This window comes from Leptolyngbya sp. CCY15150 (assembly GCF_016888135.1).
Taxonomy (GTDB): domain Bacteria; phylum Cyanobacteriota; class Cyanobacteriia; order RECH01; family RECH01; genus RECH01.
Window position 1 is genome coordinate 1 of the sequence record NZ_JACSWB010000147.1, and the last position, 57,671, is coordinate 57,671.

The 57,671-nt window shown below is 52.7% G+C and carries 41 protein-coding genes, 1 tRNA gene and 1 pseudogene (1 of these 43 running past the window's edge); 21 read left to right on the top strand and 22 right to left on the bottom strand.

Going from position 1 to position 57,671, the window contains the following annotated elements:
- Positions 1-231: 231 nt before the first annotated feature.
- Both JUJ53_RS05615 and JUJ53_RS05620 read right to left on the bottom strand, forming a co-directional pair.
- Positions 232-900 carry a hypothetical protein gene (locus tag JUJ53_RS05615; RefSeq protein WP_204151009.1) on the bottom strand — a complete coding sequence of 223 codons (669 nt, stop codon included), beginning with the start codon at positions 898-900 and terminating at the stop codon, positions 232-234.
- 223 nt (positions 901-1,123) lie between these two features.
- The gene (locus JUJ53_RS05620) at positions 1,124-1,738 is read right to left on the bottom strand and encodes a DUF4760 domain-containing protein (RefSeq protein ID WP_204151010.1); all 615 of its coding nucleotides are present in this window, start codon (positions 1,736-1,738) and stop codon (positions 1,124-1,126) included.
- A gap of 500 nt (positions 1,739-2,238) precedes the next feature.
- Here JUJ53_RS05620 and JUJ53_RS05625 point away from each other — a divergent pair.
- Both JUJ53_RS05625 and queC read left to right on the top strand, forming a co-directional pair.
- Positions 2,239-2,430 (top strand): annotated as a pseudogene (locus JUJ53_RS05625) (phage integrase N-terminal SAM-like domain-containing protein); the annotation flags it as partial.
- Between the two features lie 141 nt (positions 2,431-2,571).
- The gene (gene queC, locus JUJ53_RS05630) at positions 2,572-3,279 is read left to right on the top strand and encodes a 7-cyano-7-deazaguanine synthase QueC (RefSeq protein WP_204151012.1); all 708 of its coding nucleotides are present in this window, start codon (positions 2,572-2,574) and stop codon (positions 3,277-3,279) included.
- On the opposite strand, the gene JUJ53_RS05635 is transcribed toward queC, so the two are convergent.
- Positions 3,276-4,808 (bottom strand): GTP-binding protein, encoded by a 1,533-nt coding sequence (locus JUJ53_RS05635; protein ID WP_204151013.1) that lies wholly within the window; start codon positions 4,806-4,808, stop codon positions 3,276-3,278. The genes queC and JUJ53_RS05635 overlap by 4 nt on opposite strands.
- Before the next feature lie 152 nt (positions 4,809-4,960).
- Positions 4,961-5,248 (bottom strand): RNA-binding protein, encoded by a 288-nt coding sequence (locus JUJ53_RS05640; protein ID WP_204151014.1) that lies wholly within the window; start codon positions 5,246-5,248, stop codon positions 4,961-4,963.
- Positions 5,249-5,838: 590 nt separating this feature from the next.
- Here JUJ53_RS05640 and hydA point away from each other — a divergent pair.
- Positions 5,839-7,251 carry a dihydropyrimidinase gene (hydA, locus tag JUJ53_RS05645; RefSeq protein ID WP_204151015.1) on the top strand — a complete coding sequence of 471 codons (1,413 nt, stop codon included), beginning with the start codon at positions 5,839-5,841 and terminating at the stop codon, positions 7,249-7,251.
- Positions 7,252-7,483: 232 nt separating this feature from the next.
- Positions 7,484-8,413 carry a Sll0314/Alr1548 family TPR repeat-containing protein gene (locus tag JUJ53_RS05650; RefSeq protein WP_204151016.1) on the top strand — a complete coding sequence of 310 codons (930 nt, stop codon included), beginning with the start codon at positions 7,484-7,486 and terminating at the stop codon, positions 8,411-8,413.
- Positions 8,414-8,473: 60 nt separating this feature from the next.
- On the opposite strand, the gene recR is transcribed toward JUJ53_RS05650, so the two are convergent.
- From recR to pgsA, 6 genes are all read right to left on the bottom strand, one after another.
- On the bottom strand, positions 8,474-9,088 hold the full coding sequence (recR, locus tag JUJ53_RS05655) for a recombination mediator RecR (protein WP_204151017.1): 615 nt from the start codon (positions 9,086-9,088) through the stop codon (positions 8,474-8,476).
- A 135-nt stretch (positions 9,089-9,223) separates the two neighbouring features.
- Entirely contained in the window at positions 9,224-10,282 is a 1,059-nt protein-coding gene (psbA, locus tag JUJ53_RS05660; RefSeq protein WP_204151018.1) for a photosystem II q(b) protein, read from the bottom strand.
- 514 nt (positions 10,283-10,796) lie between these two features.
- Positions 10,797-11,744: a putative 2-dehydropantoate 2-reductase gene (locus tag JUJ53_RS05665; RefSeq protein ID WP_204151019.1), complete on the bottom strand. Its 948-nt coding sequence runs from the start codon at positions 11,742-11,744 to the stop codon at positions 10,797-10,799.
- Between the two features lie 71 nt (positions 11,745-11,815).
- Positions 11,816-12,355: a hypothetical protein gene (locus tag JUJ53_RS05670; protein WP_204151020.1), complete on the bottom strand. Its 540-nt coding sequence runs from the start codon at positions 12,353-12,355 to the stop codon at positions 11,816-11,818.
- Between the two features lie 340 nt (positions 12,356-12,695).
- Positions 12,696-13,526, bottom strand: coding sequence for an actin-binding WH2 domain-containing protein (locus tag JUJ53_RS05675; RefSeq protein WP_204151021.1), 831 nt, complete (start codon positions 13,524-13,526; stop codon positions 12,696-12,698).
- A 162-nt stretch (positions 13,527-13,688) separates the two neighbouring features.
- Positions 13,689-14,216 (bottom strand): CDP-diacylglycerol--glycerol-3-phosphate 3-phosphatidyltransferase, encoded by a 528-nt coding sequence (pgsA, locus tag JUJ53_RS05680; RefSeq protein ID WP_204151022.1) that lies wholly within the window; start codon positions 14,214-14,216, stop codon positions 13,689-13,691.
- A 472-nt stretch (positions 14,217-14,688) separates the two neighbouring features.
- On the opposite strand from pgsA, the gene JUJ53_RS05685 reads away from it, so the two are divergent.
- Positions 14,689-14,874 (top strand): hypothetical protein, encoded by a 186-nt coding sequence (locus JUJ53_RS05685; protein ID WP_204151023.1) that lies wholly within the window; start codon positions 14,689-14,691, stop codon positions 14,872-14,874.
- A gap of 284 nt (positions 14,875-15,158) precedes the next feature.
- On the opposite strand, the gene JUJ53_RS05690 is transcribed toward JUJ53_RS05685, so the two are convergent.
- The 4 genes from JUJ53_RS05690 to tmk form a co-directional block, all read right to left on the bottom strand.
- Entirely contained in the window at positions 15,159-16,418 is a 1,260-nt protein-coding gene (locus JUJ53_RS05690) for an aspartate aminotransferase family protein (RefSeq protein WP_343327894.1), read from the bottom strand.
- A gap of 408 nt (positions 16,419-16,826) precedes the next feature.
- A complete protein-coding gene (locus JUJ53_RS05695) occupies positions 16,827-17,699 on the bottom strand; it encodes an S-methyl-5'-thioadenosine phosphorylase (protein WP_204151025.1) in 873 nt (290 codons plus the stop codon).
- Between the two features lie 248 nt (positions 17,700-17,947).
- Positions 17,948-18,916, bottom strand: coding sequence for a DNA polymerase III subunit delta' (locus JUJ53_RS05700; RefSeq protein WP_204151026.1), 969 nt, complete (start codon positions 18,914-18,916; stop codon positions 17,948-17,950).
- Complete coding sequence (gene tmk / locus JUJ53_RS05705) at positions 18,889-19,596, bottom strand: dTMP kinase (RefSeq protein WP_239124811.1); 708 nt, start codon at positions 19,594-19,596, stop codon at positions 18,889-18,891. The genes JUJ53_RS05700 and tmk overlap by 28 nt, the downstream gene beginning before the upstream one ends.
- A gap of 484 nt (positions 19,597-20,080) precedes the next feature.
- Between tmk and JUJ53_RS05710 the strand changes: the two genes are divergently transcribed.
- Complete coding sequence (locus JUJ53_RS05710; protein WP_204151027.1) at positions 20,081-20,434, top strand: hypothetical protein; 354 nt, start codon at positions 20,081-20,083, stop codon at positions 20,432-20,434.
- Between the two features lie 554 nt (positions 20,435-20,988).
- Here JUJ53_RS05710 and JUJ53_RS05715 read toward each other — a convergent pair.
- Both JUJ53_RS05715 and JUJ53_RS05720 read right to left on the bottom strand, forming a co-directional pair.
- Positions 20,989-21,456 (bottom strand): FHA domain-containing protein, encoded by a 468-nt coding sequence (locus JUJ53_RS05715; protein WP_204151028.1) that lies wholly within the window; start codon positions 21,454-21,456, stop codon positions 20,989-20,991.
- Positions 21,457-22,083: 627 nt separating this feature from the next.
- A complete protein-coding gene (locus JUJ53_RS05720; RefSeq protein WP_204151029.1) occupies positions 22,084-24,468 on the bottom strand; it encodes a heavy metal translocating P-type ATPase in 2,385 nt (794 codons plus the stop codon).
- A gap of 401 nt (positions 24,469-24,869) precedes the next feature.
- Between JUJ53_RS05720 and hisA the strand changes: the two genes are divergently transcribed.
- Both hisA and JUJ53_RS05730 read left to right on the top strand, forming a co-directional pair.
- Entirely contained in the window at positions 24,870-25,643 is a 774-nt protein-coding gene (gene hisA / locus JUJ53_RS05725; RefSeq protein ID WP_204151030.1) for a 1-(5-phosphoribosyl)-5-[(5-phosphoribosylamino)methylideneamino]imidazole-4-carboxamide isomerase, read from the top strand.
- 699 nt (positions 25,644-26,342) lie between these two features.
- Positions 26,343-28,442, top strand: a complete 2,100-nt coding sequence (locus tag JUJ53_RS05730) for a cation:proton antiporter (protein ID WP_204151031.1) — start codon at positions 26,343-26,345, stop codon at positions 28,440-28,442.
- 99 nt (positions 28,443-28,541) lie between these two features.
- Here JUJ53_RS05730 and hslO read toward each other — a convergent pair whose 3' ends face one another.
- A complete protein-coding gene (hslO, locus tag JUJ53_RS05735; RefSeq protein WP_204151032.1) occupies positions 28,542-29,444 on the bottom strand; it encodes an Hsp33 family molecular chaperone HslO in 903 nt (300 codons plus the stop codon).
- A 167-nt stretch (positions 29,445-29,611) separates the two neighbouring features.
- Between hslO and JUJ53_RS05740 the strand changes: the two genes are divergently transcribed.
- Entirely contained in the window at positions 29,612-30,013 is a 402-nt protein-coding gene (locus JUJ53_RS05740; RefSeq protein WP_204151033.1) for a hypothetical protein, read from the top strand.
- Between the two features lie 8 nt (positions 30,014-30,021).
- Here JUJ53_RS05740 and hisD read toward each other — a convergent pair whose 3' ends face one another.
- Positions 30,022-31,338: a histidinol dehydrogenase gene (gene hisD / locus JUJ53_RS05745; RefSeq protein WP_204151223.1), complete on the bottom strand. Its 1,317-nt coding sequence runs from the start codon at positions 31,336-31,338 to the stop codon at positions 30,022-30,024.
- Positions 31,339-31,630: 292 nt separating this feature from the next.
- Here hisD and rpsT point away from each other — a divergent pair, with 292 nt between their 5' ends.
- The 8 genes from rpsT (at position 31,631) to JUJ53_RS05785 (ending at position 47,797) form a co-directional block, all read left to right on the top strand.
- Entirely contained in the window at positions 31,631-31,930 is a 300-nt protein-coding gene (rpsT, locus tag JUJ53_RS05750; RefSeq protein ID WP_204151034.1) for a 30S ribosomal protein S20, read from the top strand.
- A 131-nt stretch (positions 31,931-32,061) separates the two neighbouring features.
- Positions 32,062-32,871, top strand: coding sequence for a TatD family hydrolase (locus JUJ53_RS05755; RefSeq protein ID WP_204151035.1), 810 nt, complete (start codon positions 32,062-32,064; stop codon positions 32,869-32,871).
- Between the two features lie 517 nt (positions 32,872-33,388).
- Entirely contained in the window at positions 33,389-36,697 is a 3,309-nt protein-coding gene (rpoB, locus tag JUJ53_RS05760) for a DNA-directed RNA polymerase subunit beta (RefSeq protein ID WP_204151036.1), read from the top strand.
- A gap of 156 nt (positions 36,698-36,853) precedes the next feature.
- On the top strand, positions 36,854-38,728 hold the full coding sequence (locus tag JUJ53_RS05765; protein ID WP_204151037.1) for a DNA-directed RNA polymerase subunit gamma: 1,875 nt from the start codon (positions 36,854-36,856) through the stop codon (positions 38,726-38,728).
- A gap of 92 nt (positions 38,729-38,820) precedes the next feature.
- Positions 38,821-42,960, top strand: a complete 4,140-nt coding sequence (locus JUJ53_RS05770) for a DNA-directed RNA polymerase subunit beta' (protein WP_204151038.1) — start codon at positions 38,821-38,823, stop codon at positions 42,958-42,960.
- 369 nt (positions 42,961-43,329) lie between these two features.
- A complete protein-coding gene (locus JUJ53_RS05775; protein ID WP_204151039.1) occupies positions 43,330-43,692 on the top strand; it encodes a metal-sensitive transcriptional regulator in 363 nt (120 codons plus the stop codon).
- Between the two features lie 239 nt (positions 43,693-43,931).
- Positions 43,932-44,414, top strand: a complete 483-nt coding sequence (locus tag JUJ53_RS05780; RefSeq protein WP_204151040.1) for a tRNA (cytidine(34)-2'-O)-methyltransferase — start codon at positions 43,932-43,934, stop codon at positions 44,412-44,414.
- Between the two features lie 1,133 nt (positions 44,415-45,547).
- Positions 45,548-47,797 carry a peptidoglycan DD-metalloendopeptidase family protein gene (locus tag JUJ53_RS05785; RefSeq protein WP_204151041.1) on the top strand — a complete coding sequence of 750 codons (2,250 nt, stop codon included), beginning with the start codon at positions 45,548-45,550 and terminating at the stop codon, positions 47,795-47,797.
- Between the two features lie 140 nt (positions 47,798-47,937).
- Here the strand turns inward: JUJ53_RS05785 and lipA are convergent, their stop codons facing one another.
- Entirely contained in the window at positions 47,938-48,834 is an 897-nt protein-coding gene (lipA, locus tag JUJ53_RS05790) for a lipoyl synthase (protein WP_204151042.1), read from the bottom strand.
- A 303-nt stretch (positions 48,835-49,137) separates the two neighbouring features.
- On the opposite strand from lipA, the gene JUJ53_RS05795 reads away from it, so the two are divergent.
- Together JUJ53_RS05795 and JUJ53_RS05800 are read left to right on the top strand one after the other, a co-directional pair.
- Complete coding sequence (locus JUJ53_RS05795) at positions 49,138-49,713, top strand: J domain-containing protein (RefSeq protein ID WP_204151043.1); 576 nt, start codon at positions 49,138-49,140, stop codon at positions 49,711-49,713.
- A gap of 2 nt (positions 49,714-49,715) precedes the next feature.
- On the top strand, positions 49,716-50,744 hold the full coding sequence (locus tag JUJ53_RS05800) for a hypothetical protein (protein ID WP_204151044.1): 1,029 nt from the start codon (positions 49,716-49,718) through the stop codon (positions 50,742-50,744).
- 160 nt (positions 50,745-50,904) lie between these two features.
- Here JUJ53_RS05800 and JUJ53_RS05805 read toward each other — a convergent pair whose 3' ends face one another.
- Positions 50,905-53,136, bottom strand: coding sequence for an amino acid permease (locus JUJ53_RS05805; protein ID WP_204151045.1), 2,232 nt, complete (start codon positions 53,134-53,136; stop codon positions 50,905-50,907).
- A 384-nt stretch (positions 53,137-53,520) separates the two neighbouring features.
- On the opposite strand from JUJ53_RS05805, the gene JUJ53_RS05810 reads away from it, so the two are divergent.
- Positions 53,521-54,561 (top strand): HNH endonuclease, encoded by a 1,041-nt coding sequence (locus JUJ53_RS05810; protein WP_343327895.1) that lies wholly within the window; start codon positions 53,521-53,523, stop codon positions 54,559-54,561.
- 52 nt (positions 54,562-54,613) lie between these two features.
- On the opposite strand, the gene JUJ53_RS05815 is transcribed toward JUJ53_RS05810, so the two are convergent.
- Positions 54,614-54,687: transfer RNA gene (locus JUJ53_RS05815), tRNA-Arg, on the bottom strand.
- A 49-nt stretch (positions 54,688-54,736) separates the two neighbouring features.
- A complete protein-coding gene (locus JUJ53_RS05820) occupies positions 54,737-55,825 on the bottom strand; it encodes a tocopherol cyclase family protein (protein ID WP_204151046.1) in 1,089 nt (362 codons plus the stop codon).
- Between the two features lie 110 nt (positions 55,826-55,935).
- Between JUJ53_RS05820 and JUJ53_RS05825 the strand changes: the two genes are divergently transcribed.
- On the top strand, positions 55,936-57,671 hold the 5' portion of the coding sequence (locus JUJ53_RS05825) for a serine/threonine-protein kinase (RefSeq protein ID WP_204151047.1). The gene runs 202 nt beyond the window's last position; 1,736 of the gene's 1,938 nt are visible here — the first part of the coding sequence; the start codon lies at positions 55,936-55,938; its stop codon lies off the right edge, out of view.

A 57,671-nucleotide genomic window follows, 5' to 3' on the forward strand; every position in this document is an offset into this window, starting at 1 on the left:
TATTGAGAACAGTGTCAATAGATTGGTTGAAAAAGCTCATTCTTTCGTTCAGGATTCGACAGATTGGGCAAGCTACTGGTCAAAATGAGAATTGCTGTCTTTCACCTACAGCAATGATATGCGGACTCATATGTATAACGTTCCCGACCAGCGGCGGCAGATAGCCTTGAACTCAGCACCAGCAGATTTCGTTCGTCCGCTGCCGTGAAGTGTTAGCCTGCGCAACACGCCTCAACGTCTATCAGTTTTGCCTGATGGCATTAGCTTTTGTAGCACAGCTTCTGTTGTATCAACAAAAGTTAACGTTGCCCCAATATGGTCATCTGATTGTTGTAGTGTTGGTTTTGTTTTAACAGCTATTTCATGACAATAAATATGTCGAGAGCGAAAGACGCTTTGTATATCCTCTATCAGATGCTTAGCTATATCTTCAAGAGGTTCAAACTCATCATATTCAATCTTTTTAATCAAATCAAAGAAATCATCGCCTATGATCTTTGACATGATTCTATTTATATCTTCTAAATTACTTATAGATGGAAGATGCGAGATAAACTCTCCAATTGATACCTTTTCGCTATCCAGTCTTATGATAGTTTCTATGTCTAATTTAATATTCTCTAATTCCTTAACATTATCAATAAATGGTGACCCATAATCGATAAGATCTCTTATTGATGCGCGAAAATAACCTTCGATACAAGCCACGCTTCCAATAGAAATATATTTTAATAATTCTACTCTTATATCTCGGTCAATCTGTTTTTCTGACCTGAGAAAATCAAACGAAGTCATAATTAGAGAATATCTCTTATGAAATTGCTCATGTCGAGTCGTTCGTCGAAGGGTACGAGAACGTTTCTCCAAGATCTCCTGAATATAATCACGCTTTTTAGCCATTTAATTAGTTTCCATCAATTTACTAAATTGCCTATAACGATAAGCAGATACTCATAGCTATAGGTATAGATGAGGATCTAATTTGGAGACGCAGAAAGTACACAGATAAGCCGCATGTATAGTTCGCACCAATAGCTCAACAGGCTAACGTTCTGGTTGAGCGGCTGTAAGTAACCTTTGCATCCACACCGAGATCTTGTAGAAGTCCGCTCCAACCAGGTTGTTATGCCGCATTCTTCCACCGATGATACATTATTTCCAAATTTGAATATATGGAACCTCTTTGTGATTTTGCCCTCCTCTCATTGATCCAGAGTTCAAACAGCAAATAGTAATCCATGACAATACCTTGATAAAACTCACGAAGAACTTCCTCGTCTAAAAGTTTTTTGTTCGTCAATATTGCTATTTCTTCAAAAAAGTTAAATGTATTGACTAATGCTGCTTCTTTGCCATTCCCAGTATTTAGAGCAACATTAAGGGCTTTGAGGCGCTCCTCTACTGGGAGATTAGATAGTATTTTTGCAAGTTCAACAGTAACTGCTTTCGTCTCAGAAAAATCAGGAGAATTCCATCGCTCAGTTAGTTCAATTGCTCTAGTCAACTTTGAAAATTCGACATTTTGGGTTAAACCCTGAGCAATATAAACAACACTGATGACCGTTGCTGTAGAAGAAAGAACCGTGGCTGTAAAAGTTAGCAACTCTCGCTCATTCGGGAAACGCCAGAAAAGAGTTATTAAAACCACAGAAATAAATAGAGCAACAATACCAACCCAAACAACAACTCCAGCTTTGATAGCAGAGAAATCAATGGCTCTGTTTCTACGACTTTTCATCTTGAAGCTAACCTAACAGCTACTGTTCTCTACCTTGACTACTTCAAGATTATGTCTTCACCAATAGCTTAATGGCAACTTGACCTTATATGCCAAGAGATAACTTTCATGCTACCGCCCTCACCGAAGACTTGCGGCATAACTATTGTTTATACTGAACTTCCCCCCTCTGATCGGCATAACACCTCCCATAGGGATGATTAGCCAGACCACAACTGAATATCACCTCCTCCAGAGAGGATTAGGCTGAAAATTGTCTGTATAACCACCCTACTTGGGGTGTTATACAGATCTTAATCAGTCTATACACCTATATAGGGGTGATTATGCCGATGAGATGCTTGATAACACCCCTATTAGGGTAGTTATGCATACCGAGATCCGTATAGTACGCTCATTTCAGGGTGTTATGCGGCTATCTTCAGACAATCTTCACGATCAGCCCAGGATCAACGCATGTAGTATTTAGTACATAAGTTCTATCTGGAGATTCCTGGCTTATGATCGATCCTCGACCCAGAAAACTCTTGGATCAAGTCCGCGATGCGATTCGGCTGAAGCATTACTCCTATCGAACAGAGCAGACCTATGTCGGTTGGATTCGGCGCTACATCATTTTTCACAACAAGACCCATCCCAAGGATATGGGTGCCCCTGAAGTTGAATCTGTTCTAACCTATCTGGCAGTCGATTGACAAGTGTCTACATCAACATCGCCCCCCAACGCCACTCCCATAAGTTGAAGCAGATGCGCCGGTAGCTTGAACGATCGCCCTTGTCGGAACCCGTCTCCACGCGCTAGGCTACAAACGCTTATATGGAGTAATGCGATCGTGACAGCTCAACGTTCCCCCAAAGCCGTAGTGTTGCTTTCTGGCGGCTTAGATTCTGCCACCGCTGCCGCCCAAGCGATCGCCGATGGCTATGAAGCGATCGCCCTATCGTTTCAGTATGGACAACGGCATCAGCGAGAACTAGCGGCAGCTCTGCAAGTGGTGCGCCATCTCGGTATCCAGCAGCATTTTATGTTGGATGTGAACTTAGGGCAGTGGGGCGGTTCGTCGCTCACCGATGCGGCTATGGCCTTGCCTCAGGATGGAGTGCAGTCTGGGGTGATTCCGAATACCTACGTGCCGGGTCGGAATACGGTGTTTATTGCCCTGGCGCTGTCGTTGGCGGAGGCGCAGCAGGCGGAGGCAATTTATCTGGGGATTAATGCGGTAGATTATTCCGGCTATCCCGATTGTCGTCCAGATTATCTAGCGGCGTTTCAGCAGTTAGCTAATCTGTCGTCCAAGGTAGGATTAGAAGGTAAGGCTCCTCGGTTAGTGGCTCCCTTGGTGGAAGACAGTAAGGTGGATATTGTACGGCGGGCGTTGGCGCTGGGGGTGCCGATTCACCAAACGTGGTCTTGCTATGAGGGGGGAGAGCAGCCCTGTGGACGCTGTGATTCCTGCCGAATTCGCGATCGCGCTTTAATCGATGCGGGGCGTCCAGATTTGGCTAGTGCAGTAGGGCGATCGCAGATGTCGATGCGCTAGGACAGATTGGTGGGGTCATCGGTGGGGGATGGGACTAGGTTATCTAGGTGAGCGATCGCATCTTGTACGAAAGCCTGCATGAAGCGATCGCGCCGATGGAGCTGAAACTGCTGTTGCACCACGTCGGTCATGCCGCCATCGCCCCAGTCTTGTCCCTGTTGGAAATAGGTAATAAAGCTATAGCCAGCGATACGGGTAAGATAGGCGGCGGTGGCTCCCTGCACGGCCCGCCCCACCAGGAAGGTGGCCACGTTGGTTTGCAGCGCCACGGACAGTAGCTCGATGGCTCCCTTGAGGATACCCAGCCCCGCCAAGGTTTTCACCAACGCCAGCGCCAGCGCCTTCCCCGACTCTAGGTCTAGGTCGCAGCCATAGACTTGCCCGAGGTCAACAATCATCTTGGCATTGACCGCCGCTGCAGCCACCAGGTCTACCCCCGGCAAGGGCGTAGCGGCAATCACGCCGGCCCCAATCCATTGATAGCGATCAACAATAGCTTCGGCCCGCTGGCGACGTTCTTGGTTCAGCCACTGGCGGGTCTCGTCGCTGAGCCGTTGGGACTGCAGCAAAATGTTGTCGGCAATTAAATCTTCGCCGTCGTTGCGAAGGATGGTGGCTAGGCGCTGCATCAAGGGCTCTAGCATGGGTTCGGGCGTCACCCATTCGCCAGTGTTGAGGCGTACAGGCCGCGGCTGGGCAGCGATCGCCACGATATCCTCTGGAGCTATCTGGTCGGCCAGTCGTTGCTGGATCTGCTGAAGCAGGGTGGCGAGGTCAGATTCTGGGTACAGATCAAGTTTGTTGAACACCAACACCAAGCGCTTGCCCATCTCTAGGAGCGATCGCACGACGGCATATTCCGACTGCCGCAGGTCATTGTCCACGACAAACAGTAATAGGTCTGCTTCGGCAGCTAATTGGCGCACCTGTTGCTCCCGTTGGGTACCCATGACGCCCGTTTCGGCAAGCCCCGGCGTGTCGGTCAACTGCAGACGCCGCTGCAGGCCCCGCAGGCGCAGGCCATAGGTTTGATTATCCACCGTGGTGCCGATGGGCGCAGCCATCTGCCCGCCCACGCGGCCAATGAGACCGTTCACCAGCGATGTTTTGCCCGCCGACCCAGTGCCAAACACCACCATATGCAGCGATCGCCCTTCTAGATCCTGGCCAATAGCCTGGGAGCGATCGCGCAACACTTGACGGGTAACCTCGTCCTGCACCTGTTCCACCTGCTGCTGTACCCCAGCCAGAACGGCTTGGGCTGCAGATGCTTTGTTCGTAGGAGCCACGGGTGGTCGCTTGACCCGCTTGCGTTGGCTTGCCTGCCACCAGCGCCATAGGGGATAGATCAGCAGAGCGATCGCCCCCAGCAACAATCCCAGGACGAGCACCAGGAATAGGTTGGCCAACAGGGGAGACAGTAGGGCCAGATCGGCATACAGACCAGCGACACTAGCCAGCGCAATCAGGATCGCCCCTAATGCCAGGACGATCAGACCGATCTGGATACTCCACGGAAGGCGAGACATGGATGCTAACCTAGCGGACAGTGAGTCTGTGGCGGCAACAAAAAACGTCGGACGCCCACGTATCTCCCAAGCAGATGCTGTGCGATGGCTTCCGACATTTCATGAAGTGCAAACTCTAGTTTAAGACAGAGATCACATGTCGCGTTCAGGGATTAGCCTGCGCGCATTCCACCTCGGCGGTTGCCGCCTCCGCTGTTCTCTCTGGGTTTTGCCTTATTCACCCGTAGCTCACGGCCGAGCCACTCTGCGCCATCTAACTCTGCAATGACAGTGTCTTCCACAGAATCTTCTTTCATCTCGATGAAAGCAAATCCACGCTTCCTGCCTGTTTCACGGTCAGTGGGAAGGCTGATGCGAGAAACCTCGCCATATTCAGCAAATACTTCTTGCAGGTCTTCTTCGGTTGCCTGAAAAGACAGGTTGCCAACGTAAATAGTCACGATCCTCTCCAAACCAAATCAGTACATCTACAATTCGGAGAGAACATAAGGACTGCGTATCACAATTCTCGCTCTGCTGCCGAACCTTTCTTGCGTGCAATCATATCCTATCTACGCAGAAATGGCAGTAGAGTTTTTGTTAAATTTTTGAAACATTCACAAAAACGTCGCCGTACCAAGCATTACGGTCGCGTCATGGGGTGAATTGGAAGCGTTTGAGGAGACAACCACAACAGGTGATACAGCGCACCGCGTTATGTAACGTAGATTTCATTGTAGCAGCACATGTAGAGCGACTCCGAATTCTGCTGGGCCAGATATGGAGGTCTTAACCTATTTTTCATCTTTTGGGCGATCGCCTCAGCCGGAAGCGATCGCTAGAATCATCACTGGAATAGGTGTCTAGTTGTATCATTCTCTATCCTTTTATGAACGGCTCCATGGTTTTGTAACGTGCCTAACCATATCTCTCGCTAACCCCTGCAAAATTCAGACTAGCGTTGGGCTGAGGCTCTGGTGTCAGGATGGGTGCGATCGCCGATCGGCTCCAAGCATGGCAAAGGCTACGGGATTAAAACAAGGAGTTGTCGATGAGCCAAGTGGTGATTCAGGGTGGACGGATTGTAACGGCGGTGGATGACTACGTTGCCGATATTTTGGTGGAGAATGGCAAGGTCGAGGCGATCGCTCGCCACTTGGACGTACCGGGGGCTGTGTGTCATGACGCGACCGGGATGCTGGTGATTCCGGGGGGTATTGACGTCCATACCCATATGGAAGGCCCCCAGGGGCCAGCGATGAACTGTGATACCTATGAGTCGGGTACCTATGCGGCGGCTTTTGGCGGTACAACGACAATCGTTGACTTTGCCTATCAAGGTCGGGGAGAAAGCGCTAAGCATACGCTGGATGAACGCCTGGCCTTGGCAGAGCCTCAGGTCTGTATCGACTACAGCTTCCACATGGTGCTCACGGATATTAATCCGGATGTGTTGGCAGAGTTGCCGGATTTGATTAACCAGGATGGGATATCCAGCATCAAAATGTACATGGCCTATCCCGGCACCTTGATGGTGAGTGATGCAGACATTTTTCGCACCATGCGCGCCGTAGGAGACCATGGCGGTATGGTGAATCTCCATGCTGAGAACGGCCAGGTGATTCAGGTGTTGATTGATGAGGCGTTGGCCCAGGGCAATACGTCACCGAAGTACCATGCCCTCACCCGCCCCCGGATCATGGAAGCGGAGGCTACCCATCGGGCGATCCGCATCGCTGAATTGGCGGAGATTCCGGTGTATATCGTACATCTCTCTGCTCCAGAAGCCCTGGCGGCGGTGGTGGAGGCCCGCGATCGCGGCATTGAGGCGTTTGCCGAAACCTGTCCCCACTATTTGTTTCTCCACAGCGATGAGTATGAACGTCCTGGCTTTGATGCAGCTCAGTATGTGATGACGCCGCCGCTGCGGGATCATCATTGCCACCATGATCTATGGCGAGGGTTGCGGTTTGATGATCTGCAACTGGTGGCCACGGATCACTGTCCGTTTTGCATGAATGAACAGCCTCTGGGCGTACGCTTTTCCAAACAATTGGGCCGCGACAATTTCAACAAGATTCCCAATGGGGCTCCTGGAGTGGAAGATCGTTTGGTGCTGCTCTATGACGGCGGTGTGCGCACGGGCAAAATTTCCCTGAATCGCTTTGTGCAGCTCACGGCCACGGCCCCTGCCAAGATGTTTGGCCTGTTTCCCCGCAAGGGCACGATCGCGGTGGGCAGTGATGCCGACTTGGTGATCTTTGATCCAGAGGAACAGCATGTGATTAGCGCCAGCTCCCACCATTCGCGGGTGGACTATTCCATGTTTGAAGGGCGGCAGGTGACCGGCAAGGTGAAGAAGGTGTTTGTGCGAGGACGGCTGCTGGTGGATGGCGATCGCTGGTGTGGGGAAGCGGGCTATGGCACCTTCCAAAAGCGAGCGGCCTCGGGACGGATTCTGTGATTTCTGTAGCGATCCTGGAGCCCCCTGAAACCTGAGAACGGCATTTGCAGTCATGACCCTTAGGAATGTGAGTCCTGAGAAGCAGGGGCGATCGCTCCCCATCGAGGGCGATCGCCGCTACCATCAGTGTCATAGCAATCCGTTATCCTGCCCATGCCTAGCCCAATGAGCTGGGTCTATTCATCCTCTGGATAGCAGGAAAAGTCTTGATGAGCCGTTACTAAAGAATCCTATGGCAGCCACAGCGTCGTTTCGTTCCCTTGGGTCTTATCTCAAGCGCCTGTCCAAACCCCTGATCGTCGGCAGTATGGCGATCGCCCTCAGTTTGGGCGCATCTCCGGCTTGGGCTGGAGACCCCTTCCGCACCAGTGACCCTCGCAGCATTGGCGATCAAACCGAAGCAGCCTTCCGCGCCATGTTTGAGCAGGGTAATTATGTAGAAGCCGGTCGCTTACTAGAATCTGCTGAAGACGATGAACCCATGGCCCATGCCATGGTGGCTTCCCTGGCCTACCTAGAAGAGGATTGGGATACCATGGGCAGCCGTGCTACCCTCACCCGTGAGGCGGCGGAAGCTTTGGTGGAGACAGATCCTTTACGGGGCAATCTCTATATGGCCGTGGGGCATTTCATGGAAGGAGCCCATGTGATTATGACCCAAGGCACCCTGCGGGGCTCACCCACAGCTTTGATGAAACTACAGAATGTTTTTAGCCACATCAATGCGGCTGAAGCAATTGATGCCACCGATCCAGAATTGAACCTGGTCAAAGGGTTTATGGACTTGATGATTGCGGTGAACCTGCCCTTTGCTGATCCAGAAGATGCCATTAGCCGCCTAGAAAACTACGCTGCGCCGCCCTACGTAGCCCAGCGCGGCATTGCGGTGGCCTGTCGTGATTTGGATGACCATGGCTGCGCTACGACCGCCATTGATCGAGCGATCGCTGCGGCTCCCAATAATCCAGACTTGTACTATCTCAAGGCGCAAATTTTAGTGCAGCAAGGGGATGAAGCGGCCAGCCTTGAGTTTTTCGACCTGGCCCTGGAGAGCCGCGATAATTTCCCCACGGCCCTCGGCAACCAAATTGCCTGGGAGCGTTGTCGTACCAATAATCGGGTGACGGACGGTAATCAAAATTGCGATCGCCTACGTCGCTAACGAAGTACTGGGATTCATCGATGTTCCACTAGTGCCCTGAACTGGTCTTAACCATCGGGATTAATCGATTTCCCGGCGGCCTTCTAAGGCCCGCGCCAGGGTAACTTCATCGGCATATTCTAAATCACCGCCCATCGGCAGGCCAAAGGCAATGCGGGTCACCTTGGTGAACGGTTTCAGCAACTGCCCAAGATACAGCGTCGTGGTTTCCCCCTCGACGCTGGGGCTGATGGCGATGATCACTTCTGACACCTGCTGCTGGCTCACGCGGCGAATGAGCGGCGCAATGTGCAGTTGATCGGGGCCAACGCCATCCATAGGAGAAATCATGCCGCCGAGGACATGGTACTTACCGCGATACTCGCGAGTTTTTTCTAAGGCGATCACGTCTCTAGAATCGGAGACTACGCAAATGGTTTGGTCATCCCGCGAAGGCGCACGACAGATTTCACAAACCGGATCTGCAGATAGGTGAAAGCAGATAGAACATAGACCAATCTGCTGCCGAGCTGCTACCAAGGCTTCGGCAAGGGCCTGAACCTCAGTTTCTGGTCGTTTTAAGATGTGTAGAGCTAGCCGCTGAGCTGTTTTGGGGCCAATGCCAGGTAGGCGCTGGAACTGTTCAATCAAGCGGGCTAAGGGACGTGTGTAAACCGTAGCTGTTCCTCCAACCAATGCCTTTCAAATCATAGCGGGCGATCGCCCCTGTTTTCCAACCCAGAGCGATCGCCCGTTTTCATCCATAAACATAGCGCATGCCCAGCAAAGAACACGCGCTATGACGTTAGCCTAATTTAGCGAACGGTGGAATTAACCGATTTCAGGTGCATCCACAGCAGCCAAGTCAAGCGGGAAGTTGTGAGCATTACGCTCGTGCATGACTTCCATACCTAGGTTGGCGCGGTTCAACACGTCTGCCCAAGTGCCCACTACACGACCTTGAGAGTCGAGAACGGATTGGTTGAAGTTGAAGCCGTTCAGGTTAAACGCCATGGTGCTGATGCCCAGAGCGGTGAACCAGATGCCGACCACCGGCCATGCACCCAAGAAGAAGTGCAGGGCGCGAGAGTTGTTGAACGAAGCATATTGGAAGATCAAACGACCGAAGTAGCCGTGAGCCGCAACGATGTTGTAGGTTTCTTCTTCTTGCCCGAACTTATAGCCGTAGTTCTGAGACTCGGTCTCGGTCGTCTCACGCACTAGGCTGGAGGTCACCAAGGAACCGTGCATCGCCGAGAACAGTGAGCCACCGAAGACACCAGCCACACCCAACATGTGGAAGGGGTGCATCAAGATGTTGTGCTCGGCTTGGAACACGAACATGAAGTTGAAGGTGCCGGAGATACCCAAGGGCATACCGTCGGAGAAGGAACCTTGACCAATCGGGTAGATCAAGAACACAGAGGTTGCAGCAGCCAAGGGAGCGCTGTAGGCAACGCAGATCCAAGGACGCATACCCAAGCGGTAGGAGAGTTCCCACTGACGTCCCATGTAGCAGAAAATGCCGATCAGGAAGTGGAAACAAACCAACTGGTAAGGGCCGCCGTTGTACAACCACTCATCAAGGGAAGCTGCTTCCCAGATGGGGTAGAGGTGAAGACCAATGGCGTTGGAAGAAGGCACAACCGCACCGGAGATGATGTTGTTGCCGTAGATCAACGAACCTGCAACAGGCTCGCGGATGCCGTCGATGTCAACGGGAGGTGCTGCCACGAAGGCAATGATGAAACAGATGGTAGCGGTGAGCAGGGTAGGAATCATCAAGACGCCGAACCAGCCTACATAGAGGCGGTTATCGGTGCTGGTGACCCAGTTGCAAAACCGCTCCCATACATTAGCGCCATCGCGCTGCTGTAAGGTTGTAGTCATAATGCAATAAGTCCTTGTTGAGGTATGTAATTAAAGAAAAATGATGCGCCAAGCGTGAATAGCTCGACGTACTGATCATCATATTTGTTGATCCGTGATCTTCTGAACTAAACTACATTGTTTTTGACAAAGGTTTATATTCAGAAACATGAACCTTTGAATTCACGTCCTACTGAATTAACGGAATTTCGTTGTTCTAGCATCAGGTTATTAAGGGAGCGATCGCTTCGACGTTAATCAATTCAAATGGTTAATATCATCCATGTTCTTTGTTAAGAAGAAATGCTAGCGCTGCAATATTTAGCAATATATGTTTACTTGTCTCGGAGTTGGAGTGAGCTAGGCGTTGAAGGGGATGGTGCATCCTAGGGTTGACATCTAGCTTCTGCTAAGTGGGAGGACGTCATGAGGCTTAGAGCCTTGAGCGACGTCGAAAGGCTCTAAGCCTCATGAACAGAGGGCTGAGCGGATTCGAAACCCGGCAAGTTAGCCTCATTGAGTTGAGTTCGCCCACTCAAGCCCCTTGATTTCGTTGATCCAAAAACTGTAGCTGTTGATAAAGCATATGTGTCAACGGGACGGGCACTTGTTTAGCCTGAGCCGCGATAATCGGCTGTTTGAAAATGGCTTGCAACTCCAGCGGACGCTGTTCGTCATAGTCAATTTTCATGCTGGTGCGGTAGGGTTTCATATGCTCAGTATGGTCAATATTCTGCTGAATATAATGGTCATCCAAAACTCGACCATAGGCAGCAGCCACGGCAATCACTTCCTGCATCAATGCGATCGCTAATTGACGCGCATGGGGGTCAAAAATCATCTCGCTGGTGCTGGCATTGAGGACAACAGAGAGACCATTGAAGGGAATATTCCAAATCAGTTTTCTCCAGCGAGCCCAGAGCAAATCTTCCGTTTGATCAATGGGAATTCCCGCCTGTTCAAAATCTTGAGCGATCGCTTTCAACCGTTCTGTGATGCCCCTAGCTGCATAGTTTGACCCGTAGTCACCTAGGGCAATCTTTTTGTAATCCAAATGGCGAATATGCCCCGGCCCAACTTTGTTGGAACAGATGAAACAAAGCCCGCCCATCACCCGATCTGCCCCGACAATATCTGCCACGTAGGGCTCTACGTCTAATCCGTTTTGCAGCACCAGAACCACGCCATCGGGCTTGGTGACGCTAGGCAGCCACTGGGGGAGCAGGTGATTCTGAGTCGTCTTTAACGCCACCACAACCACATCGCAGGGGGGCATGGTGGCTACACTGGCATGGGCCTGTACCTCAGGGAGAATCACATCGCCATCAGCAGACTCCACAACAAGACCATGCTGCCGAACATAGTCATAATCCCGGTGCAGCAGGTAGTGAACCTCCAGACCTGATTGCTGCAACTGTGCTCCATAAAATCCGCCTAGGGCACCCGTCCCCAGAATGGCATATCGACGTTTAGACTGTGGCATACCTGCGATCGCTGAACAACAACCCATCTTCTATATCCTAGGTGTTGCTATGGCTAGGGATAGAAGGTGCGCTAGTTTTTAGGGTAATCGAGTTCTTGGCGCACACTCAAGGCGATTTGCAGGGCGTCGTTCAAAAACTGTTGATAGTCGCTGGCTTCTGCTGGTAGTTGAACGGCTTGTAGAGTAATTAGGTTGGTTTCAATATTTTCAAGGAGCTCTTGTCGTCGCGCCAAAAAGCGCTGGTTTTTGCGAAGAATTCGATCGGTCATGATCGCACAAACTAGATTTTCGCGGGTGATGGTCAGGGCTTGGAGAAGTTGGGATTGTTGCTCAAGAGACTGGCGAGACGCATGATGAGACTCTAGCTCTTGAAAGATTTGAATCGATTGAATGATGTCGTTATAGCGATCCACATCGAGCAAAATGCGATCGAGGGATCGATAGCGGTGCGATCGCCACCAAAACAAACCATTCATGCCTAGAAACACAATCAACGCTGTACCAAAGCCTACGGTAAAGAAGGCGATCGCATCCTGATTGTTGATCAAGAGCCAGCTTGTATTGCGCAACACTAGCAAGACAATGGGAATGCAAAAAATAGAGGTGATCATCAGCAAGATCACCTCAGTTATAGCTAGGTCTAAAAAAGCCCGAAAGGATTTGAGACTAGAAGGTCGAAATGAGAAGTTGATCCAGGCTTGTGAGAAATGAAGTTTTGTGAGAGTTTCAAGTTCATCCTGGGTGAGCTGTAACTCTTTTAAATTCAGCGTGTCCATGGTGGCGCTGCCTAGGATGTCAAGGACTAGTTGCAAGTTTTTTCAAAGCCCTTCGCCCGGCTTGGGAGAGGGGCTTTGAGGTTGGGTTTTCAACCATGCCCAATCTATATATACAAGCCCATTCTACGGGCTATTGATCAGTCATAGATGACATGAATTGCTTAAGGCTCTAGTGTTAGTAGTTGAATAGAAAATGGAGCAGTGTCTGAATAACATTGATATAAAAGTTGCCGCCAATATCAGGACGGAAAAGTTGGAAGGGTTCTCCGGGAGCCCCAAAAAATGGACGCAATGTCCAACCCAGTTGGCTACCTACAAGACCATAGAGGATTAACCAAGCTTGCAAAAGTTTTCTGCGGCTATCCTGCAGCTTATTTGCACTAGTTTCCTTCGTCTTGATTCTGCTATCTTGGTTGTCTTCAATGGCAATAATCTCATCGGTAAAATCATGGCGATCTTCTGACGATGTAGATTGAGAGGCAGGTAGGGGAGCGATCGCTTGTTCTGCTGTAGACGGCAACGTTTGAGGAACGGTTAGAGACAGCATGCCTTCGTAGAAAAGCTTGACGCCTACAAAGCCAGTCACCCCAAAAAATGCCACGTTTAGCAGAAGAAAAAAGTCATAGTCTGGTACTGAAATTAGAAAAAATAGCGTGACGGGCGCAAAACTAAAGAGCAGAACACTAATGACCGCCATGTTGGTGAGCATCAGCGTTATATATTGCCCAAACGATAGTTTTGAGCCAAACAAAATGTCGAAAAAATAGAGCGTTGGCAAACAAATAACTAGCGTAATTAAGTAGAGAGCTGGCAATTTTATAGCGGAAGCAATTAACTGTAGCCAACTGCTTGATGATCCAATAATGGCACCATAAACTGCAAAAAATATGCAGCTTGATACGAGTAAAGCAATGATTTTTCTTTCTAAGCGAACTTCGTTTTGAATGTCGTTTAAAAAGGCATCGCGATCGCGTAAAAGTCCCAGCAACACCGCAAAGTACTTCACTCAGGCATCCTCTAAAACTAGGTTATTCTTCCCGGATAATCTGGCAGGCGAACGGACATGATCGCTGTAGAGTCGTTCATGACTACATCCGGTGATTCTCTATTTCCGGGGAGTGTCTAGAAAAAGGCGGTCTGTTGGGACGGGATGCTCTTGTAACCTTGCCTATAGCGATCGCGCTTTAGGAGATCGTAGGCCCTGCCAGAGATATAGTCCACCGGAAATCCAGGTGAGCAGGACGGCTAGCCAAAAGACTCCCATTGACAGAGGATGCCATACTAAAGGTAGGGGTGTAATTAAAAGGGCGATCGCCACAATTTGGGTCACGGTTTTGAGTTTGCCCCAGAGATTGGCTCCCGAGACTTGGGCTTGATTGACTCGCCATCCGGCAATGGTCAACTCACGGGCAAGGATCAGAAAAACTCCCCAGGCGGGTACCTCGCCTAGTTCAACCAAGGCTAGGAGAGGTGCTAAGACTAAGAGTTTATCGACCAAGGGGTCTAAAAACTTCCCCATTTCACTGATTTGATTCAACCGGCGAGCCAGGTAGCCATCCAGCCAATCTGTACCTGCCGCCACGAGAAAAATACCAAGACTAATCCATCGCAGCAGTTCTGTGGGCTGATGCAGGGTATACAGCAGGAGGGGTACACCTAGCAACCGTGACACCGTGATCCAATTGGGAAGGGTCATAACGTGAGGGGGAGAGGCTGACAAGGACTGAACAAGGCTTGATTGATACAGGGTGTGGCGCTAGATTCCATAACGTTCTGACTCAGAAGTATCAAGAAATTCGAAGAATTGTCAAATGTTGCCCAATCCCCATAGGAGCGCCCACTCTCCTGTGATAAATCTGTAGGAGACGGATGAAAATGTGGCGGAGATTCTAGATGCAACCCCGATGGCTAGCTGTCCTGTCCTCATCCTTTTTGAGCGTTAGGTGACTCAACTATCGACCTACGTCTCCGGCTATTTTGAACCAGTAATCATCACTACTCCCGTCCAACAATGTACATGATGGATGACCTCTAGCAGGTAAATGTCCTGCGTCGTCCGTCGCGCCATAGAGATTTTAGTCCACATCATCGCCTCTAGCTCTTAGCGATAAGGGCTCGACGTCCGGTGTGTTCGCGTTTCAGACCTACTGCAACTTTAGGATCGCCTCATGAATTATAAAGAACGACTTAACCCTTGGCTCTTGGTGGAACTGCTACCCGGTCACCGCGTTCCGGTTGGGCGGTTTCGTAGCCAGTCAGATGCAGAGGGGCACCTCAAATCGATTCGCAATCGAATGCCAAGTAGCGATTTTGCCGTGATTTTTGATTGTCATCCCAAGCCTGAGGCTCAGTAAGCTTCTCCGTTTCAGGGCTGTAATAGGTCTATTGGTCTCGTGGCATCATCTGCTGATTGACGGATCGATCAATCTTTTCCCCTGATCCTCAGCACCGTTTCCCACCAGCGGAACAAGACAATGACAGGTATTTTCAAATCCCCTCTACCGTCTTGGAAGAGGGGATTTGAGGTTTTGCCTGTCAATCAGGGATTGCTCGGCTGAAAGACCCGATCTCTCATCTTTGCTATCGCTGGGAAACCCTCAGATGATGACTACGTTCGGTCGGTCAATCGGTACTGCCTTTAGAGCAGGGAAGCGATCGCTCGACGGACGGCATTGAGAGCCTGATCGATCTCGGCTTCGCTGACGATCAAGGGTGGCACAAACCGCACCACCTTGGGCCCGGCTGGCACCAGCAGCACACCTTCATCAATGGCCGCTTTAACAATGGCAACGGAGGTTAAGTCGCTGTCATCGGCAATCTGCAGGCCATTGATCAGCCCCCAGCCGCGTACCTCTTGGATGAGATGGGGATAGGTTTGGGCGATCGCCCTCAGCCCTGCCCGCAACTGCTCACCCCGCGCCACTACATTAGCGAGAATATTGTTTTGCTCTAGCGTTTGGCATACGGCAAGGGCCACCGTGCAGACCAAGGGATTGCCGCCAAAGGTGCTGGCATGATCCCCGGCTTGGAAGACATCACAGTGGGACTTGCAGAGTAATGCGCCGATGGGCACACCGCCGCCCAAGCCCTTAGCTGAGGTGAAGATATCTGGCTCAATTCCTAGGTTTTCGTAGCCCCAATAGCGGCCCGATCGCCCCATACCCACCTGCACTTCATCCAAGATCAGCAGGATGCCTTTTTGATCACACAGTTCGCGCACCCGCTGGAAGTAGGCCAGGTCGCCAGGACGCACGCCACCTTCGCCTTGTAGGGCCTCCAGCATGATGGCTGCCACCCGCCGCGCACCTTGGTCAAGGTCAGCGATCGCCTGCTCTAGGGCTTGAATGTCGTTGTAGGGGACATAGTGGAAGCCAGGCACAAGGGGGCTGAAGTTCTTTTGATATTTGGGCTGTCCTGTGGCGGTAACGGTGGCTAGGGTACGGCCGTGGAAGCTGGCTTGGGCCGTGAGAATCACCGGTTCCTCAATGCCTAAGACGGTATGGGCATATTTGCGGGCGAGCTTAATGGCTCCTTCGTTGGCTTCGGCACCAGAATTGCAGAAAAAGGCGCGATCGGCGCAGGAGTGTTCCACCAACCATTGGGCAAGCTGCCCCTGGGACGGCACATAGTAAAGATTGGAAACGTGGTGCAGCGTGCGAATTTGCTGACTGATGGCCTCAACCATGGCTGGATGGGCATGGCCGAGGGTGCAGGTGGCGATGCCCGCCACAAAGTCCAGATACTCCCGCCCGTTGGTATCCCACACGCGACACCCCTCACCTCGCTCTAGGGCCAATGGAAAGCGCCCGTAGGTGGACATGACGTATTGATCGAAGTCATCCGGCGTAAAGGACGTCGGGGCTGTGCCGAGCGATGGCACAAGGGTTTCTGGACTCACGGGCATTTCCTCAACAATGTTCCATGCTTGCCAAGTTGGCAGGCCAGTTAATCATTGATCTTAGGGCAAACTATCGGGAAATCGCTATCCGTCTACCTACGACTTTTATCGTGTTTGTGATGAAATGGTTATTTTCCTGACCGGGTCTGCCTTAGACCTTAGGCTAGATCGGTTAAGTGGAGAGATTTAGAGGGCGATCGCCTCCTCCGTCGCGCTAGGCTCTGTTTTAAAACCTGCTAAACCCCTTGATCTTTCGTACGAGAGAATCAGGGTTTGGATGAGCTTTAAAACAAGCCCTAGTACTCCGAAGCGGAAGTAACCCGCCTCGTTGCTAAGGTGGGAACCCTCGCGTGTCCTGGACGTCCTTTTCGTTCTTCTGTCTTCGTTCTTCTGTCTTGCAGTACCAGTCTACAAATACTTGTCCAGCAGCAGCCCTAGGCGCTGTTTGGCGGATTCTGGAGCATGGTCTAAGGGCGTGAGAATGGCGTACTTTAAGGCGGAGTGAGCCTCTGATCCGGGGGGATGGTGCGCTAACCGCCGCACGGTTTCTTGAATCACCCGCTGGGCATTCTGGGCATTTTTGGTTAAATTACCGATGACCATATCCACGGTGACGCTGTCGTGGTCGGGATGCCAGCAATCGTAGTCGGTGACCAAGGCCAGGGTGGCGTAGGCAATCTCCGCCTCGCGGGCTAGCTTGGCTTCTGGCAGGTTGGTCATGCCAATCACCGACGCGCCCCAACTGCGATAGAGGTTGGATTCTGCCTTGGTGGAAAAGGCGGGGCCCTCCATGCAGACATAGGTGCCGCCCTGATGGAGGGTGACGTTATCAAGCTGCAGACTGGCGATCGCCTCTGCCAACACTTGGGAAAGCTTCGGGCAAATGGGGTCGGCAAAGGCCACATGGGCCACAATGCCTTCGCCAAAGAAGGTGGATGCTCGATTTTTGGTGCGATCGATGAACTGATCCGGGAGCACCATATCCAGGGGTTTCATGTCGGCCTGCAAGGATCCCACCGCTGACGCCGAGATCAGGTACTCGACCCCCAGTTGTTTCATAGCGTAGATATTGGCGCGAAACGGCAGTTCCGAAGGCAGCAGGTGGTGATGGCGGCCATGACGGGCCAAGAAAGCCACAGGAGTTTGGTCGAGGGTGCCAACTCGGATCGCGTCGGAGGGGGCTCCAAAGGGAGTTTCTATGTGGATCTCTTGGAGATCGGTGAGGGCGTCCATTTGATAGAGCCCGCTGCCGCCAATAATGCCGATCGCTGCACGCACCATAGTTGCTTCTTGGGTTGAATGATTGGGTTGAAGGGTCAAGCGGTGTAAACCGGGTGTATCCCACTTTTGTAGCCCTCACCCTACATCCCTCTCCCAAGTCGGGCGAAGGACTTTGAATCTAGCTCCCCTTCCCGTTTTTGAGGGAGAAGGGGTTGGGGGATGTAGAGCTTGCGCTTCCCGAAGGGTGGGTCAACTTGCGAAACTGGGATGCTCCCTGTGAACCTGTCCAGACCTTGCCTGAACTCTGGCTATTGTACAAGCTCTAGGAGATTGAGCAAGGTGACATCCCACACCAATCGAGGCTGAACGAAGGTGAGTAAACAGCGCCGGGCTTGTTCTAGATGAGGGAGAGCGGCGGCCTGCTGGTGGGTGTACCAAAGTTTTTGCTGCCAATAGTCCACTAGCCATAGCTGAGTTTCTGGGGGCTGGGCGGCTAGGGTGCGGGCTAGCTCCAAGGCGGATCGCAGGGTGGTGGGCAGGGTGGCGATCGCCTCCAAAATCTCGGGAGGAATAGTTTGCAGTTGCTGCCAGTTGGCGATCGCTTCCCCAGGACTGCCCTGGGCTAGGGCGAGAATATCCGGTTGCTCTAGCAGTTCTGTCTGGCCGACCTGGGTCAACACCTGAGCGATCGCCGTTGGCTCCAGTCGCCGAAAGGGAATGCTCTGGCAGCGGGAGACGAGGGTGGGCAATAGCGAATCTAGGCTAGGGGCAATCAAAATCAACGTAGCTCGACCGGGCTCTTCTAGGGTTTTGAGCAGGCCATTGGCGGCCGCCTCGGCCATGGTATTGGCGTCGTCTAGGACGATCACCGAACGGGGCGCTTCCAGGGGCGGGCGACCGAGAAACTGAGCAATGCGGCGAATTTGTTCGAGGCGAATTTGAGGCGGTGTGCGACGTTTAACGCCCTGCTCCTCCGCTTCTGCCGCCGTCAGCAATTGCCCTTGGTGGAGATAGGTGGGCTCCACCCACAGCAGGTCAGGATGGTTGCCCTCGGTAATGCGCTGACGTAGATGGGAGGCGCGATCGCTGCCATCTTGGTTCTGTAAGCCTCCCTGAAGCAAGCATTCGGCAAACGCCCGCGCCGCCAAGCGCCGACCAATGCCCGGTGCTCCCACAAACAGATAGGCCGGCGCAACCCGCTCTTGGGCGATCGCTGCGGTCAGGAGTTGAACGGCTTGGGGTTGTCCAATCAGCCCGGAAAATGGGTCGGATACCATTGGCTTAACCATCGCAACATGGCGGCTTGGATGTGCTGGGCAACGGTCACTTCATCCGACATGGCGTCAATCTGTTCAACGGGGTAGGTCGCCTGGGCAAACACCTGGCTAAAGCCCTGGCGTACCCGTTGATGAAACGCTAGGCTGGCCTGCTCCATGCGATCGCTCTCTCCCCGCGCCTGGGCCCGACCTAACCCTACGTCGACTGGAACATCCAGCCACAAGGTTAAGTCACTAACTAGACCGCCCGTAGCAATTTGATTGAGCTGATCAATCAAGGTCAGGTCTAACTTGCGCCCATAGCCCTGATAGGCCACCGTGGAAGCACTGTAGCGATCGCATAAAATCCACACTCCCGCCGCCAATCGAGGCTTGAGCCAATGGTCTACATGCTGGGCCCGGTCGGCTGCATAGAGCAATAGTTCTGAGCGATCGCTCAGGGGTTCTTCTGGAGATGTATCCAGCAGAAGTTGGCGAATGCGTTGCCCCGTGAGAGTGCCCCCTGGCTCCCTCGTCACCACAATATCTGTGATCTGCCCCTCTGCTTGCAGAGACTGCACTGCCGGTAATTGGCATAACCAGCGATGGAGGTAGCGAAGCTGCGTCGTTTTGCCGCCGCCCTCTCCTCCTTCCATCACAATCAACTTGCCTGTCATGCCGCGCTGTGCAATTTCCGCCAATCGTTTGAAAAATGAGCTCGTCTATAATACTCTAAGGCCACGCAGGTCTTGAATAGTCTACCAACTGAACAAATCAACGAATTCAACGGATTCCATAGACGAACTATCCCGGCCAGGTCTCTGTTGTGGTGAACGGTCTACTAAGGATCCATCCCCCCATACTCATATCGACCCTTGAGTAAACCCTGTTTTAGCAAAACTCGTTAAGGTGGAGTTGAGGGTCTGTCTGCTCTATATCCTTCGACATCCTGGGGAACCTGGCGTAGCACGCTAGCGATGAATGTTCGGTGTACCACCTTGCTGATCCCATGGTCCTATAAGGTTCCTGTTGATCACTGGTTGAGGTCTCTCTTGTTAGATTCTATGGGCGCTGAACGGTGGCATCTCCTCGCGACGATTATCACATTGATTAGTTGCTCTTGCCCGTAGCAAATGCTTGCATAGAGCTAGATCCAGTTTTTAGTCCGCTTAGCCGGAGTCACTTATGGCACGTTATACAAGTTTATTTACTCTTGAAACCCCCGCAGAACGCTTTTCCGTGATGCTGGCGGAGGTGCTGATGATATGCAACTTCGATATTATTTACGACACGGGTGACTATTTGATGGCTCGGGAAGTGCCGGGATCCGTGGTTTTTGGCAAGCTCGTAACGGTGGAAGCCCTCATCGATCGCAATGTGACGACAGCGACGGAGGTACGCCTCAAGCTAGTCATTAAAAATGAAGAACTGCCGCTGCACACTCAAAACCACTGCCGCGATATGTTTGACCACGTCAATCAAGCGATCGCCGATCATCGTCAATGGAAATTGGTGGAATATGCCTCAACCCCAGCCTAGGCATAGCGCTTGAGAAGCTGAGTCTAAACCTGTTGGCAGCCATGGTGCAATCTTGATCGTACCGCCCTAGCCATGGATAGATGAGTCCCGACGGCTAGGGCCGTTCTTCATGGTGAACGGGTCGAACCTGGGTTCGATAATGTTAATGAGGCCACGATGGCTGAGTAGGATGCGTTCGGCGGGTGTAGCCGTAACGCATCAAAGCTTGCGAGAGGATGCGTGACGATAATCCTGATTCTCTAGTAGGTTGGGTCAGCGTCACTCAACGAAGTCTAAGCTGGTGCTGGGGTTCATGTTGCTCAACCCAGCCTACGCAAAAGTTGTCAGCCAACCAGATTGAAGGTGCCGTTGTTCTACCCATAACGGCACCCGTGATTCTATAAGTTCAGCCTAGAGTTGAGGATCACCTACCTGCCTCATGACGCCTCAACGCCGCTTCAGCTCCTCCTGCCGATGGAGCCATCATCAAGCTGGCTCCATCGGCTATTTAAACGAGACTATCGGAACAAAAACGTTTTGATCCTTGCCCACAGGTGATTGAGATCTCTCATCAGTCATATGATTCTTAGATCCGTATCCGGTTCATCCGAGTCATCATCATCATCGTCATCCCCATCCACCATGTTGGGGCTGATCAGGGTGATGTCAAATTCATCGGGTGGCACGGTGGAAACCGCATCCCGCTTGAGAGAGTAATAAAGAGCGTAGACCTGTGGGCCAAAGATCACCTTATCTTCGTCTTCAAGGTCATGGGCCTGAACTTTGCGGCCGTTGATCAACAGCCCATTGGCGCTGGGTTTACCCTTAAGATTGCCATCAACAATTCGATAGTAAAAACTGCCATCATCGTTCGGCAACTGCACGAGGGTGGCGTGGCGGCGCGAGACAAATTGAGAGACTAACCGAATATCACACTTAGGATCACGACCAATCGAATACACCGGACTATCCAAAGTGAACTCTCGCCGTCCTTTATTGTCTTCTATGATCAGTAGGTGATTTTGGTGAGGTTCTGAAGGCATGGACAACTGGTAGTGCGACTACTAACTAAACGTAGGTTTTACTGAAAAAGGCATACTTATAATAGACACCCCATGGGCGATCTGCACCCTCCTAGGTCAGCAGATGTACATCAGCGATCGGAGATGGGGCATCACATGTCAGAGGCTTCTGGATTCTAACCTCTGAATTCTCTTTTCTAACTGTACTCCTAGTCCCGTTGAACAGATCAAGATGTACCGATTATTCATGATCCTGCTGGAACGTTCCTACCATGGGCAACCCAAGATAGTCTGGTTCTGGCTGGGGGATAGAGCTTTAGGCCTCAGCAGAGGGTTGACTCATCTCAACCTAACATTCTCACCTCGGCTTCTGCTGCGAGAGTGGTACTAAATTGTGGTTGTACTAAATTGTATAAGCACTGGCGCTAAATGGATGACTGAGATGCGCTATGCCCCGTAGCTTCTCTTTCCCACCCTGGTGTTGAATAAGCCCACGTTGCACAAGCCTACAGTGAACTGACTTGGAAGGCTCGTCTGAATGTTCTCCCATACCCTAACCCGAGATCTGCTTTAGCCGCATCTAACTTGACTATTACAGCAGGTTTCACCTGTATCTGGACTAATTCGCTTCCTAATGCATGGTTAGGTTTATGGCTTGTCTATCGTGGAATGGCGATACAGCAGAAGGGAATTGGACACCACCGTAATGGAACTGAAGGCCATGAGGGCTCCAGCCGTAGGTGGACTGAGTAGAATGCCGAACCCTGGTAGCAACACTCCCATTGCCAAGGGGATGCCGATTAGATTATAGGCTAACGCCCAACCTAGGTTTTGGCGAATGGTGTTGAAGGTGGCTTGGCTAAGGCGAATGGACTCGACGACGTCCATGAGGCGATCGCGCATGAGGATAATATCGGCGGTTTCGATCGCCACCTCGGTTCCTGAATGGAGGGAGATGCCAACGTCGGCTTGGGCCAGGGAAGGTGCGTCGTTGATGCCATCTCCAACCATGGCGACTCGTTGTCCCTTGGCCTGTAGCTGGGCGATCGCGTCGGCTTTGGCATCGGGGCGGACACCGGCGAGAACCTGGTGGGGTTCTAGGGCCAGTTGCTCAGCCATGACTTGGGCTGAAAGGGCGCGATCGCCGGTGATCATCATGACGGTGAGGCCCATCTGCCGCAGCCGATCTAGGGTGGCCCGCGCATCGCTCCGTAGTTCGTCAGCGATGGCAATGAGACCCACGGTGGTCTGGTCTAGGGCAACGTACACGATGGTTTTACCTTGACGGGCAAGCTGATCGGCCAGTTGCTGGGTGGCAGGGGCGATCGCCACTTGTTCTTGGCTCAACCAGTCCGCAGTGCCTAGGCGCACGACCTGATCGCCGAAACGAGCCACCACGCCGGAGCCGGGGTAGGTTTGCACGTCTTGAACGGTCAATCGCGATAGCGCTTGGGCATCGGCCGCCTCGCAGATCGCCACAGCTAGGGGATGACGGGTGCCTGCTTCTACAGTGGCAGCGATCTGCAGCAGATACTCAGCGGTGATCTCGGTGGTTTGGGGGAGGCAGTCGGTGACGGTGGGATGCCCGGTGGTCAAGGTGCCGGTTTTATCAAACACCAGGGTGGTGAGCTGATGCACCTTTTCCAGCACATCGCCACCTCGCAATAACAAGCCGCGCTCTGCCCCCATCCCCGATCCCACGAGCAGAGCCGTGGGGGTGGCCAGACCTAGGGCGCAGGGGCAGGCAATCACCAAGACTGCGATCGCCAGTTTGAGGCTCAGTAAGAGGGGGGAAGCGGCGGTGGGGGTGATCATGGCAGCGAGCCCATGCTGCATCATATGGTCTGAACCCTGTAAGACCATGGGCCAGAGGCGGGTGCCCAAGCCATACCAAAAGAGGAAGGTCAGGCTAGCGATCGCCATGATGCCGTAGGTGAAGTAGCCCGCCACCGTATCGGCCAGGCGCTGGATTGGCGCTTTACGGGTTTGAGCGGTTTCAACGAGCTGAATAATCTGCGCCAGGGTGGTGTCTTTGCCAATGCGGGTGGCCTGAATGGCGATCGCTCCTGATTGGTTGAAACTCCCGGCTACAACCCGATCCCCCGGACGCTTGACCACCGGCATTGCCTCGCCGGTGAGCATAGACTCATCCACTGTGGTTTGCCCTAGAATCACCTCGCCATCCACTGGCAGCTTGTCTCCCGGCAGCACCTGCAGCCATTGCCCAACCTGCACCTGCTCAGCGGGGATCTCCTGGTGGTCAGCGGTGAGCGATCGCTCTAGGTCGGAGCGATCGACCACTAGCCTTGCGACCGTCGGACGCAGGGCCAATAGGGCACGAAAGGCCTTAGCTGCCCGTTGCCTTGCTCGCTGTTCTAAGGTTCGTCCCAGGACAATAAAGCCCACCAGCATGACGGGCTCATCAAAAAAGCATTCCCAGCCCAGTTGGGGCAGCAGGAGGGCCAGCACACTGGTGCTGTAGGCGGTGACCGTGCCCAAGCCCACCAGGGTATTCATGTTGGGCATCCATCGCCGCAGTCCTCGCCATCCGTCCACCAAGATCGGTCGTCCAGGGCCGAGCAGGGCTAAGGTCGCTAATCCCCCGTGAAAGCCGATGCTGCTGAGTCCCGGTATGCTGGGAAACCCTAGATGATCAAGGTGCCCTAGGGTAGACAGCAGCAGTAAGAGCGTGGCGATCGCCAATTGCCAGGAGGAGCGATCGCTCTCGGTGGTGTCAGGAGATGCCACCGATGGGCCAGAGTCAGCAGCTTGGCGCACATAGCTGGGAAAGCCCGCCTCGGTGAGCTGCGTAGCCAGGGTCTGCTCCACAACGGCTCCATCACATTCCACCAATGCTGTTTCGGTGACCAAGTTCACCGTGGCGCTCACAACTCCGTCGCACTGCTGGAGCTGGTGTTCCACCGCACGCACGCAGCCTGCACATTTCATGCCGCCAACATCCAACACAAGGGTGCGGGGCTGATCGGTTAGTAAGGTCTTAGATGCCGGAGCAGAATTGGGAGCCGTTTGCATAACTGTAAAAAAATCCGTATGAATAGCACAACCCTAGACCGGATGGTTTCACCCTTGCTGCCGATAGGGGTGCCAACACACCAACCGCTGGACAGTGGCGCATCTACTTTGAGCTTAAAAGATTTCGGACGGTCTTACCCAAGATCGCAACGGTTTCTTCAGGCTTACCCAGGTTAGAAGATCTGCTGGATGACGCCATCACTACCAGGAGGCTCCCGCGCAGGTGCATCACCTCGTACAATGAAGGTCGGTGTTGTCCTGCCTGCTGTTTTGGGAGATGCGCTTGATCCCCCGCCGGTGTCGAGTAGGGTGACGCCAGATTCTCCCTCTCCGAACGAAGGCTAGCTAGGAACCAGTCCGATCGGTGAGGTTGCTGCCCGTTATGCTGTTAAGTCGCGTTTATGGATATTATCCCAGCTATTGACCTGCTGAATGGACAATGTGTGCGCCTCTACCAGGGCGACTATAGCCAGTCAGAAGTGTTTGATGAACATCCGGTCGCCGTTGCCCAATCCTGGGTTGAGCAAGGGGCTACCCGTCTCCATTTAGTTGATCTAGATGGGGCCAAGGCCGGCCATCCGGTGAATCAAAAAGCGATCGCTGCCATCCTCAAGGCAGTAGATGTCCCGGTGCAGGTGGGCGGTGGACTCCGCGATCGCCAAAGTGTAGAACAGCTCCTAGATTTGGGCGTTCAGCAGGTGATTGTGGGCACCATCGCCGTTGAGCAGCCAGATAGGGTTGCCCAGCTTTGCCAAGACCTGCCCCAGCGCATCATCGTGGGGATTGACGCCCGCAATGGCAAGGTGGCTACCCGAGGCTGGCTAGAAACTTCAGAAATTGACGCGATTGATCTGGTAACCCGCATGTCTGCTGCGGGGGCCAGTGCCATTATCTATACGGATATTCATCGAGATGGCACACTGCAAGGCCCGAACTGTGACGCCCTGCGAGAGGTGGCGATCGCTAGTCCTGTGCCGGTGATTGCCTCCGGAGGCATTAGCCACACTCGTGATTTGCTCAGCCTGCTGGGGCTAGAGTCCCTAGGGGTCACGGGTGTCATTGTCGGACGCGCTTTGTATACCGGTGCGCTGTCCCTGCCCGAGGCGATCCGCGCTGTGGGTTCCGGTCGCTGGCAAGATGTGCCCCCCGATCTAGGATCATCTGCCCTGGCCTGATCTTTAGGTTCAGCCCAGGCTGAGTTCGCCCTAGGGAGCGATCGCCTGGGCCGAGGTTCACAATTCAGAAAACCCATGGATCGCTGTAAGGGCCAAGGATTGCTCCTAGGACATCTCGACTAGAGCACGATTTCAGAGCATCGGTGATTACAGCGCGCAAGCCAGAATGGTATGCTGAACAAACTGTAGCCTAAGTCACGAAAATAGGCTGATCCACAGCCTATTGGCATGACCCAATAAGGCTGGGAGCTAAGACCTGTTGAACGGAACTTAGCAGGTTCTCTCCTGGTTTGCTACGGTGTATAGAAGGTTTTAGAGCTGAACGACCCTGCTACAGAATCCTCCTAGTTCCTCATTCAGACGGGCTGAACATCAAGGATACCTAGCGTTAGGAACCTTGGACAAGAGTCTGGATGATGCTCGATGAAGGGAGGATAAACCATAGCGTCCCGGTTCAGCGCATCGAGGTTTTCCGTATCCGTATCGGCATGGGTGACCTGGCGTGCAGCTTTATCTAGATGGCTCTCATTCAGTGCAAAAGCTAGCAAGATGAACTATGAGGAGGGGAGGAATTATGATGAATAGTCTTGCCTTCCCTGATTGCATACCTGTTGTTACGTCTAGTATTCAGGACAGCCTCAGCATGTCGCAGCGTTATCGACCTCATTACTTAACGGTTAGCCCGTTTGCCTAAGGTCTATGGACGCACCCTTTGAGATCACGATACAGATGGTGATGACGATCATCGCCGGCATCAGCGCCCAAGTGGTTGCTGATTATCTCAAGGTTCCTAGTATTGTCTTCCTGCTGCTGTTTGGCATTGTGCTGGGTGCAGACGGTATTGGGTTGCTGCATCCTCAAGTCTTGGGGACAGGGCTGGAGGTCATCGTGGCCCTCTCTGTTGCTGTCATTCTTTTTGAAGGTGGCTTAAGCCTGCAGCTTAAAGAGTTGGGCAAGGTGTCGGGCAGCCTTCAAAATTTGGTCACGATTGGTACCTTAATTACCCTCATTGGTGGAGGTATGGCCGCCCACTGGCTGGGGGAATTTCCTTGGTCGTTGGCCTTTTTATATGCCGCGTTGGTGGTGGTGACGGGCCCCACAGTGGTCGCACCTTTGCTCAAGCAAGTGAAGGTCGATCGCCAGATTGCCACCCTGCTGGAAGGGGAGGCCGTGTTGATTGACCCCGTGGGAGCTATCCTCGCGGTGGTGGTCTTAGATGTCATCCTCAATGGTGACGCAGATTTTCTCTCGGTTGTGAATGGGTTGATTCTGCGCCTAGGCATTGGCGTGGTCATCGGCATGATCGGGGGATGGCTGCTGGGCTTCATTTTGAAGCGGGCAAATTTTTTATCCGAAGAACTCCGAAGCCTAGTTGTCCTTGCCGGCTTGTGGGGCCTGTTTGGCCTCGCCCAAACCATTCGCAGTGAGGCTGGACTGATGGCCACGGTGGTGGCGGGTATTGTCCTGCGGGCTTCCTCGGTGCCAGAAGAACGGCTGATTCGTCGCTTTAAGGGGCAGCTCACGATCCTAGCGGTATCCGTGCTCTTCATCCTCCTGGCAGCAGATTTGTCCATTGCCAGTATTTTTGCCCTAGGTCGCGGAGCGGTCTTCACGGTAGCTGTGCTGATGTTTGTGGTGCGGCCGCTCACGGTGTGGACGTGTACCTGGACAAGCACGCTCAACTGGCGGCAAAAGCTATTTATTTCCTGGGTAGCTCCCAAGGGCATTGTCTCGGCGTCGGTTGCCTCTTTGTTTGCCATCCTGTTGACCGAGCGGGGGATTAGTGGTGGAGATGCGATCAAAGCTCTGGTGTTCCTGACCATTATTTCCACGGTGTTGCTGCAGGGGCTGACAGCCCGCTGGGTGGCCAAACTTCTGCGGGTGAATTCAACCGAGGTGACGGGTGCCATTATTGTGGGCTGTAATCCCATCAGTCGCCTGATCGCTCGGCTGTTTCAGGAGCGGGGCGAAACCGTCGTGCTGATTGACACCGATCAGGAGGCTTGTCGAGAGGCTGAGCGGGAAAACCTCACGGTCTTTGCCAGAAGTGCCCTCGATACGGATGTGTTGGAAGAAGCCGGACTATCCACGGCGGGCACGTTCTTAGCGATGACTAATAATGGTGAGGTGAACTCTGTCTTGGCTCAGCGGGCAGCAGAAGAGTTTCAGCCCCCGCGAGTGTTAGCGGTGGTTCCTGGTGATGGCAAGACCAGCAATGCCGATCCTCAACCGAATAAAGCTGGCAAGGCGAATAAATCTCCTAACCCTACGACGAACAAAACTAGGGTTCAGACTGCGTTCATGGACTTCATGCCGTTCAAAACCTGGAACCGCTATGTGGATGATGATGCGGTGAAACTAGGGGAAACGACGTTGCGAGAACCGGGGTTGCTCTTTCAGCAAGCTCACCTGCGAGCGCTGACCCGGTCGGGTGAGTTGGTACCGCTGCTGCTGGATCGGCAAAATCAGCTTCAGGTGATCCCCGCTTCGGAGGAGTTTCAAGCGGGCGATCGCATCATTTATCTTTTGCATGATCCCCGCCCTAAACTCTTGAAGCGGTTATCGGGGGGCACGAGTCCATCACGGCTGGCCATTGAGAAGCTGCCAGCCGTGGAGGAAATTCCCATGCCCATCGCGCCTCCTGAACAGGAAAGTAGCCCGCCCGCCGATAGCCTTGAGACGCCGACAACGCCTGGGGCAGGTTCAGCATCTAGCCCATCTACCCCGGATCCAGCGGAGGAGGAATCTGCAGCAGAATCGGTGGCGACGCCTACCGACCCTAGTACTTCCTCTGAGTGAATGATCTGGGAGTCCGGCTTGGCTATCTGGCTTGGCTATCTGGGAGGCGATCGCCCCTCCAGATAGGGTATGCGTCGGGACGAGATCACACCGCAGCCATCACACTGAGGACTCTGTTTTCAGCTCGGAGATCACCTGCTCTAGCTGGTGGCTATTGGCCCGGTAAACTTCGTTGCAGAAATGACAGGTGGCCTCTGCGCCATCATCTTTAACAATCATGTCCTTAAGTTCGTCTTCACCCAGCAGCTTCAAGGCTCCCAACATCCGCTCAAAAGAACAGCCGCAGTGAAAGTTCAGCATCTGGGTGCCGGGCAAATGCACGAGCCCCATGTCGCCTAGGAGCTCTTCAAAGATCTGCGGCAAGGTTTTCGATGCCCGTAGCAGCGGCGTAAATCCTGATAGAGCAGACACTCGCGCCTCTAGTTTTTCCACGAGGGCCTCGTCCTGGGCTGCCTTGGGCAACACTTGAATCAGAAGTCCCCCTGATGCCGTCACTCCTTCTGCGCTGACAAAGACGCCCAAGACTAAGGCTGAGGGAGTTTGCTCGGAGTTCACCAAATAGGCGGTGATATCATCCCCAATTTCCCCTGAGACGAGATTTACGGTACTGGAGTAGGGATAACCGTAGCCTACGTCTCGCACCACATAGAGGTAGCCATTGCGGCCCACAGCGGTGCCCACGTCTAATTTGCCGCGATCGTTAGGGGGCAGTTCTACGGAAGGACAATCCACATAGCCGCGTACGGTGCCATCCAGACCCGCATCAACAAAAATTCCCCCCAAGGGGCCATCACCGTTGATGCGAATGTTCACCCGAGATTCTGGACGCTTCATGCTAGACGCTAGGAGCAGACCGGCAGACATGGTGCGTCCTAGGGCGGCTGAGGCTACATAGGATAGGTTGTGTCGCCGCCGGGCTTCGTCTGCCAAACGGGTGGTGATAACGCCAACGGCCCGAATCCCTCCATCGGCCGCGGTTGCTCGAATTAACTGATCTGCCATAGGAACCCTACATAGTTCGTAACAATACTAGTTTTTATTCTACGGTGTGAGTCTGGGTGTTCGCTGGAGAGATCTCCCTCTAGGATGAAATGAGGGAGCGATCGCCCTAGTGGTGATCCTTGCTTTAGGGCAGGTTGCTCCCTCAGTCCACCAAGACAGGATTCACCATGCTCGGAACATTTCAGCGAAGCGACCTCCGTATTGAGATCAATGCATCGAGTACCGCCATTCGAGACAGCCTGACCCAAGGGGCACAGCTTCGTCGATGGCTGTATCCCCAGTCCTTGTCGATAGGGGATACGGATACCCTCACCCTAGGCAGCACCTTTACAAGCTGGATTGGCCCAATCACCCTTCAGCATCAAGTTATTCTCTTGGGCGATCAGACCCTACAACTGCTCATGAGCCAAGCGGTGGACGGTGTTCATGAATGGCAATGGGGGGATGGCTGGGTTCAGTCGAGTTTGGCAGGCGTTTCTATCTTGCCGCTCAATCTGGCGCAAACCCTTAATATCTGGCGGTTGCGAACATTTCTAGAAGCCCAGCAACAGGTGGTCAGCACCCCATGAGCGATCGCTTAGGGATCTTGGGGATCGTCGGCGTCTTCAACGCGTCGTTTGACCGAGTCGGCATGGGAGGGCAGCCCTTCACAGGTGGCCAGGAGGTCAATGGCGTCGGCAACTTTGCGCAGTGCTGTGGGGGAATATTGAATCAGGCTGGAATGCTTCATGAAGGTTTCAACCCCCAAGGCAGAGGCGTAGCGCGCTGCACCGGAGGTGGGCAGGGTATGGTTGGGACCGGCCAGGTAGTCGCCGATCGCTTCTGGGGTGGAGGAGCCGAGGAAAATAGCTCCGGCATGGCGGACACCCTCGATCAAGCCCCAGGGATCGGTGACTTCCAGTTCTAAATGCTCTGGGGCAAATTCGTTGGAGAGTTCTATCGCCATATCCAGGGAGTCTACAACCACAACCAAGCCATAGTGGGCGATCGCTTTTTCCGTAAGCAGTCGGCGGGGATGGTTGACTAACTGCCGCTCAACTTCAGCAACCACCTGTCGTCCAAGGCTGACGTCTGTGGTGATCAAAATGGCGGCGGCCATGGGATCGTGCTCGGCCTGGGCTAGGAGATCAGTGGCAACATACACTGGATTGGCAGACTGGTCGGCAATCACCAGCACTTCTGACGGCCCTGCTAAGGAATCAATGCCCACGGTGCCATAGACCAGCTTCTTAGCCAGCGTCACATAGATATTGCCTGGCCCGGTAATCACGTGAACGTTGGGGATGGTTTCCGTGCCGTAGGCCAGGGCCGCGATCGCCTGAGCCCCACCCACGCGATAGATTTCCTGAACCCCAGCCTCCTGCGCCGCCACCAAAATGGCAGGATTCACGGCTTTTTCCGGGCCCGGCGGCGTCACCATGACGATGCGAGGCACCCCCGCCACTTTGGCCGGTACCGCATTCATCAAGACCGTGCTGACGTAGGAAGCCCGCCCCCCAGGAATATAGAGACCTGCCCGGTCTACCGGCGTGTAGCGCTTGCCGAGCACCACGTTATCTTCGCCAAACTGTACCCAGCTCTTAGGTACTCGCTGGCGGTGAAACGCTTCAATGTTGCGACGGGCTAGCTGGATAGCATCTAGCAGTTCCTTGGACACCTGTTGATAGGCAGCATCCAACTCAGAACCGCTCACGCGTAAGTCTTCCAACTTCAGGGTGCGTTGGTCAAACTCTTCGGTGTAGTGGATCAAAGCGCGATCGCCCTGTCGTTGAACAGCTTGAAGCACCTCTCGCACAGTGGCTTCTTTGTGGATGATCTGCTCATCATGGGTGCGATCGCAAATTCGCCGCAATTCTGTTCGCGCTTCTGAAACCTGGTTGATAATTCGAAGCATTGCCATGCAGAGTTAAAACGGGCTAAGGAAAACGATAGGGCTTGCTGTGGCGCTCCTACCGATAGGTTGGTCACAGCAAACATGCTTAGGGGGCTTCTGAGCAAGTTGGGCGCTCAATCACCTTCACCAGTGACGGAGTAACCCCTCTGTTGTCTAGCTTAACTCGGATTTTCTCTCAATCATGGTCATTTCCCTGACAACCTTGGCAGAATTTACGCGAGATGGAACATCTTTTGTTATGATAGATTTTCGCCAAAGTTGTGATCACTTACACCTAAATTAGATTCGAGCCGTGGCAAACATCAAGTCTGCAATCAAGCGCATTAACATTACGGAGCGCAATCGCCTCCGGAATAAATTCTATCGTTCAGCATCCAGAACGCTGATCAAGCGGTACTTTACGGCTTTAGATGCCTATGCTGCCAATCCGACGCCGGAAGCCCAGCAAGAGGTAGAACAACGCATCTCCGCTGCCTACAGCAAAATCGACAAGGCCGTGAAGCGGGGCGTGCTCCATAGCAATACAGGTGCTCGTAGAAAGGCACGTCTTGCTAAAGCCCTGAAGGAAAAAATGGCGACTGCCTCATCCTAGCCCTTGCTCGCTAGCACTAGGTAGCTCCTGCTCCGCACCCCGTCTGGATTCTGCCGATCTACGTCGAGAATCATTCTGAACGTTGTGTCTCACCTCTAGTTGTTCTCCACGGAGATTTTGTCTGTCCATCTATGCAGTTGATTGACACCCACGTTCATCTAAACTTTGAGAGTTTCCAAGCCGATTTGCCCGATGTTGCCCAAGCCTGGCGAGATGCTGGTGTTGTCCGATTAGTGCATTCCTGTGTTGAGCCATCAGAGTTTCCTAGAATTCAGGCGATCGCTGATGGGTTCCCAGAAATTTCCTTTGCTGTGGGACTCCATCCTCTCGACGCCGACAAGTGGACCGATCAGACTGCCGCTCAAATTCGGGATTTAGCTCAGTCTGATCAACGGGTTGTTGCCATTGGAGAAATGGGCCTGGATTTCTACAAAGCAGATGACCAGGATCGGCAGGTTGAGGTCTTTCGCTCTCAGTTAGCGATCGCCCACGACCTAGGGTTGCCCATCATTGTCCACTGTCGAGATGCTGCCGTAGCCATGCAGCACATTTTGATAGAGTTTTTTGAGCATGTTGGATCCGTGTCGGGCGTGATGCATTGCTGGAGCGGCACTCCAGAAGAAACGCAAGGGTTTCTTGATTTAGGGTTTTACGTCAGCTTTAGCGGCATTGTGACGTTTAAAAACGCACACCAAGTTCAAGCTTCAGCCCAGCATGTACCCAGCGATCGCCTGTTGATTGAAACAGATTGCCCTTTTCTGTCGCCCGTGCCCAAACGCAAGGAACGGCGTAACCAACCGGCTCATGTACGGTTTGTCGCTGAAAAACTAGCCGAGCTGCGAGGTGTCTCTCTGGAGGCGATCGCCACCCAGACCACTCAAAACGCCTGTAGACTGTTTGGCATAACTGTTCCTGACGTCTATGCCAACGCTAAAGGTTAGTCATCTGTGATTTACCGTTGCTGACCACCATCATAGAAATTCGGCCCATATTTTTCGGTTAGAGTCAAGTTATTGGGGCATAATAGTAAAACCAGTTTATGTCTGTATGACCCGGCTAGGTGATCGCATGGGGGCTGCTCTTTCTAAGATCAGTGCCCGCTGTTATGTTTTGTGATAGAGCTGTCATCACGTTTGCTGTTAAGGAACTTGATGCTAACCAAAGGAATGGCCCAATTCCTAAACTTCTTCGTTAATCTATGGTTGGGATGCCTGTCCGATCTAAAGCCTACCTACGTGCCCTTGCTTATTACTGACCCAACTATTACCCGACTATTGCTTTTACGCCGTGAAAGTTGCTATTTATATTTGACCCGATTTGCTTGGCGATCGCATCATCCGTGAGTTTGACGAGATCAGTCTCTACAGGATTGTAGGGTCTGAATTTTTGTGTTGACGACACTCACCCACCAAGAGTAATCTTGACCACCCATAGGGCGTGACTTGCTTGAGGAGACGCATGACTAATTTAACCCAGACTTCACCCGCCTTCACTCTACCAGACCTAGTTGAGATTCAGCGGGCTAGTTTCCGTTGGTTTCTTGAAGAAGGATTGATCGAAGAACTCAATAGTTACTCCCCGATTACAGACTACACCGGGAAGCTAGAACTTCATTTTCTTGGTCACAACTACAAACTCAAGCGCCCGAAGTATGATGTCGATGAGGCTAAGCGGCGGGATAGTACCTACGCCGTTCAGATGTATGTCCCCACTCGGCTGATTAACAAAGAAACGGGTGAGATCAAGGAGCAGGAAGTCTTCATCGGTGACCTACCGCTGATGACCGATCGCGGTACCTTCATCATCAATGGAGCAGAGCGGGTTATTGTTAACCAAATTGTGCGTAGCCCTGGGGTCTACTACAAGGCGGAAACGGACAAAAATGGCCGGCGTACCTACAATGCCAGTCTCATTCCTAACCGAGGCGCATGGCTGAAGTTTGAGACCGACAAGAATGACTTGGTCTGGGTACGGATTGATAAGACTCGTAAGCTATCCGCCCAGGTCTTGCTCAAGGCCCTAGGCTTGAACGATAGCGAAATCTTTGATGCCCTGCGCCATCCTGAGTATTTCCAAAAGACCATCGACAAAGAAGGGCAGTTTAGCGAAGATGAAGCTCTCATGGAGCTGTATCGCAAGCTGCGTCCGGGTGAGCCGCCGACGGTGTCTGGTGGACAACAACTGCTAGAATCTCGCTTCTTTGATCCTAAGCGTTACGACCTTGGACGGGTGGGTCGCTACAAGCTCAACCGCAAGCTGCGCCTGAGTATTCCTGACACCATGCGGGTGCTGACGCCTCAAGATATCCTGGCGGCGATCGATTATCTGATCAACCTAGAGTTTGATATCGGCACCATTGATGACATCGACCACTTAGGCAACCGTCGAGTGCGATCGGTGGGTGAGCTGTTGCAAAACCAGGTGCGTGTTGGTCTCAATCGCCTAGAGCGGATCATTCGGGAACGGATGACCGTGTCAGATGCCGAATCGCTGACCCCAGCCTCTTTGGTGAACCCTAAGCCCTTGGTGGCTGCCATCAAGGAATTCTTCGGCTCTTCCCAGCTTTCCCAGTTCATGGATCAAACCAATCCTCTGGCAGAGCTGACGCACAAACGCCGTCTCAGTGCCTTGGGCCCAGGTGGTCTTACCCGGGAGCGGGCGGGCTTTGCCGTGCGAGATATTCACCCCTCTCACTATGGACGGATTTGTCCGATTGAGACGCCAGAAGGCCCGAACGCTGGTCTGATTGGTTCTTTGGCAACCCACGCGCGCGTCAATGCCTATGGGTTCATTGAAACGCCGTCGTATCCGGTAGAAAATGGCCGGGTGCTGAAGGAGCAAGCGCCGCTCTATATGACCGCGGATGAAGAGGACGACCTGCGGGTGGCACCGGGGGATATTCCCCTGGATGAAGAAGGCTACATTTTGGGTGAAACCGTACCGGTACGCTACCGGCAGGAATTCACTACCACCACCCCCACCGAGGTGGACTATGTAGCGATTTCTCCAGTACAGATTATTTCTGTCGCCACATCCCTGATTCCCTTCCTAGAGCACGATGATGCGAACCGAGCCTTGATGGGCTCGAACATGCAGCGGCAGGCCGTCCCCTTGCTACGCCCAGAGCGTCCCCTGGTGGGAACTGGGTTGGAGGCGCAGGCTGCCCGTGACTCGGGGATGGTGATTCTCTCGCGAGTGGATGGGGAAGTCACCTATGTGGACGCTACCCGGATTGTGGTGCGCGATGATCAGGGGCAGGAGATTGAACATATTGTTCAGAAGTACCAACGCTCCAACCAAGATACTTGCTTGAACCAACGCCCTATTGTCTTTGAAGGCGATCGCGTGGTGCTCGGCCAGGTCTTGGCGGATGGTTCTGCCACGGAAGGGGGTGAGATTGCCCTCGGTCAAAACGTCATCATCTCCTATATGCCGTGGGAGGGATACAACTATGAGGATGCAATCCTTATTAGCGAGCGCTTGGTGTATGAAGACGTCTACACCTCGATTCACATTGAAAAGTATGAAATTGAGGCACGTCAGACCAAGCTTGGCCCTGAAGAAATTACCCGAGAAATCCCCAACGTTGGTGAAGATGCCCTGCGTCAGCTTGACGAAACGGGGATCATTCGGATCGGGGCATGGGTAGAGGCTAGCGACATTTTGGTGGGTAAGGTGACGCCTAAGGGCGAGTCTGACCAGCCACCGGAAGAAAAACTGCTGCGCGCTATTTTCGGGGAAAAAGCCCGAGATGTGCGAGATAATTCCCTGCGAGTGCCCAACGGTGAGAAAGGCCGGGTTGTGGATGTCCGCGTCTTTACCCGCGAGCAAGGGGATGAGCTGCCGCCGGGGGCCAACATGGTGGTTCGGGTGTATGTGGCCCAGAAGCGGAAAATTCAGGTGGGCGACAAGATGGCTGGACGCCACGGCAACAAAGGGATTATTTCCCGAATCTTGCCGATTGAAGACATGCCCTATCTGCCTGATGGAACCCCCATTGACATTGCTCTTAACCCTCTAGGGGTGCCGTCTCGGATGAACGTGGGTCAGGTCTTCGAGTGCCTATTGGGTTGGGCTGGCCACAACCTCAATACTCGCTTTAAGGTGACGCCGTTTGACGAAATGTATGGGCAGGAAGCGTCCCGCAGCATCACCCATGGCAAACTGCTGGAGGCTCGGGAAGAAACGGGTAAAGACTGGATCTTTGATCCAGAGAATCCTGGCAAGATCCAAGTCTATGACGGGCGAACAGGCGAGCCGTTTGATCGTCCGGTGACGGTGGGTACGGCCTACATGCTGAAGCTGGTTCACTTAGTGGACGATAAGATTCATGCTCGCTCAACGGGGCCATACTCCTTGGTGACTCAGCAGCCCTTGGGTGGTAAGGCTCAGCAAGGTGGTCAGCGATTTGGCGAAATGGAAGTTTGGGCGCTGGAAGCCTTTGGTGCATCCTATACCCTGCAAGAGCTTCTGACCGTGAAGTCGGATGATATGCAGGGACGCAACGAAGCCCTCAATGCCATTGTCAAAGGCAAGGCCATTCCTCGTCCAGGTACCCCTGAATCCTTTAAGGTTTTGATGCGAGAGCTGCAGTCCCTCTGTTTAGATATTGCTGCTCACAAGCTTGAAACCAATGAAGACGGCAGCAGCCGCGATGTGGAAGTGGATCTCATGGCAGACGTTAGTAGTCGTCGAGCTCCATCTCGTCCCACCTACGAATCAGTGTCCCGTGAGGAAGACACTGAAGAAGTTGGAGAGCAACTCTAGGAGAGGGGCGATCGCCCGGCTACGGTATTCCCTAGACTAAGAGCTTGTCTCCTTCGTTTGGGATAACACCATGGCCCAGCTTGCAGCGATCGCCTACCTCCACGATTATCTCTGTCCCAGTTCCTCTGTCAGCACTATTAAAGGAAGTGATCACGGATGCCCAAAATAGAGCAACGGTTCGACTACGTCAAAATTGGGCTGGCATCGCCCGATCGAATCCGGCAGTGGGGTGAGCGCACCCTGCCCAACGGCATGGTCGTGGGTGAGGTGACCAAGCCCGAAACCATCAATTACCGAACGCTCAAGCCTGAAATGGATGGCTTGTTCTGCGAGCGGATTTTTGGCCCCGCTAAGGATTGGGAATGCCACTGTGGCAAATACAAGCGGGTGCGCCATAGAGGGATTGTCTGTGAGCGCTGCGGTGTAGAGGTGACAGAGTCACGGGTGCGCCGCCACCGCATGGGCTATATCAAGTTGGCTGCCCCGGTTGCCCACGTTTGGTATCTCAAGGGAATTCCTAGCTACATGGCAATCCTGTTGGATATGCCCTTGCGGGATGTGGAACAAATTGTCTACTTCAATGCCTACGTGGTGTTAAGCCCAGGCAATGCCGATAACCTGGCCTACAAACAGTTGCTGACGGAAGATCAATGGATCGAAATTGAAGATCAGCTGTACAGCGAAGATTCTGATCTGTCTGGCGTAGAAGTTGGGATTGGCGCTGAAGCCCTCCAGCGACTTCTAGAAGATCTGAACCTCGAAGCTGAGGCAGAGCAACTGCGGGAAGAAATTGCCGGTGCTAAGGGGCAAAAACGCGCCAAGTTGATTAAGCGCCTGCGGGTGATTGATAACTTTGTGGCTACCGGTTCCCGACCAGAGCACATGGTGCTGAATGTGATTCCGGTGATTCCGCCGGATCTCCGTCCCATGGTGCAGCTCGACGGGGGACGCTTTGCAACCTCAGATTTGAACGATCTCTATCGTCGGGTGATTAACCGAAATAATCGCCTAGCCCGTCTCCAGGAAATTCTGGCACCGGAAATCATTGTGCGCAACGAAAAGCGCATGCTCCAGGAAGCTGTGGATGCGTTGATTGATAACGGTCGGCGGGGGCGTACTGTCGTTGGCGCTAATAACCGTCCTCTGAAGTCCTTGTCTGACATCATTGAAGGGAAGCAAGGACGATTCCGGCAGAACTTGCTAGGGAAACGGGTAGACTACTCCGGTCGTTCGGTGATTGTGGTGGGGCCCAACCTGAAGATGCACCAGTGTGGGCTGCCGAAGGAAATGGCCATTGAGCTATTCCAGCCCTTCGTCATTCACCGCTTGATTCGTCAAGGTCTAGTCAACAATATCAAGGCGGCTAAGAAGCTGATCCAGCGTAATGATCCCAGCATTTGGGATGTGTTGGAAGAGGTGATTGAAGGACACCCGGTGATGCTGAACCGGGCACCGACGCTGCACCGTTTGGGGATTCAGGCCTTCGAGCCAATTTTGGTGGAAGGACGAGCGATTCAGATTCATCCTCTAGTTTGTCCGGCCTTCAACGCTGACTTTGATGGAGACCAAATGGCGGTGCATGTGCCGCTCTCCCTAGAAGCTCAAGCGGAGGCTCGCTTACTGATGCTGGCTTCGAACAACATTCTGTCGCCGGCAACGGGGCGTCCGATTGTGACCCCTAGCCAAGATATGGTGTTGGGCTGCTACTATCTCACCGTGGACAACCCCAAGCAGCAACTGGGCAGTGGGCGTTACTTCTCTAGCATGGATGACGTGGTGATTGCCTATGAGCAAAAGCAGGTGTCTCTCCATGCCCATGTGTGGGTACGGTTTGATGGGCCGGTTGATAGCGGCGAAAAGGAAGGAGAACCCCTAGAGGAGTCTCGCACCGACGAAGGAATCACCACTCGGGTGTACAAATTCCGACGGGTGCGTGAGGATGCAGAGGGCAATATTATTTCTCAGTATGTTCGAACGACGCCGGGGCGCATCATTTACAACAAAACGATTCACGACGTTTTGATGACCTAGGGGCTGTCGTACAGGGTTTGGCGACGGAGCGATCGCCCATCACCTAGGGGCGATCGCATCAGATGCATTGTTTTGAGGGGCAAGGGAGAACCATGGCAGATCAACAACCAACTCAGCAGTTAGAGCAAAAGCCGGTTTTTTATAACCGCGTGATCGATAAGAAGCAGTTGCGGAATATTGTGTCTTGGGCCTTCACCCACTACGGTACGGCTCGCACAGCCCAGATGGCCGATGAACTGAAGGATCTGGGGTTTAAGTATGCGACCCGAGCTGGGGTATCGATTAGCGTCGATGATCTAGAAGTACCGCCCAGTAAGCGGCAACTGCTGGAGGCTGCGGAGGAAGAAATTCGCACCACCGAGTCTCGATACACCCGTGGTGAGATCACGGAAGTTGAGCGCTTCCAAAAGGTGATTGACACTTGGAACAGCACCAGTGAGGAGCTGAAGGATGAGGTGGTTCGCCACTTCCGTTCCCGAAATCCTCTCAACTCGGTCTATATGATGGCGTTCTCCGGAGCCCGGGGGAATATCTCTCAGGTGCGTCAGTTGGTGGGGATGCGCGGACTGATGGCGGATCCGCAAGGGCAGATTATTGACTTGCCGATTAAGACCAACTTCCGGGAAGGACTGACGGTAACGGAATATATCATTTCGTCCTACGGTGCCCGTAAGGGATTGGTAGATACCGCCCTGCGAACGGCTGACTCGGGTTACCTCACCCGTCGGTTGGTGGATGTGTCTCAGGATGTGATCATTCGGGAGCTAGACTGCGGTACGCAGCGCGGTATTCCAGCTCGCAGTATGACCGATGGGGAACGGGTGTTGATTCCCCTGAAGGATCGACTGCTGGGTCGGGTGATGGCAGAAGATGTGCTGCATCCTGAAACCGGTGAACTGATTCTGGCTCGCAACCAAGCTGTTTCCGATGAAATTGCCGAGTTGATTGGCGAGGCCAAGATTGAGCGGGTCGTGGTGCGATCGCCCCTTACCTGTGAAGCAACGCGTTCTGTCTGTCAGCATTGCTATGGCTGGAGCTTGGCTCATGCTGAAATGGTGGATCTCGGCGAGGCCGTTGGCATTATTGCGGCTCAGTCTATTGGTGAACCTGGTACCCAGCTCACCATGCGTACCTTCCACACCGGTGGGGTGTTCACTGGGGAAGTGGCTCAGCAAGTGCGGGCACCTTTCAATGGTGTGTTGCGCATCGACAAGAGCAAGAAATTCCGGGTTCGCTCCTTCCGCACCCGCCACGGTGATGACGCCATGATTGTGGAAAGCAACATGGATGTGGTGGTTGAACAGGGCGATCGCAAGAAGAAGCTAGCGGTGGCGGCAGGCTCCATTCTCTTTAAAGATGATGGCGACCCGGTGAAGGAAGGGCAGATTATTTCGGAAATGTCGGCCACTGGCCGCACGCGCCAGATTACGGAGAAGGCCACCAAGGATGTTGCCTCGGATCTCGCGGGTGAAGTTCGCTTTGCGGATTTGATTCCGGAAGAGAAGAAAGACCGGCAGGGCAACACGACGCGCATTGCCCAGCGGGGTGGCTTGATCTGGGTGCTGGCTGGGGAGGTCTATAACTTGCCCCCTGGTGCAGAGCCTGTGGTGAAAAATGGCGATCGCATTGGCCGCAGCGATATCCTTGCAGAAACCAAATTGGTGACCGAGCAAGGTGGGATTGTCCGTTTGCCCCAAGATCCTGCCGGTAAGAACAGTCGGGAGGTTGAAATTATTACCTCATCGGTCTTGCTGGATCAAGCCAGTGTGACCGTGGAGAGCTTCCAAGGACGGGAGCATTACGTAATTGAAACCAACAGCAACCAGCGTTTCTCCCTGATTGCTACGCCGGGAACCAAGGTCACCAATGGTCAAGTGGTGGCAGAATTGGTGGATACTCGCTACCGCACCCAAACCGGTGGGATTATCAAATACGCCGGTGTGGAAGTTGCTGCGAAGAAAGGAAAAGCTAAGCAGGGCTACGAGATCATCAAAGGTGGTGTGCTGCTTTGGATTCCTGAAGAAGCCCACGAGGTGAATAAAGACATCTCCCTGCTGTTGGTGGAAGACGGGCAATATGTTGAAGCGGGCACAGAAGTGGTGAAAGACATCTTCTGTCAAAGCAATGGGGTGGTGGAAGTTACTCAGAAGAATGACATTCTGCGGGAAATTGTCATCAAGCCAGGAGACTTGCACCTGGCCGACAACCCCGAAGAGGTGATGACTAAAGATGGTTCTCTAGCTCAGCCGGGGCAAGAAATTGTACCGGGTCTGTCGGTGGATGAGTTGCGCTACATCGAGTATGTAGAAACTCCAGAAGGAGCTGCTCTCTTGCTGCGTCCTGTGACAGAATTTACGGTGCCAGATGAGCCGTCTGTCCCCAGTCAAGAGTCGATCAACGAAGATTCTGGACAGTCTATTCGCCTCCGAGCTATTCAGCGTATTCCCTACAAAGATGGCGATCGCGTCAAGTCTGTCGAAGGGGTAGAGTTGCTGCGCACGCAGTTAGTGCTAGAAATTGACCAAGACGCTTCCCAACTGGCTGCAGATATTGAATTGGTGCCGGATGAAACCGATCCAGACACCATGCGCCTGCAGTTGGTCATTTTGGAATCCTTGGTGATCCGTCGAGATATCGTTGCAGACCAGACCCAAGGCAATACCCAGACTCGCATTTTGGTGCAGGATGGCGATCAAATTGCTCCTGGTGCTGTCGTAGCCCGCACGGAAATCCAGTGTAAGGACGGCGGTGAAATTCGCGGGATTCGCCAAGGCGTGGAAGCGATTCGCCGTATTTTGGTGGTTCGTCAAGATGATCTCTTTACCGTGGATACGCAAGGACAGTCGCCTCGGGTTAAGGTGGGTGATCTGCTGGTCTCCGGTGCCGAGATTGCCGAGGGCGTCATTCTAGAAGAATCGGGACAGGTCATTGAAACCCGTGATGCAGAGATTGTCTTGCGCATTGCTCGACCCTATCGCGTCTCATCAGGTGCGGTACTCCATATTGATGATGGAGACTTGGTACAGCGGGGAGACAACCTGGTGATTCTGGTGTTTGAGCGCACCAAAACCGGAGACATCATTCAAGGGCTACCTCGGATTGAGGAATTGCTGGAAGCCAGAAAGCCCAAGGAAGCCTGCGTTCTAGCTAATCGTCCTGGCACTGCTCAGGTGATCTATAGCGATGATGACGTGGGTGAAGTGAAAGTCATCGAAGATGACGGGGTGATTGCGGAATATCCCATTCGTCCTGGACAAAACGTGTTGGTGGTGGATGGACAGCGCGTGGCGGCAGCAGAACCGCTGACCGATGGGCCTGCCAATCCCCATGAGATCCTGGAAGTCTTCTTCCGTCTCCACCGCGAATCCAGCAGCACCCACGAAGCTGCCATGATCAGCCTAGAGCGGGTACAAACGTTCTTGGTGAATGAAGTGCAGTCTGTTTACCAATCTCAAGGGATTGATATTTCAGACAAACACATTGAAGTGATCGTGCGTCAGATGACCTCCAAGGCGCGGATTGACGATGGGGGTGATACCACCATGCTGCCCGGTGAATTGGTAGAAATCTACCAGATCGAGCAGGTGAATAGCGCCATGGCAATTACGGGTGGGGCTCCGGCTGACTACACCCCTGTATTGCTAGGGATTACGAAAGCCTCGTTGAATACTGACAGCTTCATCTCAGCGGCAAGTTTCCAAGAGACAACAAGGGTGCTCACAGAAGCTGCCATTGAAGGCAAGTCTGACTGGCTACGGGGGCTGAAGGAGAACGTGATTATTGGTCGTCTGATTCCAGCGGGGACGGGCTTCAATGCTTACGAGGATATGCCAGGGGTGGAACCTGATCCTAGCCAAGAGCCCAGCGTCTTTGACGAAAGCCTGGATCTGCAGGATGTGGTGCTAGACGATCGCACAGCTCGCACCTATGAGCTGGAGGGTGGTCTAGATGTTTTCCCGGCAGATATTGCTCGTAATCGAGGACAGTTTCCTTCCAATCGCCCCAACTACAACCTTGGCGGTGATTTCCAAGATGATGACTATTCTCAAGTCATTGATGATAATTCCCAAGTCATAGATGATGGCACCAGCGTCGATGACAACTCCCAAGTCATGGATGATGGCGACAGCGTGGATTCTGAGCCCACGATGAATATCGGCCCAATCATGGATGATGAGCCGGTCATGGATGTTAAGCCCGCCATGGATCTCGATGTAGACGACGACATGTAACCCGTTCTTGGTTAACCCGCGTCCTTCCTAATTTCATGGCTTTGGACGCGATCGCCGTTAGTCCCTTCGATATACGCATGTAGTCGGAGGGACTTTTCCATGGATAGGCAGGGGAGCGATCGCCTCCCTGTGGACTCTGGATGCTGAATAAACAGCTATGGACTAAGCCATGGCCTAGATGAATAGTTCAAGGCGTAGACCGTTGCACCTAGGGTTTCTCGATGTTCCCCATAGAAGGATGCCAAGGTCTGCCAGGCTGAGGATTGGTCAAGCAGTTGAGATCTCAAGCTACCCTAGAAGTAACGATTAGTTGGCATTACTTCGCCGCTAGCCTTGTATGTCCGTCTTTCTATATGCCGCTGCATCCCTATGACAACGTCTGAGTCTGCTTCACCGCAACTGCCTCAATCGTCCCATCATCACGCATCAGAGCCTGGCAGTGCCCATGCAGCCCATCCCCACGTTCATGATGAGGAATCCCTGCGCCGCATTATCAATCGGCTTTCCCGTGTCGAAGGACATATCCGTGGCATCAAGATGATGGTGCAGGAGGGGCGGCCCTGTCCGGATGTGCTGGTGCAAATTGCCGCCATTCGTGGGGCTTTAGACCGCGTGGCACGCATTATTCTGGATGAGCACCTCACCGAATGTGTGGGGCGAGCCGCTCGCGAAGGAAATATTGATATTGAGATTGAAGAACTCAAGGCAGCCCTCGATCGCTTTCTGCCCTGAAGCGTGAGTTCGCCGGAAATCTTCGGCCTTTGCATCCATCCTGATCGGGTTGAAAGATGGGAGATCGGCCGAACCGGGTTGCGAACGGTGTCGATACGGTGTCGATCGCTGTCTACCATCTAGGCAGGGGGTTCTGGAGCCCTAATGGCATTGAACTCACCTGCCCTCAAGGCGATCGAGGGCTGCAATGGATGTTGAAATGTTGCTGATTCATAAGATAAACAAATATATCTTGTTCTATGCCTCGTATTGTTCTAGTCCATCCCCAAATTCCACCCAACACAGGCAACATTGCCCGCACCTGTGCGGCAACCGAGACGGAGCTGCATCTTGTCGGGCCCCTCGGATTTGAGATTAGCGATCGCCAGCTTAAGCGAGCTGGGTTGGACTATTGGCCCTATGTCAACGTGACCTACCACGAGTCCCTAGAACAATTTCAGCAGTATCACCAGCAGCAAGGTGGACGTTGGGTCGGCTTTAGCGTGTCGGGCTCTGTAAGCTATGCCCGCTTTCAATTTGCGGCGGATGATTGGCTGCTGTTTGGCTGTGAAACCGCGGGTTTGCCATCGGATGTGCTGGATGCCTGTGACGCTAGGGTGCATATTCCGATGTCGCAACCCCATGTGCGTAGCCTCAACCTGTCGGTGAGCGTGGCGATTGGATTATTTGAAGCTCGTCGGCAACTTGATTTGCTCCACGCAAAGCCCCATGTCCGACTATAAGATGGTTGGATGGCGATCGCTGTAAGGCTTTGTAGAAAAGCACTAGAGCCCTACATTTAAATTTATTCATAGACCGAGGCCCTGAGAACCTCCGGACAAGACGGTTGCATCGTGAAAAGGTCACTAGGTTTTAAGCGCCTAGGGTTGAAGGTGATCAGGCACGATCGCAGGCGCGTCACGTTCAACCTCAGGGACGAGGATCAGGGCGTATCAAACTCAAATCCTGATGTTGGAAACGTCAGGCTGGGTTTTTGATGGGGCCAGCAGGGCTCTCAGACCCAACAGCAGGCGATCGCGTTTTGCTAAATGGGTCTTAGATCTTGTCCGTTGCCTAGACTACATTCAAAGATCTTTTGCGATAAGAAATCTCTATATTGCACTCGATTTGAGGCAGCAGATCAAGATTAAATGCGCCTTGGGGCATTTTATGATCAACCAATCCCACATTTAAATTCGATAGCATCTAGGATTTTTAGGGTATGTTAAAGCAATCAACAGATCTATTCCTTATGGATGAGGATTAAGCTCATAAGCTACTCTGTTCTGTTGCCCAAACCCTGCATTCAGTCTAATGACTTAAGTCATCGTTGTGAATGAACTTTCTTAAGGTCTCTAGCGCCTAATCCCTAGAACAAAAATTAGTGAACTAGCTGTAGAACCACCGATATACAAGGGCTTGAGTCGCTTGATTCATGCACTCAGTCGTGGTTTATCGTTGTCATTCCAAACCCAATGGATGTTTGGCTTTATGGGGTGTGTAGTGGATCCGTGCAGAAAAACGATGAATGATGTGTTGGCAAAAACGCCACATAATCATGCCTAAAATTGCAGAAAGTGTCTCACAGAGAGCATTCACGCGACTTCTTTTTGCAGCTATCGTTACCATTTCCCACGGTTCTATCGACTCAGGTTTTCTGATGCATTAGTTTTACTTAAGCCTACACAGCCTTGAATTTTTGTTGGACTAGTGTAAGCTTGTCTAAGCCATAGAAGCAAGGTAATCTTACCTAGGCATGTAGTTTGATTGGTGACCCTGCTCTCATTCTCAGTGTGATCCAAGTCATAGAAGGGCTAGATTGCATCGGCTGAGTCACTCAAAGACAGTTGAACGCTGGTCATTAGGAGGTCGTTCTTTGAAACGAGCATTTCCGCAGAAGGTTAAGCCTCTGCCTAGTTCGCTTTCCGTTGATATTAATGCGATCGGGCAGAATCAAAAGGCTTCTGTCAGCGGTAGCCGTAGGTCTCGCACCTCTGCCGCGATGCTAGGGCTAGCACTCTCCATGGGTGCGTCCAGTATTTTATTACCCCGCCATGGAGATGAAGCAGCGGCGGCTGAACCCAAGCCGGCGGAATCAACCACCGCAGCCGCTTCCCCATCATCCCAGGACATGAAGTCCAACGCTGGGGCAGACGAAGCTAATCGTTCCGTTTTTCGTGCTGATGAGATATTTGCAGAGCACGTTGTCCGGGAAGGGCAAACACTCTGGCAAATTTCGAGCTTGTATCAGGTAGACCTCAGTCTGATCACAGCGGCTAATGGGCTAACTCCCAACGCAACGCTGTATGTCGGGCAAGTTGTGCGCGTTCCGGGCGTGGAAGTAGCGATCGCTGCTCCTAGCACCATTGGATTGAGCGAGTCATCTCGCTTGAGCCAAGCGTCATCTATCCCGGTCGTTCCCCCTGCTGTTCGGGTATCCAGTCAGTTTAATGATGCCAGTGAACAGGATCGTCAATTGAAGGCTGAGCAAGACGAGGCGCTTCGCTTGCTTCAACAAAAGCGAGAGCAGCTCCGCACCAGCCTGGAAAGCCTATCCAGCCTTCCAGCTCCCGAGAGAACCTCTGTCACAGCCGGAGAGCAGCTTCCAGACCTAGTAGCAACGGCCCCTGGAACCTTGCCCCGCTCGCAGACGTTTGGGATTAACGATATTAAGTTAGACGCTCCCTCTGAGGTGAGCCAAGAGAGCAAATTAGATGAGCAACTGCCCGTCTCGATCGCCTCTTTGCCATCAGGTCAGACTGATCTGACAGACTCCCTCGATCTAGGGCTGACGAATCCAGAACCTAGTACGGCGATTTCTTTCAACTCTGGGCCGATGATTCCTACGTCAAACGGTCAAGCGTCTGACGTCATCATGCCTAACATGAATGTCACCCATGAAGTGGCCCCCGGCGACACCATTGCCAGCCTTGCAAGGGCTTACAATGTTACGCCAGACACGCTGGTCACGGAAAATCGCATTGCCAATCCAAACTTTATTTTGGTTGGGCAAGTTCTAACTATTCCAACCCCTTCTTCCTCCTCGGTGACGTTGAGCGAAGAGCCTGTCTCCTTGATTGCAGCGGCTCCGACAACACCGGTGTTTTCCAACCCATCGACCTCAAGCCGTTCTTTGTCGGTGAGCGACGAGTTCCAGCTTGACTTGGGTCAGCCTCAACGTTCATCGAGCGATTCCCTGCAGCTAGACCTACCTGCAGCCTTGCCAGGAGCAGAGGCACTCATCGTAGCGGATGAACAGGCTGAAACGATCGCTGCTGTTCCTAGTGAAACGGAAATGGCTTCCCAGCCTATGGAATTTTCGATTCCGCCCACAGCACAGTCTCCGTCCTATTTGGATCAACTGTTGAGTGACGTGGTTTCGTTGCGAGAGCAGTCCCTTGGTGGACAGAACAGCACCACCGTTGCAACACCCTCAATCCAGACCGAGGATGTGGCGTCAGAACCGGCTGAGTCAGATGAGTTAACCCTCGCTGCTCGCTCGGTAAACCTGAGTTCGCCTGAGTTTCAGCTTGAACCCGTGACGACCGAACAACGTCCTCGGGTGCCGGAAGACGCTGAAGTATCTGATTCTGATTCTACTCCTGAACCAGATTTGGTGGCTGTGGCACCTCTAGGTGCTGAGAACTATAGCCCGTTGATCGAACCTATCACGGGACGGATGGTTTCTCCTGAACTGCCTCCTTTGTCTAGTTCAGATCGTTTCCTGCCTAGCGGAACGGAAGTCTTCAACGGCTATATTTGGCCATCTACCGGAGTGCTGACCTCTGGTTATGGCTATCGTTGGGGACGGATGCACCAGGGAATTGACATTGGCGCTCCCGTTGGCACCCCGATCGTGGCTGCTGCGCCTGGTGTTGTAGAATTCTCCGGTTGGAACTCGGGTGGCTATGGCAACATGGTGGAAATCCGTCATGCCGATGGCAGTATGACCCGCTATGCCCACAATAATCGCAACCTAGTTCAGTCTGGGCAGAGCGTGGAGCAAGGGCAGCAAATTGCGGAAATGGGCAGCACGGGCTATAGCACCGGCCCCCACCTCCACTTTGAGGTTCACCTACCTAGCGAAGGAACGGTTAACCCCATGGCATACCTATCTGGTCAATAGGTCATAGATACCATAGCTCTCCCATCATTCTCGTTCTTGACTGGACGAGCATAGCGACAGGAGAGATATAACTAAACCGCTCAGCCTTGATCAAGGCTGGGCGGTTTTATGTAGGGCTGATGCTTGGGGTGGCTCGATGATTAGGAGGGAGCTTGTCCGGCATGGTAGGAACTGCGCACGAGGGGCCCAGATCGGACATGGGAAAAACCTAGATCACGGGCGATCGCTCCCAATCGATCAAACTCTTCCGGCGGCCAATAATGTTGCACGGGCAGATGGGCGAGGGAGGGCCGCAGATATTGCCCAAGGGTGAGGCGATCGCATCCAACCTCTCGCAAATCGTGCAAGGCTTCAATAATTTCTGCTTCGGTTTCCCCTAGCCCTAACATTAGCCCTGACTTGGTGGGCATCGTGGCATCCATGGCTTTGACCTGGGCCAAGACCCGCAGCGATCGCTCATAGTTGGCCCCTCGCCGCACGGGGCCCTGTAAGCGCCGCACCGTTTCTAGATTATGGTTGTAGCAAGCTGGCTGAGCTTGGACAACGGTGGCAATGCGTTGCTGTTGGGCATCAGCTCCCCCTGTCCCGCCCCAAAAATCAGGTGTCAACACTTCAATCTGGGTTTTGGGATTGAGGTGGCGCACGGCGGCCATGGTTTGGGCAAACCAACCTGCACCTTGATCGGGTAGGTCATCCCGCGCGACGGAGGTGAGCACCACATACTGTAAGCCCAAAAGCTGCACAGACTCGGCTACTTTTTGAGGCTCTTGGGGATCGAGGGGCATGGGGGCATGACCCTTATCGACTTGACAAAAGCTACAGGCGCGGGTGCAGGTGGGGCCCATTAATAAAAAGGTGGCGGTGCCCTGGGCGTAGCATTCGCCTCGATTCGGACAGCGCCCTTCTTCACAAATGGTGTGGATGCCGCGCTGTTTAATGATGCGCTGCACGGTGGATAGTTCGCTAGCCCGACCCAGGGGCGATCGCAGCCAGGCTGGCATGGGAGTAAGCGGCGGAGAGGCAGGCTTTGAATTCATTCCAGTCGGATCTGTAGGGTGCCTACATTTTATCGAGGAATGCTGGAGTTTGCTTGGGTTCTGTAGACCTTGAATTCATACGTGTCACAGAATTCTACGTTTCTGATTACGTTTGATAGCCTGAACCTTGGTGCGGGTACTCTACTGAAAGGGGTTAGTTTCTCTGTCCTATGCAATCGACAACTGTATAGGTGCAACAGGGACACCCATCCGACACAACTTGCCTTTTTACGGTTTGTGTCAATCTCAGACTAGATGACGCCATTAACTCAGTCCCCCTATTTCTCCATCAAAGGGTTTCCTATGACAACTCAGCCCCTAGCATCTCAGGTTCAAGCTGAGATTACCCGTCTATCGCAACTTCATAATGTTGAACCTAATGTTTTCCAAGAGTTTGCCCTTCTAGTTCTTGCCTCAACAACATCGCCGAAGAAAGCTACTAAATCTAAACCTAAAGCTAAGAAAATCAAAGCTCTTACCTTGCCACAGCTTAAAGCGGCTGTCCTGGGTTATTTCGAGGCTAAGGATGCCAAGGCTATGCAGCGATCGGGAACCTATAAAATGGCAACCGATGGCATGGAATCCCTGAATTTTTCTTATAAAGCATCCTGGGAAGTCCTATACCGTAAATTTATTGGTGTCTTGCCCAATGAACGAGATCAGGAAGGATACGGATGTATTAACGGTATCAATATCTTTGAATATTCCAGACCTTGGGATACCTTTGGACTAAATCCAAAATCTGCAACCACAGATGATATTAAGCAATCCTATCGATCGTTGAGCAAGATTTATCATCCTGATACTCCAGAAACTGGCGATGCTAAAATATTCGATCGCCTAAACACATTGTATAGAAGTATTTGTGCAGAGGCGTAGATATGGCAAAAGACACATCGAAATTTACGATTCGGGTCGATCAATTAGCTGAAGCCTTGGAGATCAGTCTCGATCGCCTGGTTGAAATTATCGATTTTTTCGACTCTGATCCAGATGATGAGTGGCAATTGAAAGAAAATGACCACTTCATCTTCTTAAATAAGAAACAAAATGAGCGTATCTTCTCTCAGATTGGTGCGTTCGCGATCGCTAAATACATGGACTCCCAAGACACACCGAGTATTTGGGAGAGAATTCGTGAATTTTTAACACGCCATAAGGAAAAGCTTCGGCAGGCGTTTATCAATCGCAAGATCCATGAAAATTGCAGCTCTTTGACGGTTAGAAATAACCGCCACTTTTTATCAAAGAAAGATGTCGTTAATATTCTATGCACAAGCTATCCAAGGATAAACCAAGCATTCGATGCTATTAGGCGATCTGATCGCCCCCTGATTATTGGTGAAGATTTTGATGACATTGATGGCGTTCGCTACTATTCTCTCAATGGATTTAGTCGATTAAGCCGCGAGTTAGCCACAACTCTGACGATGAAAGACCGGCGGGAGTGGTGCGATGCAGTGGAGGTCGTGGGCAAGAAAACTCTCAGGCGGATAGTGGATGAACTTGAGGGGCGGAAGCAAGCGATCCAACGAGTGAAAGATCGTGCCAAAACTAGGGATAAGAGCACTTGCCAGATTACTGGAAGAAAACATACGCCGCATAAAAAAGTGCGTCTTGCAGCTCATCACATGTTTTCTGAATCCCACTATCCTCATCTAGCGACTAGTATTGATAACTTGATTACGATGGATGAGGATATCCACCAAGAGTTTCATTCGTGGATGGGTAATACAAAAGTAGCCTGTACGATTGATCATCTGATTACATTTGTCTGCGAGCGCTACCCGGAATGCGATGAGGCGATCGATAAGCTTTATGCGGCCAAGAAAATATTGGGCCATCAAACTCCCAAAGGGTCTGAGGGACAGGCACAGCTTAAGGGAAAAGCAGATGATCAGGCTGCTTAGCTTTGGTGAGCCTTGTCCTGTTATCAGCTAAAAAAACGCCCCGGTAGTTCATAGAATGTGCCTGTGAGTAGTGATCTTGAACTATCGGGGAAAGTCAGACAGCCGACGTTTTTTGAGCCTCTGCCATGGTGGAGTAGGATGTAAAAAAGGAGATAGGCAGCTAGCCTTCGCTGAGTACTTCAGTAAAGGCAAACTTGCCTGAAGCTAAGACAAATACTGTAGTGGGCAGATTAGCCGTGCGCTGCTGTAAGTTGGCATAGTACTCTGGATAGTCAGCAACGGCATCAGGAGATGCTATGCCTAGAAAAATCAGGTCGGCTAAAGCTGATGACTCGTGAAGCACCTCGTCGAAAGAACGACCATTGGCGACCAGGATCTCTGATAGAGCCGAAATCCGCATATCTTGCACAAGCCTGCGGATATTCTGCTGGGCAGACTTCGCTGCTGTATCATCCTGCACCATCAACTTCAGGCAAATGTCTACATTGCGCCACGCGATCGTCCTACTCAGCAGGTCAGCCAGCAGCAGCATCAACCCACCGTTAGCCTGCATCCCTCCCCACCACACATCAATGCGCTGACGGCGGCCAAACCCATCTTTATTTTCTCGCAGAATAATAACGTTGCGATTGCCCTTGTGGGTCTGGGCAATGAGATTACAGTAGCTGGCCCGTCGTGACGGGTTTTCGCTGTCTCCAAGCACAATGGTATTGGGTACAAGGGGGCCAATGCCATAGGTTTCAATCAGTTGAACGGCACCCTCAAAGGGATCTGAGGCTGTGGTGAGGCGCACTAAGGCGCGGATGCCCCGCCGCTCTAGGTAGTCGCGGATGGTGGCTTCCATGGTCGCCTGCTGCCCCACGTCGCGGGAACCGCTGGGTAAGACACTCGATATGGTCACGAGGCCTCGATTGTGGGTAAGGGCATCGGCTAGCTCGACCAACGACCAGCGGCGAGACGGGGAGCCGGAAAGGGCGAGAATGTGGGGCCGCCAGTTCTTAGGATCATCAGTGTGATCGAGCTGCAAAATGCCCGTCCGCAGGAGCGCCATCCACATACCCCGGCGAGCATCTCCCCAGGTGGCTTCCAGCTCCCGCCGCTGCAGCCAAAAGAAAATGCTGAGGGCGATCGCTGCCGCAACGACCGTGGCAACGGCATTAATTAAAAACATGACCGACAAACAGCCCACCGCTCCAAGGAGCGACAGGAACCAGGGAACACGGAAGGTAGGACGATAGGAAGGGCTTTGCAGGAAGCCTTCAATGCCAGCGGAGATGTTGAGGACCAGGTAAGTTGTGAGGAAAAACATCGTGAGCACAGGGGCGATCAGGTTAAGATCGCCAATGCAAACGGCTGCTGCGGAGACAAATAACGTCACCGCTGTACCAATGCGGGGCTCATCTTGACGACCGCTACCCGTACCCAGAATTTTCAGGGCGCGCGGCAGGACGCCGTCCCGCGCTAGGGCTTGCAGGACACGGGGGGCTCCCATAATGCTGCCAATGGCGCTGGATAAGGTTGCTCCCCAGACACCTAACAAAATGGCAGGGCTCCAAAAGGAGAGCTGCTGCATGATCAACGGTTCATCGATCAGGTTGGCGGTATCGGCTCGATAGGCAAGCAGCAGCGGCAATACCATATAAATGACGTACCCTACGCCCACGGCGGCTAGAGTGCCGCTAGGCAAGGCTTGGGTAGGATTCTTTAAGTCCCCAGACATATTAACGCCAGCCATAATGCCGGTCACTGCTGGAAAAAATACGGCAAACACAGCCCAGAAACTCTGGGTCGTTTCAGGAACGGCCCAAAGTTGCGGTTCTATGTTAGGCAGCGATGGCCCAAAGATTAGAGAGATCAACGATAGGGCGATCGCCCCCATGATGAAGTACTGCGCTCGAATGGCTAGCTCGGCGGAGGTGAGGGCCAAGATGGCAACGGCGAGGGTGGTTAGCAACGCAACCACAATCTGATTGAGCCACGGAAACACTGCTGAGAGGCTTTCAGCAAAGCCCAGGGTGTAGAGCGCCACGGAGAAGGCTTGGGCAAAGTATAGGGGGATGCCTACTGCTCCTCCTGTTTCAATGCCTAGGGAACGACTAATCATATAGTAGGCTCCACCCACGCGAACGACTCTGTCAGTGGCGATCGCACAGACGGACAGGGCGGTCAAAAACGTGATGGAGGTAGAGAGCGTCACAATAATCAGGGTGCCGAGCAGCCCTACATTGCCTACCACCCAGCCAAATCGGAGGTACATAATTACCCCCAAAATGGTCAAAATTGAGGGGGTAAACACGCCGCCAAAGGCTCCTAGCCCTTGGGGTTCCTTCGATGAAGGATCGGGTGGCAGACTAGAGTCGGGTTTGGGAGACTGGCCAAAGGGTAGCTTCATGGAAAAACGTCAAGTAAGTAACAGAAACGTGGACAACATTGGCCTTAGGCACTGCTACCTAGGGTGAAGACCAATGAAGGGTGTCAGGCCCATTTAAGCGCACTCTTCCAGACATCTCCACCTAAATGGCAACGGGTGCATTGTATTGTTAAGCGATCGCCACACGCCACATCTAGCCCCTTTGAGTGTTGGTGTTGTTGAATTGTAGGATGACTCTCCAAATGTTTGAAGGAGGTTTCAGTGCTTCCCATTCAAGGTTCATACCCTGATTCAGCAACACGGAAAGAGCCAGTAGGAACTCACGCAAAAAAATGGGAATACTACAAACTATCAAGCCCTTGCCAAACATGTTTGAATGCCAGTTGAATTTCAGGAGTTAAAGACGTGCAACGTGCTAACAGCATTGATGAAGTGGTTTTTGAGGAAAACGATACCCAAATCTTCAATATTCCTGATACCAAAACTAAACTGTCAACCCTACAAAACTATTTTTTCCCTCGATTGGAAATTTTGCTACGTCATACCCTTGATATTGTGGCACAAGTATATAAAGTGAATCCATACGAAAGAATGACCTTTGTCTACTGCCCAAGTCATAGAGATAAAGCGAAGGAGAATCAAGACTTCGGAATAGTTCACATTGGAGTCGCTGCAAAACGAGGTAAGAAACCACTTGAAATTATCAAGAGAAATGGACAGCCTTTTTTCTTTCATCCAACTTATCTGACGTTCAAAGTGCTACCTAACGGAACAATTCACGCTGAGTTGCTACCGTTCCGACAAGGAGTTGATGATGCTTATGTAGAAAAGATTTCAGCCATTATTAGAAAGCATAGCAATAGGTTGCTACCTTTGTTGTCGTTAGCTCACATTTCCCATAGAACTTATAATCGTTCTTCTGAATTTTTACCTTTATATCAAGCAATATCACCTGCGGAAATTGGGAGTGACGGCATCAGGCTTGTATCACCCAAATACTACTTTCCTGTGAATTCAGATCGTGGCTTCTATGAATTAACGGTTGCGTTCACACTCCTATATGCATTAGCAGAATCATTTATTTGTATCGGCGAAGGGCAAGAGCCTAAGCTTAGGACAAGACTTCGACAGTTTAGGAGATGGTATGTCCGCATTGGCAATGATGAGAAAAACGTAGAAGAAAAGCAAGAGAGTCTGGAATTTTTAGAACTATCTGAGCTTAATAGTTATTCTTTTGTGAGAGCAGGTAAATGGTGGGCAGTACTGGCTAGAGATAAATGGAAATGTCTTAGCTGTGGTAGATCGGCACGAGAAGACGGAGTTTCATTGGAAGTTGATCACATCATTCCTCGGTCAAAAGGTGGTTCTGATGAAATGACTAATCTACAGACTCTTTGCAAGAAATGTAACATTGGCAAAAGCAATAAGGACAGTACGAGGTTATGAGTGCGATCGCTCCCCTGGTAAAATGCATGGGAACGCCATCAAACATCAGAAACGGGACTGGCGCGATTCGAACGCGCGACCTACCGCTTAGGAGGCGGTTGCTCTATCCTGCTGAGCTACAGCCCCAGGGTTACCGCCCATCATAGCAGTAACCTTGGCTGACCATGAAGGCCTCCTAAGGATGCGATCGCCACACCTGATCCCAGGGCCCACCCCCCACTTCTAGACCGCCCTGGTGACTCGTGGCTTGCACCATCAAGCGATCGCCCTCCCATAGGCGTAGGTCTATCCAGCCATGCATTGTATCGCGACAGACGGGAATCATGCCATCGAGGGTGGGGGCACGGAGGACGGTGCCGGGGCGATCGCTCTTGCCGTGGAGTTCCACCCGGAAGCGATCGCGGGTGGCGGTCATGCGCCAGCTTCCCCAGGGCTGGATCTCCCAGGTGACCTGCGCATTCCAGGGCACAAATTCGTAAAAGATGCCGCCATGGTGAATGCCAATCATCGCCACGGATTCCATCCAGCCGAGGATGCTCCGCCGTCCACCGCCAGCCGTGAGGGCCAGATCGGGTTCATCCTCAAAGGTGTTGCAGTTCAGCCAAAACCATTTCTCTGGAAATGCACCGCCCCAATTTTTTTCGGCATAGGCGGGGGCATCTTGGAAAGAGTAGCGATCGCCCTGCCAATCAATCCAGCCACTGGCCAGACCATGGGCCATGAGGATTTGCCAACCGGGTTCAAAAATTTGCAGTTGGGAGAGCCAGCCGGCCGTAGATTGCTGGGGTTGATCGACATTGCCCCAGCCGTAGATGGGCTGAATCTGGTAGTGCCAGGTGCAGGTACCCATGACTGGATCGCTGAGCTTGCCTTGGTGCTCTGTGGCGGTGCCTTGGTAACCTTCTTGAATGGTGCGATGGAAGTGATCGGATTCTAGGAGACTTGGGCGGGGTGGGTGCTGGGGATGCGATCGCCAATGACCTAACCCGAGGGCATGGGGCCAGGCCCAAAATTGGGAAACATCGGGGAAGGTGCGGCAGAGGTAGCCATCGTTGGGGCCAAGCACCTGGGCGACGCCGCCGCTATGGCGCTGACCGCCTGCTGGATCTTCGATGGAATACATGAACGCGAAGGTTTGCTGCACCTCCGGCAGGGTGACGCGGTAGTACCAACCTTCAAAAAAACGGCGATCGCTGCCATCCCAGTGGTAACCACTGTGAGGAGTGGACAAAGAATGGGGAAAATAGAGGAAAGACCTTACCATAATCTTGACGGGGTGCCGGTGGGACAACGGGAGGGCAATTCCCTTTCTTCATGGTGCCACGGTTCATCGATGGATGCTCTTCGCGGGCTGATGGTTTGGCTACCTGTCCCTTGCCTGTTCCTTTTCAACGGCGATCGCCGCTCCGGTCTACACTTATGAGCTATTGCCTCAACCCCCTATGCCTATCGCCGCAAAATTTGGCTGAAGCGCAGTTCTGCCAAAGCTGCGGTATGCGCCTGCAGGTGAACAATCGCTATCGGGCGATTCGTCCCTTGGGGCATGGGGGATTTGGCAAAACCTACCTAGCGGTGGATGAACATATTCCATCTCGACCGCCCTGTGTGATCAAGCAATTTTTTCCGGGCAATCTATCGGGCGATCGCTTAGACAAGGCCACCCACCTGTTCCACGAAGAAGCCAACCGCCTCGATCATCTATCACCCCATCCCCAAATTCCTCACCTCCTGGCCCACTTTTCGGAAGATCGCTACCACTACCTGGTGCAGTCCTTTGTGGATGGTCAAACCCTAGAGCAAGAGGTTGCCCAGTCGGGGCCGTTCACCGAGGCGCAGATTCGGCATGTGCTGGGTGATCTTTTGCCTGTGCTGGCCTTCATCCATCAGGCCCAGGTGATCCACCGCGATATCAAGCCCGCCAATATCATTCGACGGCGATCGGATCGTCAGTTGGTGTTGGTGGACTTTGGGGCGGCTAAGCTTACCAGCGCTGCGGCACTGCAGCAAACTGGGACGGTGATTGGCAGTGCGGGCTATGCAGCGCCGGAGCAAACCGGCGGCAAGGCGGTGTTTGCTAGCGATCTCTATAGTCTAGGCGTCACCTGCATTCATCTGTTGACCGATGTGCCTCCCTTTGATCTCTATTCCTTCACCGAAGGGGCCTGGATCTGGCGCGACTATCTGCGCAGTCCTATTCATAGTGAGCTAGGCCTGTTGCTGGATCGTTTGCTGCAGCCGGCCATCAGTCAGCGCTATCAGTCTGCCCAAGAAGCGATCGCTGCCCTGCGCTATGTGAATACGCTGCCGGATATGGGGGAAGAAGCCGTCCTTGGCCCCAAACTGCCGCCCCCACCGCCGCCCTCTCGACATTCCACTACCCAACTGCCTGACATCCAGCCGACAATGCCCCTGGCTTGGCGCTGTGTCTATACCTTGGAGGGTCATGCCAACTCCGTGGCCGCGATCGCCACCAGTCCCAATGGCAAGCTCTTTGCCAGCGGCAGCTTCGACCGCACCATTAAGCTATGGCATTTGGGCACCGGTGCCTTGGTGAGCACCTTTGAAGGACATCTATCGCCGGTGCTGTCGGTGGTGTTTAGCCTAGATGGCCGCTCCTTGATTAGCGGCAGTGTAGACGACTCCATTCGCCTATGGGACGTGGCTACGGGGCAGCAGTCGTCCACCCTCACGGATACGGCGGCCTCGGTGATGGCGCTGTCGGTGGAAATCAGTCCCGATGGTCAAGCCTTGGTGAGCGGCAGTGATGACCATACGGTGAAAGTTTGGCATTTGCAAACCGGTCGCTTGTTGCGCAGTATTCGCCATCCCCGAGCGGTGTCAGCGGTAGACATTAGCCCCGACGGCAAGATTCTGGTGAGCGGCAGTAATGACAATATTATCTGGCTGTGGAATTTCAGTACGGGTGAACTGATGCACAAACTCACGGATCACCAGCGGGATATTAATTCCCTGGCGATTAGCCCCGATAGCAAGATGTTGGCCAGCGGCAGCAGTGACAATACCATTAAGCTTTGGGATTTGCGCAAAGGGCGACTGTGGCGAACGCTCACCGGGCATCTAGACTGGGTGCGGGTGGTCTGCATCAGTCC

Coding starts and splice junctions, on each gene's coding strand:
- JUJ53_RS05615 (WP_204151009.1), bottom strand. CDS start 900: ATGGCTAAAAAGCGTGATTATATTCAGGAGATCTTGGAGAAACGTTCT.
- JUJ53_RS05620 (WP_204151010.1), bottom strand. CDS start 1,738: ATGAAAAGTCGTAGAAACAGAGCCATTGATTTCTCTGCTATCAAAGCT.
- JUJ53_RS05635 (WP_204151013.1), bottom strand. CDS start 4,808: ATGTCTCGCCTTCCGTGGAGTATCCAGATCGGTCTGATCGTCCTGGCA.
- hydA (WP_204151015.1), top strand. CDS start 5,839: ATGAGCCAAGTGGTGATTCAGGGTGGACGGATTGTAACGGCGGTGGAT.
- JUJ53_RS05650 (WP_204151016.1), top strand. CDS start 7,484: ATGGCAGCCACAGCGTCGTTTCGTTCCCTTGGGTCTTATCTCAAGCGC.
- psbA (WP_204151018.1), bottom strand. CDS start 10,282: ATGACTACAACCTTACAGCAGCGCGATGGCGCTAATGTATGGGAGCGG.
- JUJ53_RS05665 (WP_204151019.1), bottom strand. CDS start 11,744: ATGCCACAGTCTAAACGTCGATATGCCATTCTGGGGACGGGTGCCCTA.
- JUJ53_RS05670 (WP_204151020.1), bottom strand. CDS start 12,355: ATGATCACCTCTATTTTTTGCATTCCCATTGTCTTGCTAGTGTTGCGC.
- pgsA (WP_204151022.1), bottom strand. CDS start 14,216: ATGACCCTTCCCAATTGGATCACGGTGTCACGGTTGCTAGGTGTACCC.
- JUJ53_RS05685 (WP_204151023.1), top strand. CDS start 14,689: ATGAATTATAAAGAACGACTTAACCCTTGGCTCTTGGTGGAACTGCTA.
- JUJ53_RS05695 (WP_204151025.1), bottom strand. CDS start 17,699: ATGGTGCGTGCAGCGATCGGCATTATTGGCGGCAGCGGGCTCTATCAA.
- JUJ53_RS05700 (WP_204151026.1), bottom strand. CDS start 18,916: ATGGTATCCGACCCATTTTCCGGGCTGATTGGACAACCCCAAGCCGTT.
- JUJ53_RS05710 (WP_204151027.1), top strand. CDS start 20,081: ATGGCACGTTATACAAGTTTATTTACTCTTGAAACCCCCGCAGAACGC.
- JUJ53_RS05715 (WP_204151028.1), bottom strand. CDS start 21,456: ATGCCTTCAGAACCTCACCAAAATCACCTACTGATCATAGAAGACAAT.
- JUJ53_RS05720 (WP_204151029.1), bottom strand. CDS start 24,468: ATGCAAACGGCTCCCAATTCTGCTCCGGCATCTAAGACCTTACTAACC.
- hisA (WP_204151030.1), top strand. CDS start 24,870: ATGGATATTATCCCAGCTATTGACCTGCTGAATGGACAATGTGTGCGC.
- JUJ53_RS05730 (WP_204151031.1), top strand. CDS start 26,343: ATGGACGCACCCTTTGAGATCACGATACAGATGGTGATGACGATCATC.
- hslO (WP_204151032.1), bottom strand. CDS start 29,444: ATGGCAGATCAGTTAATTCGAGCAACCGCGGCCGATGGAGGGATTCGG.
- JUJ53_RS05740 (WP_204151033.1), top strand. CDS start 29,612: ATGCTCGGAACATTTCAGCGAAGCGACCTCCGTATTGAGATCAATGCA.
- hisD (WP_204151223.1), bottom strand. CDS start 31,338: ATGCTTCGAATTATCAACCAGGTTTCAGAAGCGCGAACAGAATTGCGG.
- JUJ53_RS05755 (WP_204151035.1), top strand. CDS start 32,062: ATGCAGTTGATTGACACCCACGTTCATCTAAACTTTGAGAGTTTCCAA.
- rpoB (WP_204151036.1), top strand. CDS start 33,389: ATGACTAATTTAACCCAGACTTCACCCGCCTTCACTCTACCAGACCTA.
- JUJ53_RS05765 (WP_204151037.1), top strand. CDS start 36,854: ATGCCCAAAATAGAGCAACGGTTCGACTACGTCAAAATTGGGCTGGCA.
- JUJ53_RS05770 (WP_204151038.1), top strand. CDS start 38,821: ATGGCAGATCAACAACCAACTCAGCAGTTAGAGCAAAAGCCGGTTTTT.
- JUJ53_RS05775 (WP_204151039.1), top strand. CDS start 43,330: ATGACAACGTCTGAGTCTGCTTCACCGCAACTGCCTCAATCGTCCCAT.
- JUJ53_RS05780 (WP_204151040.1), top strand. CDS start 43,932: ATGCCTCGTATTGTTCTAGTCCATCCCCAAATTCCACCCAACACAGGC.
- lipA (WP_204151042.1), bottom strand. CDS start 48,834: ATGAATTCAAAGCCTGCCTCTCCGCCGCTTACTCCCATGCCAGCCTGG.
- JUJ53_RS05795 (WP_204151043.1), top strand. CDS start 49,138: ATGACAACTCAGCCCCTAGCATCTCAGGTTCAAGCTGAGATTACCCGT.
- JUJ53_RS05800 (WP_204151044.1), top strand. CDS start 49,716: ATGGCAAAAGACACATCGAAATTTACGATTCGGGTCGATCAATTAGCT.
- JUJ53_RS05805 (WP_204151045.1), bottom strand. CDS start 53,136: ATGAAGCTACCCTTTGGCCAGTCTCCCAAACCCGACTCTAGTCTGCCA.
- JUJ53_RS05820 (WP_204151046.1), bottom strand. CDS start 55,825: ATGGTAAGGTCTTTCCTCTATTTTCCCCATTCTTTGTCCACTCCTCAC.